This window comes from Pseudomonas sp. KNUC1026 (assembly GCF_021650705.1).
Classification (GTDB): Bacteria; Pseudomonadota; Gammaproteobacteria; order Pseudomonadales; family Pseudomonadaceae; genus Aquipseudomonas.
Window position 1 is genome coordinate 2,343,069 of record NZ_CP087138.1, and the last position, 57,671, is coordinate 2,400,739.

The window sequence follows — 57,671 nt, forward strand, 5'->3', positions numbered from 1 at the left end:
AATAGCTTTCGAGGAGAACCAGCTATCTCCGAGCTTGATTAGCCTTTCACTCCGATCCACAGGTCATCCGCTAACTTTTCAACGGTAGTCGGTTCGGTCCTCCAGTCAGTGTTACCTAACCTTCAACCTGCCCATGGATAGATCGCCCGGTTTCGGGTCTATACCCAGCGACTAAACGCCCTATTAAGACTCGCTTTCGCTACGCCTCCCCTATTCGGTTAAGCTCGCCACTGAATATAAGTCGCTGACCCATTATACAAAAGGTACGCAGTCACAGAACAAGTCTGCTCCCACTGCTTGTACGCATACGGTTTCAGGTTCTATTTCACTCCCCTCTCCGGGGTTCTTTTCGCCTTTCCCTCACGGTACTGGTTCACTATCGGTCAGTCAGTAGTATTTAGCCTTGGAGGATGGTCCCCCCATGTTCAGACAAAGTTTCTCGTGCTCCGTCCTACTCGATTTCACTGCAAAGAGATTTTCGTGTACGGGGCTATCACCCACTATGGCCGCACTTTCCAGAGCGTTCCACTAATCTCGATACAGCTTAAGGGCTGGTCCCCGTTCGCTCGCCACTACTAAGGGAATCTCGGTTGATTTCTATTCCTCAGGGTACTTAGATGTTTCAGTTCCCCTGGTTCGCCTCTTGCACCTATGGATTCAGTACAAGATACCTAGGTTATCCTAGGTGGGTTCCCCCATTCAGAGATCTCCGGATCGCAGTCTATTTGCCGACTCCCCGGAGCTTATCGCAGGCTATCACGTCTTTCATCGCCTCTGACTGCCAAGGCATCCACCGTATGCGCTTCTTCACTTGACCATATAACCCCAAACAATCTGAGGCTGTATGAGCGAAGACGACATTCGCCGAAAATCCGCAAGTAGATACTCACAAATTTTACCTTGACCTGAACTGTGCCAGTGAAAGCACAGCTTCAGTCAATTTCTATCACATACCTAAATTTTTAAAGAACGATTCTGGAAAAACCAGAAAGCAAGGTTCGATACGAACATTGGTTTCTGCATTCTCACAAGGGACATGGTGGAGCCAAGCGGGATCGAACCGCTGACCTCCTGCGTGCAAGGCAGGCGCTCTCCCAGCTGAGCTATGGCCCCTAAACTGGTAGGTCTGGGCAGATTTGAACTGCCGACCTCACCCTTATCAGGGGTGCGCTCTAACCAACTGAGCTACAGACCTATATAGGGTCTAATCGTCTTTACAATCGAATCAAGCAATTCGTGTGGGTGCTTATGAGTCGCTGGGTCGTCGATTAAGGAGGTGATCCAGCCGCAGGTTCCCCTACGGCTACCTTGTTACGACTTCACCCCAGTCATGAATCACACCGTGGTAACCGTCCTCCCGAAGGTTAGACTAGCTACTTCTGGTGCAACCCACTCCCATGGTGTGACGGGCGGTGTGTACAAGGCCCGGGAACGTATTCACCGCGACATTCTGATTCGCGATTACTAGCGATTCCGACTTCACGCAGTCGAGTTGCAGACTGCGATCCGGACTACGATCGGTTTTGTGAGATTAGCTCCACCTCGCGGCTTGGCAACCCTCTGTACCGACCATTGTAGCACGTGTGTAGCCCAGGCCGTAAGGGCCATGATGACTTGACGTCATCCCCACCTTCCTCCGGTTTGTCACCGGCAGTCTCCTTAGAGTGCCCACCTTAACGTGCTGGTAACTAAGGACAAGGGTTGCGCTCGTTACGGGACTTAACCCAACATCTCACGACACGAGCTGACGACAGCCATGCAGCACCTGTGTCAGAGTTCCCGAAGGCACCGATCCATCTCTGGAAAGTTCTCTGCATGTCAAGGCCTGGTAAGGTTCTTCGCGTTGCTTCGAATTAAACCACATGCTCCACCGCTTGTGCGGGCCCCCGTCAATTCATTTGAGTTTTAACCTTGCGGCCGTACTCCCCAGGCGGTCAACTTAATGCGTTAGCTGCGCCACTAAAGTCTCAAGGACCCCAACGGCTAGTTGACATCGTTTACGGCGTGGACTACCAGGGTATCTAATCCTGTTTGCTCCCCACGCTTTCGCACCTCAGTGTCAGTATCAGTCCAGGTGGTCGCCTTCGCCACTGATGTTCCTTCCTATATCTACGCATTTCACCGCTACACAGGAAATTCCACCACCCTCTACCATACTCTAGCCTGCCAGTTTTGGATGCAGTTCCCAGGTTGAGCCCGGGGATTTCACATTCAACTTGGCAAACCACCTACGCGCGCTTTACGCCCAGTAATTCCGATTAACGCTTGCACCCTCTGTATTACCGCGGCTGCTGGCACAGAGTTAGCCGGTGCTTATTCTGTCGGTAACGTCAAAACTGCAAGGTATTAACCTACAGCCCTTCCTCCCAACTTAAAGTGCTTTACAATCCGAAGACCTTCTTCACACACGCGGCATGGCTGGATCAGGCTTTCGCCCATTGTCCAATATTCCCCACTGCTGCCTCCCGTAGGAGTCTGGACCGTGTCTCAGTTCCAGTGTGACTGATCATCCTCTCAGACCAGTTACGGATCGTCGCCTTGGTGAGCCATTACCTCACCAACTAGCTAATCCGACCTAGGCTCATCTGATAGCGTGAGGTCCGAAGATCCCCCACTTTCTCCCGTAGGACGTACGCGGTATTAGCGACCGTTTCCGGTCGTTATCCCCCACTATCAGGCAGATTCCTAGGCATTACTCACCCGTCCGCCGCTCGCCACCAGGAGCAAGCTCCCGTGCTGCCGCTCGACTTGCATGTGTTAGGCCTGCCGCCAGCGTTCAATCTGAGCCATGATCAAACTCTTCAGTTCAATACTGCTTTTGGGTTTTGAGAAAACCCTAAACTTGGCTCAGCCATCGCAATCTTCGTATAACGAAGAAAAACTCATTCGAATTCTCGCATGAGTCATTGTGAGGCTGATAATCTGTTGACCATCAGTCCAACTCACAAGCACCCACACGAATTGCTTGATTCAGTTGTTAAAGAGCGGTTGGTTGATTCTTTCGTCTCAACCGAGGCGCGCATTCTACGCTTCCCTCATTTCGTGTCAAGCGTTTATTTTCAGAAGTTTTCGTTAAAACCTTTGAAACATCAACCACTTGACTCGCTTCGCTACCTCTTGAAGCGGGAGGCGAATTCTACAGCGTTACAACCTGCTGTCAACCACCTTTTTCACCGCATTCAATCCGGAGACTGAAGCCACTCCAACCGCTTCAAAATCGCTAACTCGTTGAATCTAAAGGAGTTTCGCGTTACGTTGTCGCTGGAAGTGGGGCGCATTATAAGGGGCTGAGACGAGCCGTCAAGCGTTTATTCCAAAAACCACTGCGATTGCGTCATCAAAGGGGTTTGCCCATGATGTCGGCCCGAATCCCCAGCTTATAGAAGCCGTACTACATGCTCCCGCTCTCTTCCAGATTCCGCAGCCCGTTGGCCAGTGTCGCTCTGTTGGTGATCGCAATGGTCTCCATTCAGTCTGGTGCCTCATTGGCCAAATCGCTATTTCCGTTGATCGGGGCTCAAGGGACCACCACCCTGCGCCTGATACTGGCCTCTGTACTGATGCTTGCGATCCTGCGCCCTTGGCGGATGCGCCTGACTCGGCAAGCGCTGTGCGACGTCGTCATTTACGGTTTGGCTCTGGGCGGGATGAACCTGCTCTTCTATATGGCTGTACGCAGCATTCCGCTCGGCATCGCCGTCGCGCTAGAGTTCACCGGCCCACTGGCAGTGGCGCTTTTTTCCTCACGGCGAAAGCTGGATTTCCTGTGGATTGCACTCGCAGTGGCTGGCCTTTGCCTCCTTATCCCGTCCGGTAGAGCCGGTGCGCCGCTGGATCTCACCGGTGCAGCCTATGCCCTCGGTGCCGGATGCTGTTGGGCACTTTATATAGTGTTCGGCCAAAAGGCCGGGCAATCGCACGGGGTGCAGATGGCCGGCCTGGGGGTGGTTGTCGCAGCCTTGTTCATAGCCCCGGTCGGGATTGCCCATGCAGGGGCTGAACTGCTCGATTGGGCGTTGATCCCGACAGCACTGGGCGTGGCGATATTGTCCACCGCCCTGCCCTACAGCCTGGAGATGATTGCACTGGCCAGGTTACCCGCTCGCACTTTCGGCACCCTGATGAGCCTTGAGCCTGCCGTTGCCGCGCTTAGTGGGCTGGCCTTCCTGCACGAACACCTGAGCGGTACCCAGTGGCTCGCCATTATCGCGATCATAGGCGCCAGCCTCGGCGCGACCCTATCGGCCTCTGACGCACCCGCCACCCCAATGGTGGATTGAGCGCAAGTGACGCTGCGCAGGCCAACACTGGTAATTCTTTGATTTTTAAGCGAAGGTAAACCCTCACCCGGGGGCAGGATGGGCCCTTGGCATTGCTCAGCAACCGGGCGTAGACCCGGCTCCCGAGGCAAGGAACGACATGAAAACGCTTTGGTGTTTCGTTGCGCTTGCGCTGCTTTCAGGCTGCGCAGCTCACTCTCGCACCGAAATCAAACACGGTCGTAAAGGCCTGCATATCAACTGCTCCGGCCTCAGTTCATCCTGGGAGCAGTGCTACAAAACCGCGAACGACGCCTGCCCCAGCGGGTACAAGACAATTGCCAAGTCAGGCCAGGACAGCGAAGGCGAAGAGAGCGAATTCCTCTTCGGCATCAACCCGGCCGGTTACACCAGCCGGAGCATGATAGTCATTTGCCGGTAGGTACCTGCAGGGGAGCGGTACGCAGCCTCAGCCAATCCAGCGCAGCCCCGCTGACCCAAGGCGTGAGACGTAGGCGCACGTGCAGGTGATAGTCATCGAGCCAACGACGCTCCTGCGCACTCATCAATTCAGGCAACAGGCACCGTGTATCGATCGGGCACAGCGTCAAGGTTTCGAATTCCAGGAACGCTCCGAAAGCTTCTGCCCTTTCGCATGCTTTCGCTACCACCAGGTTTTCGATCCGAACTCCCCATTGGCCCGGCCGGTAAGTACCCGGTTCGATGGATGTGATCATGCCTGCACGCATGGCCGTATGAGCTGCCGGGTTTGCCTGATAGGCGATGACTTGCGGCCCTTCGTGCACATTCATGAAGTAACCGACCCCGTGCCCGGTTCCGTGGCCGTAATTGACGCAATCAGCCCACAATGGCGCGCGAGCGATGGCGTCGAGCATCGGCGATGCAATGCCCTCGGGAAACCGTGCCTGTGACAGCGCGATAGTCCCCCTTAGTACTCGGGTGCAGTCTTCCATCTGCTCCATCGACAACTGCCCGATGGGGACCATACGTGTAATGTCAGTCGTACCGCCCAGATACTGCGCGCCGGAATCGATCAATAAAAGCCCATCGCCTTCAATAGCCGCATGCGCATCGGCGGTCGCCCGATAATGAGGCATGGCGCCATTGGCGTTGAATGCAGCAATGGTCGCAAAGCTGAGGCTCACGTAATGAGGCCGTCGCGAACGGGCCAGAGCCAACTGTTCGTCTACCGACAGCTCCGTGACGCCATCGCCCTGCGCGATAGCCTGTTCCAGCCAGCTGAAGAACTCGCACAAAGCCGCTCCGTCCTGCTCCATGGCCTGCCGGACGTGCGCGATGTCGGCCTCTTGCTTGCGGGCCTTGAACAGCGTGGTCGGGTTTATCGCCTCGACACATGCGACCGCCGTCGGCACCTGCTGCACAGCGCCCAAGGTCACCCTGGCCGGGTCGAGCAACAGCCTGGCCTTTGGGTCAAGCGAGGCAAGCGCAGGCATGGCGCTCGAATAGTCCTGCACGCGTACACCGTGCCGGCCCAGTTGTTCGACGAGCGCGGGCGCAAGCTTGCCTGCAGCCAGGAACAGAGTGGCCTGGGCAGGCTCGATGAGTGCGTAGGCAAGAAAGACTGGATTATACGGCACGTCGCTGCCGCGCAGATTGAACAGCCAGCCGATGTCGTCCAGGCTCGCTATAAAGTGGTGATCCGCGTGGTGCTCCGCCATGGCCTGGCGCACCCGAGCCAATTTTTGTGAAGTGTCCTCGGCGACGAATTCCGCAGGATGCACTACGACAGGCTCGCCAGGCAGCACTGGCCTGCCCTCCCAAACCTGATCGAACACATCCACATCTGTACGCAAGGCACGGCCCTTGAGTTGCTCGTGCAACTGGCGCGAAGCCGCCAGCCCCAATACAGCACCATCCACCAGCACCGTGGCCCCTTCCGGCAACTGCTCGCCTAGCCATTCATAAGGGCCGGGCACGCCAGGGCCCGCCTTGACCGTCTCGATGCCGGTACCCGCCAGTTCACGCTCGGCATGCTCCCAATAGCGGCTGTCGACCCAAACGCCCGCGAAAGCCTGAGTGACCACCAGAGTCCCTACCGAACCAGTGAAACCACTGAGCCATTGCCGCGCTTGCCAATGTTGCGGCAGGTACTCGGAAAGGTGCGGGTCGGCCGAGGGCACCAACAACGCATCGGCGCTCAGCGCATCCAAGGCTTGGCGAACGCGGTCAAGCCGCTTGGCTACTACGGAGGCACTCATCCAGGCACATTTCCCAATCATTGATGACATTGCGACTATGGCCGAGCACCAACCGCCTGGCAACTCCCGGGAACGCGTGGGCCCGGCCAGGTTCGCAAGCATATGACCCGCCAACGGAAGATGCCCATCATGCCCCGTGGAAGCAAAGGCAGTTACACCGCCGCCCAGAAGCGTAAAGCCGAGCATATCGAGGACAGCTACCTGGCAAAAGGAATGCCCGAAGAAACTGCGAAGGCGCGCGCCTGGGCTACGGTCAACAAACAATCTGGCGGAGGCGAGAAAAGCGGCAGTGGCCGCACCACCAGCGCCAATGACAAGGCTCGTGCCGCCCGTGACTCAGCCAAACGAGCCGCCGCCACGCGCAAGGGGCTCGGCCGAAACGACCGCGAAACCCTGTTACAGCAAACCAGGGCGTCGCTGCTGTATGAAGCTCGCCAGCGAAACATTCCGGGGCGCTCGAGCATGAACAAGCAAGCGCTGGTCAACGCATTGCAGGCCCCTTGAGCTAGCCTTCACGGGCAGCGCTGGCGGAGGGCAATTGTACCCATCGACCGGATGCCGTCTGATGAGCACGTACCAGCGATGCGCGCTGGCGAACATATTCATCGTAAGGGAGGCCTTGCCGAGTGAGCGATTCGAGCGACAGTTGATAACGCTCCTGTTCACTGAAAGCGCGTTCCTCGGGGTGCCCTGCACACCCTTGAAGCAAAAGCGCAGCGGCCAGAGCTATAGATAGAGCCATGCTTTTCATAGAATATTGCCTTCGAACAGGACGTTGCCATGCAAGAAGGCTAATCACGCCGAGCGCTGCGGAGAAATCACACGAGCTGATAGTGATTATCGGTGGAGCATGACGTGCGCGTGCGGGCATGAAACCTCACGCTCCCCTTCCTCGCCAAAGCGATCTTGAGCAGCGTCGAAAAATCCTGTCATACATTGATTGGCCATCACGACTGCCGCGGCACGTTGTGGCCCGTATGATGCCCAACTGTTCTACTGGGTCGAGCCGTTATGTCCTTGATTGCACTGCTGTTGCTCCCCTTCGCTGGTGCCGTTGTCGCATCGCTGCTCGCGCACAACGCACGCAATGCACAAGCCCTGCTTGCCGGTTCGATTGCACTGGCGGGCACAGTCCAGCTCGCCTGGTGGTTTCCTGCGATTGCGCGAGGGGAGGTATTGCAGCAAACCTGGGCCTGGCTACCTTCACTGGGGCTGAACATCACGCTCAGGCTCGATGGCTTTGCCTGGCTGTTCGCGGCCCTGGTGCTGGGAATGGGCACACTGGTCTCGCTCTATGCCCGCTATTACATGTCACCGCAGGACCCCGTCCCGCGTTTTTTCTCCTTCTTCCTGGCGTTCATGGGCAGCATGCTGGGCGTTGTCATCTCGGGCAACCTGCTGCAGATAGTGTTCTTCTGGGAGCTGACCAGCCTGTTCTCCTTCCTGCTGATCGGCTACTGGCACCATCGCCGCGACGCTCGCCGCGGGGCCTATATGGCATTGGTCACCACGGGAGTGGGAGGCCTCTGCCTGCTGGTAGGGGTGCTGGTGCTGGGACACATGGTCGGAAGCTATGAGCTGGACCAGGTGCTTGCTCAAGGCAAGGCCGTGCGGGCTCATCCCTGGTACCCACTGGCGCTGGGGTTGATCCTGTTGGGCGCGCTCAGTAAAAGTGCGCAATTCCCCTTCCATTTCTGGCTGCCCAGGGCGATGGCGGCACCTACGCCGGTTTCCGCTTATCTGCACTCGGCGACCATGGTGAAAGCCGGAGTGTTTCTGCTGGCCCGGCTCTGGCCGGTACTGGCCGGGAGCGACGCCTGGTTCTGGATCGTTGGGGGTGCCGGCGCCTGCACCCTGCTGCTGGGCGCCTGGTGCGCAATCTTCCAGCATGACCTCAAGGGCCTGCTTGCCTACTCGACGCTCAGCCACCTGGGCCTGATCACGCTGCTGCTGGGGCTCAACAGTGACCTTGCGGCAGTGGCTGCGGTGTTTCACATCCTCAACCATGCCACTTTCAAGGCTTCGCTGTTCATGGCCGCCGGGATCATCGACCACGAAAGCGGCACCCGTGACCTGCGCCGTCTGAGCGGGTTGCGCCGGGCACTCCCCTACACCGCCACGCTGGCGATGGTGGCGAGCGCCGCGATGGCCGGCGTTCCACTGCTCAACGGCTTTCTCTCCAAGGAAATGTTCTTCGCTGAAACCGTGTTCATACAGTCCAGCCCCTGGGTCGAATACGCCCTGCCCATCATCGCTACACTGGCCGGCACGTTCAGCGTGGCGTACTCGCTTCGCCTGGTGTGCGAGGTGTTCTTCGGCCCGCCGGCGCATGGCCTGCCGCGCACGCCTCATGAGCCGCCGCGCTGGATGCGGGTACCGGTCGAGTTGCTGGTGCTGGGCTGCCTGGTGGTCGGAATCTTCCCCGCATGGGCAGTGGGCCCGATACTGGCCGCCGCTGCGGCACCGGTGGTCGGGGGTACGTTGCCGAGCTACAGCCTGGCGATCTGGCACGGTGTGAATGCGCCTCTGCTGATGAGCCTGATAGCCATGGTCGCAGGCATAGGGCTCTATGCCCTGATGCGGCGCAGGATCGGCACCGGCCGGATCGACGCCCCCCCGTTACTGGGCCGGCTTGACGGGCAGCGCATCTTCGACCGTTGCCTGGCCAGCCTCACCCGTTTCGCCCGCATGACGTCAGCCCGATTGGGTACCAAGCGCTTGCAGCCCCAGTTGTTCGCACTGCTGGGAGTCACCCTGGTGGCTGCTGCCCTGCCCTTCGCGGAACAAGGGCTAAGCTGGGGGGATCGTCCGAAAATCGCAGGCTCAGGCATCTTCGTGGTGCTTTGGCTGATCGCCATCGCCTGCGCGCTCGGGGCGGCCTGGCAGGCCGAATATCACCGCCTCGCTGCGCTGATCATGGTCGGCGTATGTGGGCTGATGACCTGTATAACCTTCATCTGGTTCTCTGCCCCGGACCTTGCCCTGACCCAACTGGTGGTAGAGGTCGTCACTACGCTGCTGATACTGCTCGGCCTGCGCTGGCTGCCCCGTCGCCTGCCGGAAGCCATGGGCGCTCCCGAAACAGGCGCACGCAATCGGCGCCTTCGAGACGCGGGCCTGGCGGTGCTGGTCGGTGGCGGAATGGCGGCGCTGTCCTATGCCATGCTGACTCGCCCGACACCCAATGAGATATCAGGGTACTACCTGACCCACGCGGTCCCCCAGGGAGGCGGCTCGAACGTGGTCAACGTCATGCTGGTCGACTTCCGCGGCTTCGATACGCTGGGGAGATTACGGTCCTGGCCGTGGTCGCCCTGACCATCTTCGCGCTGCTGCGCCGCTTCCGCCCGGCGCGCGAGTCCAGTGCACTGCCCCGCCAACAGCAGAATGCCAGTGCCGACCTGAGCCTCGACCTGGCCAACCCGCGTGGCGCCAAGGATACCGCCACGGGTGTGATGCTGGTGCCAGCGGTGCTGGTGCGCCTGCTGCTGCCGGTAGCGATGGTGGTTGCCTGCTCATTGTTCCTGCGCGGGCACAACGAGCCGGGGGAGGCTTTGTTGCGGGCCTGGTGGTTGCGGTTGCGTTCATCCTTCAATACATGGTGGCCGGCACTCAATGGGTCGAAGCTCGCCTGAGCCTGAATCCACTGCGCTGGCTGGGCACGGGCCTTGCGTGCGCAACGCTCACCGGTGCCGGCGCGCTGCTGTGGGGCTTTCCATTCCTGACCACGCACACGCTGCACCTGAGCCTGCCGCTGTTGGGCGAGCTACATGTTGCCAGCGCTCTGTTTTTCGACATCGGCGTATTCACCGTTGTGGTGGGGTCGACGCTGCTGATCCTGACCGCCCTGGCACACCAGTCTGTGCGGGCCCACCGTCAGGCGCCGTTGCCGCGCGCCGTTGCACCTGAAGGAGCTGCATGATGGAAGAGGTCATCGCTATCGCCATTGGTGCCCTCTCGGCCTCCGGAGTATGGCTGGTACTGCGCCCCGTACCTATCAGGTCATCATGGGCCTGTGCCTGCTGTCGTACGCTGTCAACCTGTTCATCTTCAGCATGGGCAGCCTGTTCATCGGCAAAGAGCCGATCATTCGCCCGGGCACGCCGCCGGACCTGCTGCACTACACCGACCCACTGCCTCAGGCGCTGGTACTGACAGCTATCGTGATCGGTTTTGCGATGACGGCATTGTTTCTGGTAGTGATGCTCGCCTCGCGCGGCCTGACCGGCACCGACCATGTCGACGGCCAGGAGCAACAGCCATGACGCTTGCGCAACACGGGCTGATCGCCGCAATCGTGCTGCCTTTGATCAGTGCCGCACTGTTGTTGCTGATCAGCGAACGGCATCGCCGCCTCAAGGGCTGGCTGAACCTGGCAGCGACCATCGCGGGCGCCGCTCTGGCTGCTGGCCTTGTGTACCAGGCCAGCACTGCCAACAGCGTCTACCTGGCCGGTAACTGGCCAGCGCCTTTCGGCATCGTGCTGGTGCTCGATCGCCTGAGCGCGTTGATGGTACTGCTCACCTCAGTACTGGGCTGCGCGGCCCTGACCTTCGCGCTTGCCCGCTGGGACCGCGCCGGGGCACATTTTCATGCGCTGTTTCAGATACAGCTGCTTGGCCTTAACGGCGCGTTCCTCACGGGTGACCTCTTCAACCTGTTCGTATTCTTCGAGGTCATGCTGGCCGCCTCTTACGGGCTGTTGCTGCATGGCTCGGGCCGAGCCCGGGTGGTGGCTGGGCTGCATTACCTTGCGATCAATCTTGTAGCGTCGTCGCTGTTTCTGGTCGGTGCCGCGCTGATCTACGGCGTTACGGGTACCCTCAACATGGCTGATATCGCAGTGAAGGTCTCCCGCATAACGCCAGAGGACACTGGCCTGCTGCACGCAGGTGTCGCCATCCTCGCCATCGCTTTCCTGACCAAGGCAGGCATGTGGCCCCTCAACGCGTGGCTTGCCCCTGCCTACGGGGCCGCCAGTGCGCCGGTTGCGGCGTTGTTCAGCCTGATGACCAAGGTTGGTGTCTACGCCGTACTGCGCCTTTGGGCGCTGGCACTTCCAGATGGTTTCGGCCAGGCCTGGCTGCTCTGGGGCGGCCTGGCGACACTGGCGTGCGGCATCCTTGGCGTGCTCGCGGCGAGGCGCCTGGAGCGACTTGCCGCGCTGAACATCATGGTGTCGGCCGGCACCCTGCTGGCTGCCATCGGGTTGGGAGGCGAGCGGCTGCTTGGCGCCGCGCTGTTCTATCTGGTGGGCTCTACACTGGCAGTGGCAGCGCTGTTTTTGCTGGCCGAGCTGATAGAAAGGGCTCGAGCGGCCAACGATGTTCAGGTGGACGACGAAGAATGCTCGCTGCCCGCCCCCATCGAAGCACTGCATCCGCCACAGGATGTGAACCTCGACGACGAGCAGCGAGCGCTGGTCGGGCGCATCATCCCGTGGAATACCGCATTTCTTGGGCTGGCATTCATCCTCTGTGCACTGATGGTGATCGGCATGCCCCGCTGGCGGGCTTTATCGGCAAAGTGAACCTGATCGCGGCCATTCTCGGCACTGAGGCGCCCAGCCCGGCAGCGTGGGGGCTGATTGCGTTGCTCGTGCTCGCGGGGATAGCAGCCCTGATGGCACTGACCCGCGTTGGCATGTTGCGCTTGTGGAGCCCGGCACAACCGCATCGGCCGGCGCTGCGCCCGCTGGAGTGCGCAGCGGTGGTGCTATTGATCGGCCTGTGCCTGGCGCTGACACTGCGCGCCGAGCCATTGTTGCAGTACACGCACGCCAGCGCCCGGGCGCTGCTCAGCCCGGGCAGCTATATCCAGCCGGTTCTCTCGAAAACGGCCGTGGAAAGGGAGGCACAATGAATCGCTGGCTACCTTGCCCAATTCTCTCTTCAGGCCTGTTCGCCTTGTGGCTTCTGCTCAACGGTTCCTTGAGCAGCGGCCATTTGCTGCTTGGCGCAGTACTCGCCATCGCAATACCGCTCATGGTCGCCGGCCTGCGGCCAGGCGCTTACCGAGTGGCCAAGCCTGCCATGGCTGCACGCCTGGCGGCTCGGGTAATGCTGGACATGCTGCGCTCCAACCTTCAGGTGGCCGGGCAGGTCGTTCAACGGCGCCCACTGGCCAGTGCCTGGGTCAGCGTCCCGCTCGAAATGCGTAGCCCCGAGGGCCTGGCTGTACTGGCAATGATCAGTTGCGCTGTTCCAGGAACAGTGTGGTGCAAATTGTCGATGGAGCGCGACTGCCTGTTGATACACGTGCTGTCGCTAACCGACGAGGCGCGCTTCATAGCCGATTTCAAGGAACATTACGAACGCCCCTTGCTGGAGATTTTCCCATGACCGGCCTGCTGGCCAATGCCATTCTTGCCAGCCTTGCAATTCTGGGTCTGGCAATGATTCTGACAGTCGTGCGCCTGTTCGTCGGCCCCTCCGCGCAGGACCGCGTACTGGCACTGGATTACCTCTACCTGTTGGGCATGTTGAGCATGCTGGTGCTGGGCATCCGCTACGCCAGCGACACCTATTTCGAGGCGGCGTTGCTGATCGCACTGCTGGGGTTCACCAGCAGTTTCGCACTGGCGCGCTTTCTGCTGCGTGGCGAGGTGATCGAGTGAATACAGTTTTTGAGGCAGCGATTGCACTGCTGGTATTGGGGGGCTCAACTCTGGCGCTGCTGGGAGCAGCAGGCCTGTTGCGCTTTGGCGACTTCTTCCAGCGCCTGCACGCCCCCGCGCTGGGCTACACCCTTGGCGCCTGGTGCATTACCAGCGCGTGCGTACTAGCCTTCAGCCTGGCGGCAGAAGAGCCCAGGCTGCAGGCGTGGCTCATTCCATTGCTGCTGGCAGTCACCACCCCCGTGAGCACTCTGTTACTGGCACGCACAGCGCTGTTTCGGCGCCCGAAAGCCCAAGGCACAGAGCGCTGAGCGCTGAGCGCTGAGCGTCAGGCTGTTCCTGCCTTGAATGTCATCACACCTGCACGCCATTTGGCAGCCTTGGCAATGGCAGCTTTGAGCGGGCGGCTCAGCCCGCCCTGAAGCTGCTCATGGGCTGCGAACACCATCAGCACAGCCTGGCCCTCACGCAATACGATGCCCTGGCCCTGGGGCGTGGCGACAGCTGCAAAATCACGCTCATCGGAAACCACTGCCTTGTGCTCACGATAGCGAAGCTCGAGTTTGCCGCCCTCTCGACTAGGCAGCACAGCAGCCCGGAAATGATCTCCCACTTTAAGTTCAAGCCCGGGTTTGTCGTCGACTACCAGTGCTTCATTGGTATCTATTTCGGCCATGAACAGCTCATCTGCAGACTGCTCGACGATGTAGACGAACTGCGATTGAAACAACTTGACCAACTGAACCCGTAAATCGCCCAACACAAAGAGGGCATGCATCTCAAGACTACTGACGGCCAATGATGGATCCTCTGACTTGAAAATCGACAGCTCCGCCAACACGGCGAAGCACAAACAAACAACCCTGCAAACGCGAACGGGCAAGCAGGAAGGTTTCCAAAGAAACTTCCACGCAACACGCCCTTCAAACCTTCAGCACCCTGAAAACACAACTGCCCTGGAGGCCAGATATGGAACTGGAAAACCACACGCTCAGCACACTGTTCCAGCAACTGGGGCTCGATGATTCAGCCCAGAGCATTGACGCGTTCATTGGAAAGCATCAACTGCCCAGCGAGGTGAAGGTGTCTGACGCCGATTTCTGGAGCGACGCCCAAGCTGCCCTGCTCAAGGAATCGATACTGGCTGACGGGCCAGAAGCCTTGTGGGTCGATGAACTGAACGTTCGCCTGCATTCAGACGCCGATGCCGCATAGGCATCAGGTGTCATAGCCGGAGAGCTCTCCCCAGACTCGCCTGCCAGCCCTGCTGGCAGGCCTTGGCATCGGCGTGGCGAGCGAAATGCACGTCCATGAACTGGCGCTGATTTTGCCACCGTTCAGGCGCTAACACACCATTATTTGTCTGGAGCAGGCCTGTACCCCAGCCGCAGGCCACCCCAATGGCGGCCTCCGACCATGATCGGCACCGACAGATCGTGCATCAATTCCCCGGTGTCACGGGTATAGGTCTGCAACAGCATGGGCTTTTGGTGGCTGCCACAGCGGATTCCCGTCGCATCGTCGAAAAGCCGCTTGCTGCGTGACCAGGCTCTATCGTGGGCCAGGTCGCCAGTCGGCGGGCGGCTGAACGCCTGATTGTGTGTGGGTACGTAGCCTTGTGGCGTACTGGCAATAGCGAAAACAAGCCCCTCATGACGCTTGAGCAACGGTTCCTGTATCGACGGCAGCACCTGGTCGGCGTAGCGATCGAACCGAGTCTTGTATTTGGCAGGCTCCGTGCCAGGCTGCACGATGTAGTTGCGGTCGAACAAGTCGTCCGCCGTCAGTTTGCCGGCTGCCAGGTCCGCTTCGAAACGGGCCGCTATGGCCTGTGCCCCCTCCCGCGCCAGGTCGAAAACTCGCTGGTGGTAGTCATCCAGGCCCACTTCAGCCAGCCGCTCACTGAGGTTCTCCGCTTGCGCCTCGAGCTCGCCAGCTGCGCGGTCAAGCTGGTGGGTACGCTCATCGCTCACGGCCAGATCACCGCGCATGCGCTCGATCGCTTCGAACAATGTGGCAAGTTGTTCACGATTGGCGCGGGCGCCCTGGTCGATGCTGCCCATGCGGTTCTCCACGCCAGCGGCGAGGCCTGCGATCTGCGCGAGTTGCTCGCCGGTACCCTGAACCTGCTCGACCCCGGCCTGAAGTTCATCGGTCAGTTGGTGAATCTGCCCGACCACCTCACCGGTGCGCTGTTGGATTTCACCCACCATCTGCCCAACTTCCTCGGTGGCCGCCGCGGTGCGGGCGGCAAGCCCACGCACCTCATCGGCCACCACTGCGAAGCCGCGGCCGTGCTCACCGGCGCGGGCGGCCTCGATGGCGGCGTTGAGCGCCAATAGGTTGGTCTGGCTGGCAATTGACTGGATCGTGGAGGCGACGCGCTGGATGCTGTCGCCCAGTTGCGCCAGCACCTCAATGGTCTGCCGGCTATGGCTGGCACGCTGGCTGAGCCGGTGCATGCGTTGGATGGACTCTTCAAGTGCCGCCTGCCCTGCCCCGGCGCAGGCATGGACACTGCTCGCCGCCTCAAGCGCCTGGCTGCCTTGCGCGGCTGTGCTGTCGACGGTGTGGATCATCGCCTGGGCGCTGTCGACGATCTGCGCCGCAGAGGCCAGTTGCGACTCCAGGCGCTGCGCCAGTTGCTTGACCGACCAGGCGACCCCGGCGGCAGAAAGCGCATTCTGACTGGTGTGGCGGGCAAGGTCGGCTGCAAGCGCCTGAACCCCAGGCTGTTCTGGCTGTGCGGCCTGCCGGGATTGCAGCGAGCGGCCAGGAAGCCATTGCGCGAGCAACGCCAGCACCACGCCTGCCCAGGCAGGCAGGCCCATCGCCTGCACCGCCCAGAACAGCCCACTCAATATCAACGCCTGAGCCGCCCACCAGCACAGCACCGATACGCTCAGACGTGGTCGAGGGGCGGGCGCCGAGCGCTCCAGGGTGGTAGGCGTGCCAATGCTCATGGTCGCGACTCCTGCGGGCATTCTAATTGTGCCCGCAGCATGCGCCATCAGTTAGCCAGTGGCCATGCTGCCTTGGTAGGGGCCGACGACCGGCCGGTCATCAGACCTGGCGCTGGTGCTTGTCGAGCTGCTCGTGACGCTCCTGCGCCTCGATGCAGTATTTGGTGATGGGGCTGATCAGCAGGCGTTTCAGGCCGATGGGCTCACCGCTGTCATCGCACCAGCCAAAGGTGTCCTCGGCAATGCGGCCCAAGGCCATTTCCAGTTGCGGCAGCAGGCGCTGATCGCGCTCGATGGCGTTGACCAGCCAGTGGCGCTCTTCCTCGACCGACGCGACATCGGCCGGGTCGGCGGGCGATTCCAGGCTCTCGATGGCCTGGCGGCTCAGCTCGATACGCTCCTGGGTCTCGACTTTCAAGGCCTGGATCATGCCCTGGAAGTAAGCCAGTTGCGTGGCGTTCATGTAGTCGTCGGCCGGCATCGCCAGCAGCTCATCCTTCGTCATGTATCTCTCGATTAAAGCCTTGGTTCGAACGCGGTACGGGCACTTTCGGCACCCGGCAAAGCGCATGAGGGGCGGCAGTCTAAGGGCGCGGGCCGCGCGCAGCAATAGCCAAGCGATGGGATTTGGACACAAGGCAGCGCCTGGGGGCACCCGGCACCGGTTACGTCTAGCGCCCGGTTGACCTGGCGCAGGAAAAAGGCGCCGGGGTATTCAATAATGGTTCTCATTATGTTACAACTGCGCACTTTCATTAACAGGCGGTTTGCAGTAAATGCTCGTTCCTTTTCTGATCATGCTGCGCGAAGGGATTGAAGCCGCGCTCATCGTTGGCATCATCGCCAGTTATCTCAAGCAAACCGGCCGCGGCCAATGGATGCCCGCCGTCTGGATCGGGGTATTGCTTGCCGGCGCGCTGGCCCTGCTGGTGGGTGGTGGCCTGGAGCTGATCGCCGCTGAATTTCCGCAAAAGCAACAGGAACTGTTCGAGTCGGTGATTGGCTTGATGGCTGTGATCATCCTCAGTTCCATGGTGGTGTGGATGCGCAAGGTCGCCCGCTCGCTCAAGACCGAACTGCACGGCTCGCTGGAGCAGGCGCTGGCCGGCTCGCGCAACCAGACGCTCGCCCTGATCGCCATGGTGTTCTTCGCCGTTGCCCGTGAAGGCCTGGAAACCGTGTTCTTTCTGCTGGCGATCTTCCAGCAGAGCGAAGGCTTCAGCGCCCCGCTCGGGGCGTTGCTCGGGTTGCTGGGCGCCGTCGCCATCGGCCTTGCGCTGTATCGCGGCAGCCTGAAACTCAACCTCTCGCAATTCTTCCGCTGGACAGGCCTGTTCATCCTGGTGGTGGCGGCCGGCATCCTCGCCAATTCGATGCGTTCGCTGCACGAGGCAGGGGTGTGGAACAGCCTGCAGGAAGTTGTGTTCGACATCAGCGCCACGCTGCCGATGGACGGCCCGGTGGGCTCGGTGCTGGCCGGCATGTTCGGCTACCAGGATGCGCCCACCGTGAGCGTGCTGGGGGCATGGGCCTTGTACATGGCATTCGCCCTGATTCTGTTTTTCCTCCCGGGCAAGCCCGCGCCTGCCCGCTCAACCTCTACCGTTACCCAGCCTTAAGGGGCCCCATGTCCAACCCAACTCAACAGCCGCCCCGCCTGCTGCGGGCGGCGGTGGCAGGCTCGGCGGTCGTTCTGATCGCCGCAGGGGGCCTGTTCTACTACGCCTCCAAAGTCGCCAGTGAAAAACGCAAGGCCACTGCTGGCAGTGAAATCACCGTTACCATCCACCCCAAGCAGTGCGAGCCCAACGCACTCACCGTACCGGCCGGCAAGACGACGTTCCGTATCGTCAACGCCAGCGACCGGGCGGTGGAATGGGAGATTCTCGACGGCGTGCTGGTGGTCGAGGAGCGCGAGAACATCACTCCAGGGCTGAGCCAGGTAATCAATGCCAACCTTGAGCCCGGCGAGTACGCCATCACCTGCGGCCTGCTATCAAACCCTCGCGGCACGCTGAAAGTGACCGCGACCGCCGAATCCGAGGCTCGCGCCAAGGCGCGCCCGGAGATGACAGCGTTCATTGGCCCGCTGTCGGAATACCGCGTGTACCTGAGCATTCAGGGCAGCAGCCTGATCCAGGGCGTGGATGCCCTGACCAAGGCCATCGATGCAGGCGACCTGGCTGCAGCCCGCGCTGCCTACGCGCCTGCACGTGCGGCCTATCAGCGCATCGCGCCCGCTGCACAGCGTTTCGCCGAGCTCAACAACGCGATCGACGCACGCGCCGACTATTACGAAAAACGCGAGCAAGACCCCTCCTTCACCGGCTTCCATCGCCTGGAGTACGGCCTGTTCCAACAAAGCAGCGTCGAGGGCCTGGCAGCGGTAACCCATCGCCTGCAAGCAGACGTCACCACCCTCAAGACACAGTTGCTGGCAACACCCATCCCGCCGGATCAACTGGTGAGCATCGTCTCGCGCAACCTGCGCACACTGGCCGACAACCGCTTCAACGGTGAAGAGGAGCGTTACAGCCACCTGGACCTCAATGGCTTTGCCGCCAACCTTGAAGGTGCCGGCAAGGTCATCGACCTGATGCACCCGTTGCTGGAAAAACGCGCAGCCTCCCTGGTGACGCAACTGGACAGCAACCGCCAGGCGTTCAAGGCCCAACTCGACGCCCTGCGCGAAGGCGACGGCTACCGCGCCTATGACAAGGTGGGCGACGACCAGCGCAAAGCGCTGGCGAGCGCCGCCAAAGCCCTGGCCGACAGCCTTGACGGCATCGACCAGGCCCTGGGCCTGTCGGCCCTGTAACACCGTGGAACAGAACTGATGAGCGAAAAAGACAGCAACGCCCACTCCCCCGACCGCCGCCGCGTATTGCTGGGGCTGGGTGCCGCCGGTGCCGCCATTGCCGGCGGCGCCCTGACCTGCCCGATGGGTGCCCATGCTGCAGCGAGCGCGCAGCAGCACCAGGTCACAGACGCACCGAAAAGCGACAAGACCCAGGACCACCACGCCTACGAAGGCGTGCATCAGGCCGGCATCGTCACGCCCCGCCCTGCTGCCGGCATGCTGGTGGCCTTCGATGTGCTGGCCAACGACCGCGACGATCTGGAGCGGATGTTCCGCACCCTGGATGAGCGCATTCGCTTCTTGATGAAAGGGGGCGTGGTCGCTGACATCGACCCGAAGTTGCCACCGCTGGATTCGGGCATCCTCGGCCCCAATGTGACCCCCGACAACCTGACCATCACCGTCGCTGTCGGCGCCTCGCTGTTCGACGACCGCTACGGGCTGGCCCACGCCAAGCCCAAGCGCCTTATCCGCATGGTGGGCTTCCCCAACGACGCACTGGAAGAAGACCGCTGCCACGGCGACCTGACCCTGCAGTTCTGTTCCAACACCCCCGACACCAACATCCACGCGCTACGCGACATCGTCAAGAACCTGCCAGACCTGCTCTACGTACGCTGGAAACAGGAAGGCACGGTGCCGCCGCAAGCGCCCACCAAGCCGGGCGAACCTGAACAGAGCGCGCGCAACTTCCTGGGCTTTCGCGATGGCTCGGCCAACCCCGACTCGGCAGACGCCAAGGCCATGGACCAGATCGTATGGGTTCAACCGGGCAGCGATGAGCCGGCCTGGGCCGCCCACGGCAGCTATCAGGCCGTGCGCCTGATCCGTAACTACGTCGAGCGTTGGGACCGCACGCCGCTGCAAGAGCAGGAGGCGATCTTCGGCCGCAAGAAAGCCACTGGCGCCCCCATGGACGGCAAGCACGAAAGCGACGTGCCCGACTACAGCAAAGATGAAGCCGGCAAGGTCACCGCGCTCAACTCGCACATCCGCATGGCCAACCCGCGCACGCCAGCTTCGCAAGCCAACATCATCCTGCGCCGGCCATTCAACTACTCCAACGGGGTGATGAAGAACGGCCAGCTGGACATGGGCCTGCTGTTCATCTGCTACCAGGCCGATTTGCTCAAAGGCTTCATCACTGTGCAGACCCGCCTGAACGGCGAGCCGCTGGAGGAGTACCTCAAGCCTACCGGTGGCGGCTACTTCTTCACCTTGCCTGGCGTGAACGGCAAGGACGATTTCATGGGCCGTTCGCTGTTGCAGGCGGCCGAGAAAAGCAAGACCGCTTGAACACACCAAGGACTCATAACAACTGGGGAGCCCCGCATGAAAAAAACGCCTCTGGCTTTGCTGTTCACCCTCGGCGTGCTGAGCGCGCCGAGCTTTGCCGCCAACGCTTCGTCGCTGGACCTGGTGCAGCCGATCTCGGATTACAAGATCTACGTCACTGAAGAAGTGGGCAAACTGGTCACCGAGACTCAGGCCTTCACCGATGCCGTGAAGAAAGGCGATATCGCTACCGCCAAGAAGCTCTACCCCACCACGCGGGTGCATTACGAGGCCATCGAGCCGATCGCCGAGCTGTTCGACGACCTGGACAAGTCGATCGACTCCCGCGAAGACGACCATGAGCAAGGCGTCAAGGCGGACGACTTCACCGGCTTCCATCGCCTGGAATACGGCCTGTACGCCAAGAACACCACCAAAGGCTACGAGGGCTTCGCCGACGACCTGATCAAGGACGTCAAGGACCTGGACAAACGCATCGCCGAGCTGACCTTCCCGCCGGAGAAGTGGTCGGTGGCGCTGCCGCGCTGATGGAAGAAGTGGCCGCCACCAAGATCTCGGGTGAAGAAGATCGCTACAGCCACACCGACCTGTACGATTTCGACGGTAACGTCACCGGCGCCAAGAAGATCTTCGAGCTGTTCAAGCCGCAGATCGTCAAGCAGGACAAAGCCTTCGCCGACAAGGTCGAGAAGAACTTCGCCACCGTCGACAAGATCCTGGCCAAGTACAAGACCAAGGACGGCGGCTTCGAGACCTATGACAAAGTCTCCGAGCGCGACCGCAAGGCGCTGGTCGGGCCAGTCAACACCCTGGCCGAAGACCTCTCCACCCTGCGTGGCAAACTGGGCTTGAATTGAGCTTCGAGCTTGTAGCAGCAAGCTTCAAGCACCGCAGCTTGTGGCTTGTAGCTTGTAGCTTGTAGCTTGTAGCTTGTAGCTTGTAGCTTGTAGCTTGTAGCTTGTAGCTTGTAGCTCGAATGCTAGGCTCCTTGGATTTACAAGGAGCCTAGCATGCCCTCTTCCCTGTTCGACCTCTCCGGAAAAATCGCCCTCGTTACCGGCGCCAGCCGTGGCATCGGCGAAGCCATTGCGCACCTGCTGGCCCAGCACGGCGCAGAAGTCATTGTCGCCAGCCGCAAGGCACCTGCCTGCGAGGCGGTGGTGCAGCGCATTCGCGAAAATGGCGGCAAGGCCCATGCCTTGGCGTGCCATATGGGTGAGCTGGAGCAGATCGACGCGGCTTTCGCGCACATTCGCGAGCGCTTCGGCAGGCTTGACATCCTGGTCAACAACGCCGCGACCAATCCGCAGTTCGGCCACGTGCTCGACACCACGGTCGAAGCCTTCCAGAAAACCGTCGACGTCAACTTGCGCGGGTACTTTTTCGCCTGCGTCGCGGCCGGCAAGCTGATGCGCGAGCACGGTGGCGGCAGCATCATCAACGTCGCTTCAGTCAATGGCGTGCAGCCTGCACCGATGCAGGGGGTTTACTCGATCACCAAGGCAGCGGTCATCAACATGACCCAGGTGTTCGCCAAAGAGTGCGCAGCCCTGGGCATCCGCTGCAACGCACTGTTGCCGGGCCTGACAGACACGCAGTTCGCCTCGGCGCTGACCCAGAACCCGCAGGTTCTCGAGCAATGGCTGCCGCGCATTCCGCTTGGCCGCATGGCTCGGCCCGAGGAAATGGCCGGTGCCGTGCTGTACCTGGCCAGTGACGCTGCAAGCTATACCACCGGCACTGCGCTGGAAGTCGATGGGGGCCTGCTGGCATGAGCTGCCCACTGGCGTAGAATGGCGGCACTTGGCGCGCGCCGTTGCGCGCCCTCTGGTTGTGGCCTGCCCATGCTTCTCGAACTGTCCGTCACCCCCACCGTACTGGCGGTGCTCTCCGCCGTTGCCTTCGTTGCCGGTTTCATCGACGCCATCGCAGGTGGCGGCGGGCTGCTGACCACGCCGGCACTGCTCACCGCCGGCTTGCCGCCGCACCTGGTGCTGGGCACCAACAAGCTGAGCTCCACGTTCGGCTCGGCCACTGCCAGCCTTACCTTCTACCGCCGCAAGCTTTTCCACCCAAGGCGCTGGAAGCGCGCCCTGTGGAGCACGCTGGGCGGCGCGCTGCTGGGCGCAGGTGTTGCGCATTACCTGCCCGCCGAATGGCTGAACCGGATGCTCCCGTTGATCGTGTTCGCCTGCGCGCTGTACGTGCTGTTCGGCCGCACACCCAGCGCCCCGCTGGACAGCGACCTGCCGATCGCCAAGAAACGGCAGATCCCCCAGGGGCTTGCGCTCGGGTTCTACGACGGGGTGGCCGGGCCAGGCACCGGGGCGTTCTGGACGGTCAGCTCGCTGTTGATGTACCCGCTGGACATGGTCCGCGCCAGCGGCGTGGCCCGCACCATGAACTTCGTCAGTAACGGCGCGGCCCTGGCCGTATTCATGGCCTCCGGCTCGGTGGATTGGCTGATAGGCCTGTGCATGGGCGCCTGCGTGATGCTGGGCGCGTTCTTTGGCGCCCGCAGCGCCATCGGTGGCGGAGCGAAATTCATCCGCCCGGTGTTCATTTGCGTGGTGCTGGCGCTGACCGCGCGCCTAGCCTGGCAGCACTGGTTCGGGCAGGCCTAGCCGGCGCGCGACGTAGAGGTCGATCAGGTAGCGCGCAATGGAGCGCGCCGCCGGAAGTGGCGGCAAGTCATCGACGCGGAACCAGCGGGCATCTTCGATTTCATCCGGTTGCGGCACGATATCGCCGCCCGCGTATTCGGCGTGAAAGCCCAGCATCATCGAGTGCGGGAATGGCCAGCATTGGCTGGCGACGTACTGGATGTTGCTGACCTCGACGCTCACCTCCTCGCGCACCTCTCGCACCAGGCACTCTTCGGCAGACTCGCCCGGCTCAGCGAACCCGGCCAAAGTACTGTAGACACCCGGTACGAACCGCGGCGAGCGTGCCAGCAGAATTTCGTCGCCACGGGTCACCAGCACGATCATGCTCGGCGAGATACGCGGGTAAGCCCGCAGTTCACAGTGAGAGCACAGCATGGCGCGCTCACCCGGCACCTGAGCGGTGGGCTGCCCACAGCGCCCGCAAAACCGATGCTCATTTGCCCAGGTGCCGATCTGCGCGGCATAGGCGAGCACACGAAAGTGCTCGAAACCGGGTTGCAGCATGAACTGGCGCAGCCCCTGCCACTGGCAGTTGTCGATGTGTACGGCCTCTTCGAATTCGACCAGATACACCGGCTCCCCGTCGAAATGGCCGATGCCATGTTCGAACAGCACCGGCAGCCCCAGTTGCTTGAGCCAGTCACGGGAGAACAGCACGCCCTGATTGCCGTGGAGAAACCCCTGCGATGAGCGCGCCACCGCCCAGCCGCCGGTGGCTGTGGTGTCCAGTACTGCGGTGATCCAGCGTTCAGGCATCAGGCGTATCCTTGGCCGGTCAATCGTCGAAAACCGCAGGCTGCCGGGCCAGCGCTGCGGCCATGGCCACTTTGAGGTCCGCCGATTGCAACATGGCGGCGTTCCAGGTGGCGACATAGTCCAGGCCGTCGTCGACACGGTGATCGCGCATGTAGTCGATCATGCGCTTGGTGCCTTGCACGGCCAAGGGGGATTTTGCGGCAATCTCACGGGCAATGGCAAAAACGCCTTCATGCAGGGCAGCTTCATCGGCATAAACACGGTTGACCAGCCCTGCTGCCAGCGCCTGCGGCGCAGCGATCGAGCAGCCTGTATAGGCCCACTCGCGCAAGGTGGCTTCGCCCACAATGTGCGGCAAACGCTGCAGGGTGCCGACGTCGGCGGCCATGCCCATGTCGATTTCCTTCAGGCAGAAATTGGCCTGCTCGGTGCAGTAGCGCAGGTCGCAGGCGGCGATCAGATCCACGCCGGCGCCCACACAATGCCCGGAAACCGCCGCCAGCACAGGTTTGCGAACCCGGGCCACCGTATTCAGCGCGCTTTGCAGGCGCACAATGGTCTGGCGCAGCAGGCGTGCATTGCGGCCGGGGTCCGCGCCCATCTGGCCAGCGAGGCCCGCCAGCAACGCGAGGTCGATACCAGCTGAAAAATGCCCCCCTGCGCCACTGAGCACGATCACCCGTACCGCCTCGTCCTCATCAAGCGCCTCGAACAAAGGCCCGATCTGTTCCCAGAAGGCAGCGCTGAGTGCATTGCGCTTGGCCGGCCGGTTCAGGCACACATGCGCAATGGGGCCTCGGTGTTCCAGGCTGAGGAAAGCGTCTTCGGGCATGGCTAATCTCCTGTGAGCGAGCGGGCCCCATCATAGCCGCGCCGTGAGTGAACGCCGCGCGGCATTGCCGCCAATCAGGGCGTGGCTTGCGCCGTACGCTGCTCGGCCGGGGCCGCCTCGCCACCATGAGCACGTGCCTGCGCCGGGCACTCGGTGCGATGCAGGTTCAACGCCGTGTTGATGATGCCGATGTGGCTGAACGCCTGTGGGAAGTTGCCCAGCATGCGTTGGCCTTCATGGTCGTATTGCTCGGCCAGCAGGCCAACGTCGTTGCACAGCCCGCTCAGTCGTTGGTACATCGCTTCGGCGTCCGCCTTGCGGCCCAGAAGCGCGTAGACGTCGGCCAGCCAGAACGAGCACACCAGAAACGTCCCCTCCCCCGGGCTCAGGCCGTCGTCCATGCGGTGAGTGAGGTAGCGCAGCACCAGCCCGTCACGCACCAACTGCGCCTCGATTGCTTCGACGGTGGCGACGAAACGCGGGTCGTCGGCCGGTAGAAAGCCCGTCAGGCCTATTTGCAAGAGGCTGGCATCCACTTCAGTGGAGCCATAGCTCTGGACGAAATGCCCCAGCTCGGTGTTGAAGCCTTGCTCGCACACCTGAGCGTGAATCTGATCAGCCATGGCGCGGTAGCGTTTGCCCATGCCCAACTCCTGCTCGGTGGCGTCCGCCAGGTTCGCGGCGCGGTCGAAGGCCACCCAGGCCATGACCTTGGAGTGCACGAAATGCTTGGCCTCGCCACGGATCTCCCAGATGCCTTCGTCTGGCTGGCGCCAGGCTTTTTCGAGAAAGCGCATCACCAGGCGGAAAATCGACGCGCTGCGCGGGTGCCGTGGCATGCCGGCACGGATGGCCTGGCTCAGCGCATCGACGACCTCGCCATACACATCCAACTGCCGCTGGGTGGCCGCAGCGTTGCCGATTCGTACCGGCCGCGAGCCTTCGTATCCGGCGAGCCAGTCGAGGGTGTATTCCGGCAGCCGCCGTTCACCGCCCAGGCCGTACATGATCTGCATCTGCTCCGGGCTGCCTGCCACAGAACGCATCAGCCATTCACGCCAAGCGTTGGCTTCTTCGACATAGCCCAGGTTGATGAACGCCAGTAACGTCATGGTGGCGTCGCGCAGCCAGCAGAAGCGATAGTCCCAGTTACGTTCACCTCCCAGATGCTCGGGCAGTGACGTAGTTGCTGCTGCAACGATGCCGCCACTGGGCTGGTAGGTCAGAGCCTTGAGTGTCAGCAGCGAGCGGCGCACCTGGCTGCTGAAACGGCCCAGGTCCGGGCAGCGGCCGGCGAACTCGCGCCAGTAGGCTTCGGTTGATGCCAGGGCTTGCTCGGCATCGAAGCGCTCTGCCAGCGGGTGCACCGAACTCTGGTGGGTCAGGGTGAACACCAGGCGGTCGCCAGGCCGCACGGTGAACTGGCTGCCGGTGTGGTGATCGCGCGCCTTGAGCGGTTTGTCGCTGAACAGCACCAGCCGCTCCGGGCCGGCGACCGCAGTAAGCACCTGGTCGCGAGGCTGCTCCACCCAAGGGATGCTGCTGCCGTAGTCGAAGCGGATGGAAAGGTCCATGTCGAACGGCACCTCACCTTCCAGGCCCTCGACGATACGAATCACGCTGTGGTGTTCAGCCATCGGCATGCAGTCGATCAGCCGGGCGGCTCCTGAGGCGGTGGTGAAGGTGGTTTCCAGAATCAATGTGTCATCGCGATACTGCCGGCTCACCTGTACCTGCTCCTGCGCAGGGCCGATGCGCCAGTGGCCGTTTTCCTCATCGCCCAACAACGCCGCGAAGCATGCGGGGCCGTCGAAACGGGGAAAACACAGCCAGTCCAACGAGCCAGTCTTGTCGATCAGTGCGGCGGTGCGGCAGTTGCCGATCAGGGCGTAGTCTTCGATCAATGCGGGCATGCGGCGGGCAACCTCATTATGCGGTAGAAGGCCGGCAGCGCAGGGCGCTGCCCTCCTTGTGTGACCATCGCCGACCAAAACGGTTTGCCTTGCCCACAGATGAAAATAATCGGCAGGTCAGCTCAACGAGTGCCAGCGCCGGCCGTCCCGGGCGAGCAGCTCATCGGCTTCAGCAGGGCCATCGCTGCCGGCAGTGTAACCGCTGACCTCATCGGCCTCGGCCCAGGCATCGAGAAACGGCTGCACCGCCCGCCAGCCATTCTCGATGTTGTCAGCACGCTGGAAGAGCGTCTGGTCACCGGTCAAGCAATCGTAGATCAGGGTTTCGTACCCGGTGGACGGCCCCATCTGGAAGTAGTCCTTGTAGGCGAACCCCAGCTTGACGTCTTCCATCACCAACGCCTGCCCGGGGCGCTTGGCCTGAAGGTCGAACCACATGCCTTCGTTGGGCTGGATCTGGATGGTCAGGTAGTTGGGCTTGAGCTGGTTCACTTCAGTATCACGAAACTGAGCGTAAGGCGCCTGCTTGAAGCAGATCGCGATCTCGGTATCGCGCACCGTCAGGCGCTTACCGGTGCGCAGGTAGAATGGCACGCCTACCCAACGCCAGTTGTCGACCATTACCTTGAGTGCAACATAGGTTTCGGTCCGGCTGGCCGGGTCGACCTTGGGCTCTTCGAGGTAGCCGGCCTGGCCATTGCCAGCCTGGTATTGAGCGCGCACCGAATTATCCAGTGCCTCCTTCTGCGTCCAGGGGCGGATCGAGCCAATTACCTTGGCCTTCTCCCCACGCACGGCGTCGGCGCCGAACGCCGCCGGCGGCTCCATCGCTACCATCGCCAGCAGCTGGAACAGGTGGTTGGGCACCATGTCGCGCAATGCGCCGATGCTGTCGTAGAAATTCCCGCGGCTCTCCACGCCCACCGTTTCGGCGGCGGTGATCTGCACATGGTCGATGTAGTGGTTGTTCCAGAAGGCCTCGAAGATGCCGTTGGAGAACCGGCTGGTCATGATGTTCTGGACGGTTTCCTTGCCCAGATAATGGTCGATCCGGTAGATCTGGCTCTCGGCCATGTCTTGCAACAAGTCGCGATTCAGCGCCTGAGCCGAGGGCAGGTCGTGGCCGAAGGGCTTCTCCACCACAACCCGGCGATACGCCTCGGGTTGTTCGTAAAGCAGGCCCGCACGGCCCAGGCGGCGCGACACTTCGCGAAAGAAGCGCGGCGAAGTGGCCAGGTAGAACACCGCGTTGCCGGTGCCGTTCTCCTGAATGCGCCGGCCGATGGCCTGGTAGGTGTCGTCGTTGGTGAAGTCACCGGTGATGTAGCTGATGCGCTGAGCCAGGCGCTCCCAGACGACCGGGGCGATGGCCTTGTCGCCATGCTCCGGATCCTTGGCCTTGGCTTGCTCGAGAATGAACGCCTTCAGGCGCTCGGCAAATTCGTGGTCACCGACCTCGTTGTGGTCGACACCGATGATGTGAAGGTTATCGTCCAGCAGGCCGTCGCGGGCCAGGTTGTACAGCGCCGGCATCAGCAGGCGCTTGACCAGGTCGCCGTGAGCGCCGAACAGGAACAGGTTGCAGGGGGGAGCCGGGTCGACCTTGGATGTGCCTCGCTTCATTGCGTTACCTCGATCAGGGCGCGGACAACGCGCCCCGGCCGGCAGGGGCGCCGGCCCGGGGCGCCCTTGGGGTTACTTCTTGATTTCGATGTGGCCGCCGAAGCCGAAACGCATGGCCGACAGCATCTTGTCACCATAGGTTGCTTGCTGGCGCGAGCGGAACCGCGCGAACAGCGAGGCAGCCAGCACCGGCGCGGGCACGGCCTGCTCGACTGCCGCGTCGATGGTCCAGCGGCCTTCGCCGCTGTCGGACACCGCGCCGGAGTATTCCGCCAGCTCAGGGTCCCCGGCCAGCGCATCAGCGGTAAGGTCCAGCAGCCAGGAAGAGACAACGCTGCCACGGCGCCATACCTCGGCGATGTCGCCCATGTTCAGCGCCAGGCGCTGGTCCTCGGGCAACTGCTCGGAGTTCTTGGTCTTGAGAATATCGAAGCCCTCGGCGAAGGCCTGCATCATGCCGTATTCGATGCCATTGTGGATCATCTTCACGAAGTGACCGGAACCTACCGGGCCTGCGTGAATGTAGCCATGCTCGGCGCGATTGTGCTCGCCTTCACGGCCCTTGGTGCGCGGGATGTCACCAACGCCCGGCGCCAGGGTCGCGAACAGCGGATCAAGCCGCTCGAACACGGCGTCTTCGGCGCCGATCATCATGCAGAAGCCACGCTCGAGGCCCCAGACACCACCTGAGGTGCCGACGTCTACATAATGCAGTTCGCGCTCGGCCAGGGCCTTGGCACGGCGGATGTCGTCCTTGTACATCGTGTTGCCGCCGTCGATGATCACATCGTCCGGCTCCAGCAGATCGGCCAGCTCGTTGATCGTGCTTTCAGTGGGCGCGCCGGCTGGGAGCATCACCCACACCGCCCGCGGCCGCGCAAGCTTGGCGACCATGTCGGCAAGCCCGGTGGCGGCCTGGGCGCCATCGGTTGCCAGGGCCTGTACCGCTTGCTCGTTACGGTCATACACAACGGTCGTGTGGCCACCGCGCATCAGGCGCCTTGAAATGTTGCCACCCATGCGGCCCAGTCCCACGATTCCCAATTGCATGCCGGTTTACTCCAAAAAAATAAGAAAAAGCCCTGCAAGCTTAACGCAGCGGCGGTTTTAGGAGTTAGTCCGGGTGCAGATCAGGAAGGTTTCGTGAAATCGCCAAAAGCCAGGCGACGAACGGTTGACGCCATGAAACCCGCGCCGCGCGGCCACTTGCAGGCATTATTGAAAAGGGCACGCCGACCATGAAAAATAAAAAAGTTCCAAAAGTGCGCTAAAGAATTCAAAATCCGCTCCGACAACGGTAGCAGCCAGGTTGAATAAAACTCCCGGCCAAGGCCGTCTAAATCAGTGTTTAGCCATGTGAGGTAAGCCATGGGAACCGTAGTAGCTGCGAACATTCCGCAAACTCTTTATGTCACCATCCGCCGGGACGAACTCAACGAGCTGAAGGATCAACGCCTCCAGCTGGAGCATGAAGTGGCACGCCTTACCGCGATGCTGGTCCAGGCTCAACGGGCCATGCTCAGCTACGAAGGCCACGCACGCATCGCCTGAGCCGGTCACGTACCCGAACGTACCCGAACGCCACGCAGCCTGAACAGCTTCGTGGCGTTTTCGTCTCAGCCCTGCTGAGGCTCCAGCGCTTGCGGGAACATCTGCCTCACCTGCGCCTCGCTCAGCCGGCTGCGCCAGATAGCCACCACTGGCTCCCCTGCTTCGGCTTGCTGAAGCTGTTTGCCCAGGCCGTCGCGGCGCTGGGCTGCCGTCTTCAGATGCGCCGCGACCAGCCGCCCACCGTCATCATAGTGAAAATGGGCGTACCACAAAGGCTGGCCCTCGGGCCCATCGATGCGTGCCTCGCGCAGCGCATCTCCTTCACCGTTACGCGCTCGCAGAGGATGCAGGGGCCCCAGCGGCTGGATGCTGACCTGGCGCTGCCCCAGCAGCCAGGCGAGGGAATCACCGGTAGGCAAGCGCAGTAGAGACGTCTCTATCCTGGCCTGCCGCCCCGCCTCGCGCAGGCCAGCAGCCCCTTCGCGCAAATCGCGGCACAGTGCTGCCAGCCGCTTGGGCGATCCCGGTTCCACTGCCTCCATCTGCCGAGCGAGGCTTTCAAGCTCTGCAGCAGGCCCTGTCAACAGCTCCTCCATCTCCACTGGCACACGCCTGGCATCCACCCAACTGCGTACACGCTGGACCAGCCCTGCACTTGCCGCCAGGCGCGCGCGGCCGCGCTGCATCAGCGCGTTCAGGTCGGGGGACGGGGCATTGATGCTCAGCCGCTCCATGACCGCATTCAACGGCTGCTGTTGCGGGCCTGGGGCAGAGGCGGAGCTTTGAGGAGGCGGCAACTGGCTTGCGTGCTGTCGAGGTGCGGAACTGCGAGGCGGCAGCCGATTCTGTTCCCGACCTTGTCGGCGCTGCTCCTTGGCAGTGCGCTTGCGCATGGCACGCCGCAGGCGCAACTCTCGTTCCAGTACCACACTCAGCCGAGACCGAGCTTCTTCTCCCAGCGCAGTGACCTGCTGGACGAGTGCGTCGAAGTGAGCATCGAGAATGCCTTGCGCAGCCCCTTGAGCACTGAATGCCAGCGCATCGGCAGCAGCATTGAACGTGTTGGCAGCCTGGTCGAACGCTTCAGCGCTGGTATTGGCTGCGATCAGTTGCTCGGCGACCGTCGAGGTACTGCCCACCAACGCATCCTCTTGCTTGATAGCGTCTGCCATCTGGTTCAGTGCCAGCAACGCATTGCTCAAGGCAGCCTGCGTCTGCGACACCAGCTCCGGCATGGCCGAGACTGCTGGCCTCATCGCACGCAGGGACAGCATCGGCAAGTGCAGGCGCTGCACCGCGATAGCACTTGGCAACAGGCTCAACTGAGGCTCCAACGCCTGGCGGTACTCGATTCCGAAACGTGGTACTTGCGCCAGCTCGTCCATCAAAACGTCTATTCGGGCAAGGCTTGCGAGCACTTGCTCGACAAGTGAGAGCCGATAGGCAAGGTTTTCGCCATAGGCATCGCTTTCGAAGCGCTCGCCGGTCAATGCGCCAGCATCCCGTTCGGCTTTGGCCAGGGTGTTGAGCTGTACCTTGCGATTATTGGCCCTGCGTGCCTCCAGCATGATGCGCATCTTGAACACATAACCCATACGCTGCTGATAGCCTCGCACACCGATGCCGCGATGGGCTTCGGTCAGTTGCGCGGCTACCCTGTTGACCTCGTCGAGCAGGCGAACAACCCTCGCATCGTAGTTCTCATGCAGGCTTCGCAGCTGGCTTTCGCGGTGAGGTTGCTCGGAACCCATGACGTTGTTGATCAATTCGACCGTACGGTCCAGGGCATGGAAATCGCGCTCTATGTTCTGATGCCAGCTCAAGTAGTTCGCCTGAGCGCGTGCCGAGTCACGCTGGGCTTCGAGCGCCTGCACATGGTCCGATCCGCCCAGCAACCTCAGCCGCAGGTCCAGAACCCAGCGCCCGACGCGATCTCTGGTCAAGCGCGGCCCTGGAGCCTGGGGGTTTGCCGGGTCGACGACCCTGAGATTGCCCGAGTCGTCGTACGCTACCTGAAACTCGCCCTCCACAAGGCGTGCGTACAGTGCGGTGCCATCTACATACAGCCCGGCGGCGCGGCCGTAGGGTGCCGGGCTGCCTGCGTGTGCCGGTATCGGCTGGCGCATGGCACGCAACGCCTGGAACAAGGGCCCGTCGACTCGTGAAGTCGCCCACCCGAAATCCACATCTCCAAGGGGCGCATGGGGGGTTGGTTCGATTGTCGCTGCCCCGACATCGATTCGGGCGCGGCCCACAGGCTGCGGCTCGGGCGCGGCAAGCCTTTCATCGCTGGCGGCCTTCAGCCATGGCATTGGCAAGTGCAGTGCCTCAGTGAACAGGAAGAAGGCCACATCGAACATCAGTTCAGTCCAGGCCTGGCTCGCAGCCTGCTGATCGTCGCTTTCCTGGGCCTGGAAAAAATCGCGCAGCTCGGCAAAACCCTGCATCATCCAGCCAGCGACGCCCACTGGCCCGGACAGCAACGGCAGTACAGCGCCGAACAGCGCCTGGGCCAGCAGGCGGTAGGAAAGCCAACGGTTTTCCTCGTTGGATACCGTACGCCGATCTGCGACCTGCACAAGCGCCGCGACCAGAGCATCATAGACCGCCAGGGCCGGAGGGCCAGCCAGTACGTGTTCGCCTATCGAGGCAGGTGCCGGAGGGCTCAGCGGGGAAAACTCGCTGCCTTGGCCAAAACGAACAACATGCGGCTCAGCCAGGCCTCCATTGGCATAAAGCACACGCACCTCTTCAGGCAGCCAATCGATCAACAGGCGCTGCAAAGTACCTTGTTCACGAACAGCCGCTTCAAGTGCGGCCCACGAGGCAAAGGCCTGTAGCTTGCATTCATTCAACGGGGTGTACAGGACGCGCGCGCCCTCCCCACCATCTCGCGGCCCGATGACGAAGACAGCCAGCGGCCGGTCGTCCCGCCCTGGGGCGGCAGCCAACGTCAAAGCGCTGAATGCGGCGCCCTGCCTGCAATCCCCGGCCAGCCCCAGTGCCACGGTCAGTAACCGGGCCGTTTCCGTGTCAAAGCCATGTTTGCCTTGCAGGGCGTACTCCATTGCCAGCAAAGGCAACTGCGCGAGCCACTGGCAAGCAAAGGCCTGACGCCGTTGTTCCACCTGTGCACTGGCGCCTTGCAAATGGCTGCGAAGCATCGCGAGATAGCCTGCCCCCACGTCCACCTTCTGCACCAGCGCTTCGATATAGTCACGGTCGAACCCGGCAGGCAGGGCCTGCCCGGGATGTCGCTGCAGCGTCAGAATACCGCGCGGCCGGCCCGCACGGTTCATCTGCGCCAGGCGCACCAGGCTGATGCTCTGTTCCTCCATGGCGTGGTCGCCGGCATTGACGATCGACAGCAGTGCGTTGGGCACCGTCACCAAGCGCAGGTCCAGATCCTCGATCGCGGGCAGCGTCTGGCCAGGCCAATCCACCGCCAATGCGGCCTGCAGTCGCTGCGCCGTCCAGCTGTCCAGATCGTCGATGCCGTCAAGCCAGTCGGCGCCTGCGGCCTGCCGGCTCAGCGCCAGCCGCCCCAGACCTTCGGCATAGTCACACCGGCCCTGATCGCCAGCCGCCCCCAACCAGCCAGGGATCGCTCGGGCGATGCGCTTGCCACGCCAGTGCCGTTCCGGGCGATCGAAGTTCAGCAGGCCAGTGAGCTGGTCGACCATCACATCCAGCGTCGGCGCAATGAACCGCTCCCGCCTTGCCAGGCTGAGCAGTTGCTTCCAGCGCTCGATCTGCAGCTCCAGCACGCGCACGGCCACGCTGTCGAACAGATCGCCCGCAGGCTGCCGGCAGGCCAGGGACAGCGCCAGTTCAGAGGTGCCCTGCGGCATGGCTGCTGCAACGTAGTCTGCCAGCCGTTGCCAGGTCTGGAACACGACTGCACCCTGGCTGGGCGACCAAAGCACCAGCTTTTGCCAACCGGGTTGAATATCGGCTTGTCGCAACAGAACGCAGGGTTCGAGAGCATCCGGCATCGGCAGCGTGCCCAGCGCGCCCTCAAGCCCGAGAATTCCGATGTCCCGGGCCTGGCCTTGATCGATCAGTTGCACAAGTTCGGCAGCACGCTCGACGGTCAACGCCTGGCCCAGCAAAGCGTCCCGCGAGAACCCCAAACGCAGGTGTTCTGCCAGCCACGCCCAGGGCGACTGCCCCGAGATCGCGTCGGCAGCACACCACCAGTCGACCAAGGCCTCGGGATACTCCTGTTCCATTGCAACCGAGCCTTCATTGATCAATTGGCCGATCCTGTCGATGTCGAGCGCCAGCTGCCGTGGCTGCTCGGCGCCCGGCTGGTCTGTGATCAGGTGCCAGCCCGCCACGAGATCAAGGGGAGTACCTCGCAGGCAACCGTCTATCAATACCCAAGGCAAAGGGTTGAGGTCATAACCACGAAACTCTTCCTGAGTCTCGTCATCTGCATAGACGGGCGTTGCCAACCAAAGGTCGACACTACTCAGGCCCGGAGCCAATTGGCCCTCCAGCACCTCATCCAGCCACTTCACCGCCCAGGTGAACAATACAGGCCGCCCGGCAAACCGTTTTGTCACTTCACCTGCCAGTGTTGCGTTGGCCAGCACTTGTTTGAACACCGAGATGGAATTTGTCATGGAGGCTCCTTAAAACCACCATGAGACAGGCCTTGCCTCGTGACAGGGCGATAGATATCAAGCGCACCAATGAAGTGCGGCCCACATTGTTTTCCAAAGTTTTCCTACACTCAGATCAATGCTTTTGGCCCGCAACGTCCAGGCACGGAAAAAAACCGAAACTTATCAACGCTCCGAGAGGTCATGTATGAGGTAGGCCGCGGCTGCTCTGCCACGGCGGCTACCCTCCCGTCGATACACCGCAATGCCCGCTTCCGAGAATGGACAGCGCAATGTTTGTGCCTGGGTTTTGCAAGGTAAACCCGGGGGAACGGATGAGAACGATAAATAGAGTGCATTACCAGATGTAACTTAATGAATTTGGGAGAGTGTGATGATCAGTGCCGCTGTCGAAACCCATGGAGAGCGCTTCAATCAGCAGGCAGCGGAGGTAATTCCGGTGCCTGCCATTACTTCGACAGGTAAAGTGTTTCAGGTGTCCAGCACGCCGAATCCTGATCGCAAGCGGGTTCTGTTCGTCACTTCGGAAATGGCTGATCTGGTCAAAAGCGGCGGCCTTGGCGATGTTTCGGCCGCCCTGCCCCGCGCCATGGCGCACCTGCACGACGTGCGCATTCTGATTCCAGGCTACCCTCAGGTGGTCAACAGTGGCCATCCGATTCATACAGTGGGCGAACTGGGTGGGCACGCAGCCCTGCCCCCGTGCAAGATCGGCCGCATGGACATGCCCGACGGGCTGGTCATCTACGTGCTGCTCTGCCCAGAGCTTTACGAGCGCGATGGCACCCCCTATGGCGCAAACAATGGTCGCGACTGGCCCGACAACCATATCCGCTTCGCCCGCCTGGGCATGGCGGCCTGCGACATCGCCGCTGGCCAGGGCATGGTGCACTGGAAGCCCGATCTGGTGCACGCACACGATTGGCCGGCAGGCCTGGCGCCTGCGTACATGCATTGGCGCGGCGTGAAAGTCCCAACACTCTTCACGATCCACAACCTGGCATATCAGGGCACGGTAAGCCTTGCCTGCTGCCCTGAACTGGGGATCCCCGAGCATGCCCTTCAGCAGGAAGGCATGGAGTTCTACGGCAAGCTCTCCTTCCTCAAGGCGGGGCTTGCCTATTCGAGCCACATCACCACCGTCAGTGCCACTTACGCTCGCGAAATCACCACCCCCGAATTCGGCTGCGGGCTGGACGGTTTTCTCAGCAGCAAGGCCCATCACGGCCAGCTCAGCGGCATCCCCAACGGTATCGATGAAAGCTGGGAGGCGGCCACCGACCCGCATCTGGTCTGCCCCTTCAGCCTCAACGACTGGGAAGGTAAAAAGACCAATGCCCAGCATGTGCGCGAGCTGTTCGAGCTCGATGACAGCGAAGGCCCATTGTTCGCCGTGGTTTCGCGACTGGTTTACCAAAAGGGCCTGGACCTGACCATCGGTGTTGCCGATGCGATCGTCGAGCAAGGCGGTCAGATGGTCATCATCGGCCGTGGCGAACCCGAAGAAGAGCAGGCCATGCGTGAGCTCGCCCTGCGCCACCCTGGGCGCATAGGCGTGCGCATCGGCTTCAACGAGACCGACGCGCGGCGCATGTTCGCGGGCAGCGATTTTCTGCTGATGCCGTCACGCTATGAACCCTGCGGCCTCAGCCAGATGTACGCACAGCGCTTCGGCTCCCTGCCGATCGCACGCAACACAGGCGGCCTTGCCGACACCATCGAAGATGGCGTGACGGGCTTTCTGTTCGATGCGCCCTCCGTGGACGCTTATCTCAATGCGGTGAACCGCGCGTTCTACGCCTTCGGTAAACCTGAGTTGCTCAGCGCCATGCGCTGCCGCGCCATGACTCAGCCGTTCAACTGGAGCCAGGCGGTGGAACCCTATGCCGACCTGTATGTGAAGCTGGTGCAACGCGCGGTCGCGCGCAACGGACGTTACTGAATCGGGAGAAGGCATCAATGGCTGTAGAGCAACATGAACCCTGGAACCATGGTGCTCAGCGCCTGCCCAGCGGCCTGGTCCGTTTCGCCCTGTGGGCCCCGGACGCCGAGCAGAGTAAGCGTCGAATTCGAAGATCAACCGGGCGTGCCCATGCAGCCCCAGCAGGGTGGGTGGTTCAGCGTGGAGGCCGAATGCCCCCCACGCAGCGCCTATCGCTATCGGGTCAAATCTGCCGGTGCCGAGCCTGTAGAGGTCCCGGACCCCGCCTCCCGCGCTCAGGCCGGTGACGTACAGGGCGCAAGCCTTGTCACCGAGCCCGACAACTACGCCTGGCGCCACAACCAATGGCATGGCCGCCCCTGGCATGAGGCTGTCATCTATGAATTGCACGTTGGTGCCCTTGGGGGCTTCGACGGTGTGCGCGAGCATCTTCCACGTCTCGCCGCCCTGGGCGTGACTGCCATCGAGCTGATGCCCATCGCCGAGTTCAGCGGCGCGCGCAACTGGGGCTACGACGGCGTGCTGCCCTACGCGGCAGAAGCCTCGTACGGCACGCCCGAGCAGCTCAAGCAACTGATCGACGCCGCACACGGCCATGGCCTGATGGTGTTGCTGGATGTGGTCTACAACCACTTCGGCCCCGACGGCAACTACCTCCACAGCTATGCATCTTCGTTTTTCCGTGAAGATCAGCACACACCCTGGGGCGCGGCGATCGACTTTCGCAAGCGCCCGGTGCGCGATTTCTTCATCGACAATGCCTTGATGTGGCTGTTCGAGTACCGCTTCGACGGGCTGCGCTTCGATGCTGTGCACGCTATCGAGGATGACACCTTCCTCCAGGAAATGGCCCAGCGCATCCGCCAGCACACCCCGCATGGGCGGCACATCTGGCTGAACCTGGAGAACGAGCATAATCAGGCTCAACTGCTGCGCCAGGGTTACGACGCGCAGTGGAATGACGACGGACACAACGTGCTTCATGTGTTGCTTACCGGCGAAACCGAGCATTACTACGCCGATTACGAAGACGACACCATCAACAAGCTTGCCCGCTGCCTGAGCGAAGGGTTCGTGTTCCAGGGCCATACCAACCGCCACGGCAAGGCCCGCGGCGAGCCGAGCGGCCACCTGAGCCCTCAGGCCTTTGTGCTGTTCCTGCAGAACCATGACCAGATCGGCAACCGTGCCTTCGGTGAACGCCTGGCCCGCCTATGCCCGGAGCCGGCGCTGCGCGCCGCGACCACATTGTTGCTGGCCAGCCCCATGGTGCCGCTGATGTTCATGGGTGATGAATGGGCGGCCGACCAGCCTTTCCAGTTCTTCACCGATTTCCACGGTGAACTGGCCGAGGCCGTGCGCAAGGGGCGCCGTTCGGAATTCAAGGACCTGAGCGCATTCAAAGACCCCGACCAGCGCTCACGAATTCCTGACCCGAATGCCGACAGCACGTTCGAAGCTTCGCGCCCTCGCCTGGCCGACTTCGAAGCGCGCCAGGATGGCCCCTGGGTCAGCCTGTACCGCGAATTGCTGACCCTGCGCCGGCGTGAACTGTTTCACCGCCTGCCAGGCAGCCGCTCCCAGGGTTGCAAGGTCATCGGCCCCAAGGCTGTAAGCGCGCGCTGGCGGCTGGGCGACGGTACCGGCCTGCAGATCGATCTGAACCTGGGCGAGCAGCCGGTCGACTGCGAATTGCCCTTCCCTACCTGGCGGATCTTCGACAGCCGGGAAAACGCCACCGATACCGCTGAGCTCCGTAAGTTGCCAGCCTACTGCGCACTGGTGAGCATGCTGCCGGGTGACGCGCTGGAGGCCTACTGAATGGACACTCTGGAAAAACTGGCCAAGGCTGCAGGCCTTGCCATCGATTGGACCGACGCCAACGGCTCGCCCCAGCGTGTCGCCCCCGAAGTGCTGCGCAACGTGCTGGGCGCGCTGGGTTACCCGGCCAATGACGACCAGCAGATCGACGCCAGCTATCAGGCCCTGACCAAGGCACATGATTCGCAGCGCCTGCCGCCGTTACTGACCGCAGATTACGCCCAGCCACTTTCGCTGGGGCGTTGGTTCGCCCCCCATTCACGTTGCCAGGTGCAGCAGGAAGACGGTGCCCGGCTCGAGTTGAACCTAGACATCGAGGCACGCCTGCCTGGGTTGCTGCCTGTGGGCTATCACCAACTCAGTATCGACGGCCGCGAGCTGACGGTGGCCGTGGCTCCCCAGCACTGCTACAGCGCACAGGATGCCGCCAGCTCGGCCAACCCGCGCCTGTGGGGCCTGGGTGTGCAACTGTATTCGCTGCGTCGCGAAGGTGACGGCGGTTTTGGTGATACGCAAGCGTTGGAACAGTTCGCCAAAGCAGCAGGCGAGCGCGGTGCCGACGCCGTGGCGATCAGCCCGATGCACGCAATGTTCGCCAGCGATCCTCACCGCTATAGCCCTTATTCACCATCGAGCCGGCTGTTTTTTAATGGCCTCTACGCCTCGCCCGGTTTGATTCTGGGTGAAAACGCAGTGGCCAACGCGCTGTCGCGCAGCGATCTCGGCGCGCAATTCAAGGCGCTGGAGCAGCTCGAGCTGGTCGACTGGCCCGAGGCAGCCCAGGCCAAGCTCAAGTTGTTCCGCCTGCTGTATGAAGACTTTCAGCACGGCGCTCACCCGCTACGCGAGGATTTCGCCAGCTTTCGCCACAGCAGCGGGGAGGCGCTCGAAAACCATTGCCGGTTCGAAGCCCTGCAAGCCGAATGCATGCGCACCGGCCAGTCTCAGGATTGGCGCGAGTGGCCGGAGCACTGGCGTGACCCGGCCCACCCGCAGGTGGCGCGGTTTGCCGAGGAACATGCCGATGAAGTGGGTTTTCACGCTTTCTGCCAGTGGCTGATCGCGCGCGGCCTGAAACGCGCTCAGGATGCAGCTCGCGCCAGCGGCATGGGTGTCGGCCTGATCGCTGACCTCGCCGTGGGTGCCGACGGCGGCGGCAGCCAGGCCTGGAGCCGCCAGGACGAGCTGCTGGCCTCGCTGACGGTAGGTGCGCCACCCGATATCCTCAACCGCTCGGGGCAAAGCTGGGGCATCTCGGCCTTCTCCCCCGAAGGGCTGCAACGCCACGGCTATCGAGCGTTCATCGAAATGCTGCGGGCCAACCTAGCCCACGCCGGTGGCCTGCGGATCGATCACGTGCTGGGGCTCAACCGGCTCTGGGTGATTCCGCAGGGGAGTCGCCCAAGAACGGCGCGTACCTGCATTTCCCACTGGACGATCTGCTGCGCTTGCTCGCGCTGGAATCGCATCGCCATCGGGCGATCATCCTGGGCGAAGACCTGGGCACCGTACCTGCGGGGTTGCAGGACGAACTCGCCGCGCGGCGCATCCTGGGCATGCGCGTGCTGTTGTTCGAACAACACCACACCGGCCATTTCAAACGCCTGAGCGAATGGCCGGACAACGCACTGGCCACCAGCAGCACCCATGACCTGGCCCCGCTCAAGGGCTGGTGGCAAGCCAACGACATCGATTGGTCGCACCGCCTTGAGCTGATCGATGAGCAGGTCGAGAAAAACTGGCGAGAAGACCGCCGCAAGGAAAAAGACGGCCTGCGCCAGGTACTGGATCAGGACGCCCCGGCCTTCCGTGAAGAACACGCCGGCGCAGACGAGGCAGACCAGTTGATCGATGCCAGCGTGCGCTTTCTCGGCCACACCCGCGCACCGCTGGTGCTGCTGCCGATCGAGGATGCATTGGGGCTGGTAGAAGCACCCAACCTGCCTGGCACCGTCGACAGCCATCCGAACTGGCGCCGGCGCCTGCCGGCGGCAAGCAAGACCCTGCTGGATACCCCCGACACCGCGCGGCGCCTGGAATTGCTGGCCGCCGCTCGGCAACAAGCCCGTGAGCGCGATAGATGAAAGCACTGACCAGCAGCCTCAGGCTGCAGTTTCATAAAGGCTTTACCCTGGAAGATGCGGTACCTCTGGTGCCGTATTTCGCCAAACTGGGCATCAGCCATCTTTACGCCTCCCCCTTGCTCGAAGCCCGCCCAGGCTCGATGCATGGCTATGACGTTGTCGACCCCACCCGTATCAACCCTGAGCTGGGCGGTGAGCCGGCCTTGCGCAAGCTGGTTGCGGCACTGCGCGAGCAGGGCATGGGGATGATTTTGGACATCGTGTCCAACCACATGGCCGTTGGTGGCCCGCACAACCCCTGGTGGCTCGAGCTGCTGGAGTGGGGCCAGCGCAGCCGTTACGCCAACTTTTTCGATATCCAATGGCATTCGCCTGACCCGATGCTCGAAGGCCAGCTGTTGCTGCCGTTTCTGGGCAGTGATTATGGCCAGGCGCTGCAACAGGGCGACCTGCCGCTGCGCTACGAGCCCAGCACCGGCAGCTTTCACGTTGAACACTACGAACATCGCTTCCCGATCTGCCCGCCTGACTACGCCGAGCTGCTCAATACCAGCGACGCGCCTGCACTGAAATTGTTGGCCGAACGCTTCGCGGCGCTTGCCGACGACCCCAATGCGTGCCTCAACGCCCGCCCGCTCCAGGCGTCGCTGGCCACGCTTGGTGAAGCCGAACACGCGCTGGCTCCGGTGCTGGCGGCCTACGACTCCACCACCGAGGCCGGGTTGCAGCGCCTGCATGCGTTGCTTGAGAAGCAGCATTACCGCCTGGCCAGCTGGCGCACGGCCGCCGACGATATCGACTGGCGGCGTTTTTTCGACATCAACGAGTTGGGCGGCCTGCGCGTGGAGCGCGCCGAGGTACTCGAAGCGACTCATGCGAAGATTTTCGAGCTGGTGTCCGAAGGGCTGGTGGACGGCCTGCGGATCGACCACATCGACGGCCTCGCCGACCCGCGCGGCTATTGCCGACAGCTGCGGCGCCGCGTCGATAGCCTGCTCGACCGGCGGCCTGCAGGTACCGAAGTGGATTTCTTCCCGATCTACGTCGAGAAGATCCTTGGCCCCGAGGAGCATCTGCACACCGACTGGAGCGTAGATGGCACCACTGGCTACGAATTCATGAACCAGGTGTCCCTGCTGCAAACCGATCCGGCGGGCGAAGGCCAGCTCAAAGCCTGCCGGGAAGAAGCCAGCGGCCGAACCAGTGACTTCATGGAGGAAGCCCGGGCTGCTCGCGAGCTGGTGCTCGGTGGCACGTTGGCGGGCGATTTCGAGACTGTCGCCCAGGCCTTGTTGAAGGTTGCACGTAACGACCTGATGAGCCGCGACCTGACGCTCGGCGCGATCCGCCGCGCCTTGCAGGCGCTGATCGTGCATTTCCCGGTCTACCGCACCTACCTGACGCCCTGCGGCCGCCCGGCTGCCGATGAGCCTTTCTTCCAGCAAGCGCTGGAAGGCGCGCGCGGGCAACTGGCCGAAGGCGATTGGCCGGTGCTCGACTACCTCGCCCGCTGGCTGGGCGGCGAGCCCTGGCGTGCCTTGCCGCCAGGCCGCGCGCGGCGCGACTTGCGCTATGCCGGTATCCGCTTCCAGCAGCTGACTTCCCCAGCCGCCGCCAAGGCCGTGGAAGACACGGCCTTCTACCGCAGCGCCGTGCTGCTCTCGCGTAATGACGTAGGTTTTGACCCGCAGCTGTTCAGCGCCCCGGCCGAAGATTTCCACGCAGCAGCCCTGGACCGGCAGCAGCACTTCCCCCATAACCTGCTCACCACGGCCACTCACGACCACAAACGCGGTGAAGACAGCCGGGCCAGATTGGCTGTCCTCAGCGAGCGTGGCCGTTGGTACAGCGCCCTGCTCTCTCACTGGCGCGCCATGGCTTCCTCCTTGCGCACCGAACAGGCCAATGGCTACGCACCGAGCGGCGGCGACGAGGCGCTGTTGTACCAGGCCGTCCTGGGCAGCTGGCCATTGGACCTTGCAGCGGACGATACCCAGGCACTGGAGCAATACTGCGAACGCCTGCTGGAGTGGCGACGCAAAGCGCTGCGCGAGGCAAAGCTGGCAAGCACCTGGAGCGCGCCCAATGAAGCCTACGAGCAGGCGTGCGCCGACTACCTCAAGGCGCTGCTGACCACCGACAAAGGCAGCGACTGGCGAGCCTCCGTCGTTGCGGCAGTCAACCTGATCGCCCCTGGCGGCGCGGTGAACAGCCTTGGCCAATGCCTGCTGCGCATGACCACTCCAGGCATACCGGACCTCTACCAGGGCGATGAGTACTGGGACTGGAGCCTGGTGGACCCGGATAACCGCCGCCCTGTCGACTACACTGCCCGCGAGCGAGCGCTGGCAGAGATGCCCGCACGGCCAGCGGAACTGGTGACGCAGTGGCGCGATGGCCGCGTCAAGCACGCGCTGATCGCAGCTGTGCTCAACGTTCGCCAGCGTTACCCGCAGCTGTTCACCGAAGGTGAGTATCAGCCCCTGGAGGTGCGCGGTGAGCGCGCGGGCAACGTGCTTGCCTTCGCGCGCCGCCATGGCGAGCAGTGCGCCGTAGTGATCGTGCCGCGGCTGTGCAGTGGCCTGGCGGGCGGCACCGACGAGCTGCTGATCGACGCCGACCAGTGGGGGGACACCCATGTCGTGCTGCCCAAAAGCCTCGCCTTGCCTGCTAATTTGAAGGGACTTTTCTGCCACGGCACAGTCAGAACCGATGACACCGTTGCGATCGCCGAGGCCCTGAAGGACTTTCCCGTCAATCTATTCTTACCCGCGATTTGAGATCAGGAGCGTTGAAATGAGTGCCAACGACAAGCGTATCGAAGAATTCGCCTACTACTTGTGGGAAGCCGAGGGCCGGCCTGAAGGCAAGCACCTCGATCATTGGGCGAAAGCGCGCAAGCTGGCGGAGGCAGAGGCCATGGCCCCTGCCAAGCTGCCGCGCAACGCGCCGAAAAAGCCCAAGGATGAACCCGCCAACGAAGGCGCGGCGACCAAGCCGAAATCTGCGCCCAAGACTGCGGCCGCCAAGCCTGCCGCCAAACCCAAGGCAGAAGGTGCCAAGCCTGCACCCGCCGCCAAACCGGCAGCCGAGAAGAAGCCCAAGCCCCCGGCGAAGAAACCCTCCGCCAGCTGATCCACCCCCTTTGCTTTAACGCTTACCACGGCCGCTTAACGGCGGCCGCGGATCGTCGCGCCCTGAAATCGCCCAATACCACCGCCGTCATCGAACTTGCCACCCCAAGGATCCATCATGTCCAGGTCTCGGAAAACATCGCCACAGCCCACCGTAAAACCCACTCGCATCCGTGAAGGCCTGCCGTTCCCGCTAGGGGCAAATTGGGATGGCCTGGGAGTCAACTTTGCGTTGTTCTCCGCCAACGCCACCAAAGTCGAGCTATGCATTTTCGATGAAGAGGGCAAGGAAGAGCTCGAGCGCATCGAGCTGCCTGAATACACCGACGAAATTTTCCACGGTTACCTGCCCGACGCCCACCCGGGCATGGTCTACGGCTACCGCGTGTACGGCCCGTACGACCCGAAGAACGGCCATCGTTTCAACCACAACAAGCTGCTGATCGACCCCTATGCCAAGCAGCTGGTAGGCGAGCTGAAATGGTCTGAAGCGCTGTTCGGCTACACCATCGGCCACCCCGACGACGACCTGAGCTTCGATGAACGCGACAGCGCCCCATTCGTGCCCAAGAGCAAGGTCATTGACCCGGCGTTCACCTGGGGCCGCGACCAGCAGGTCAATACCCCGTGGGACAAGACAGTCATCTACGAGGCTCACGCCCGCGGCATGACCATGCTGCATCCCGATGTGCCGGATGCCGAGAAAGGCACCTTTACCGGCCTGGCGCACCCTTCGGTGATCCGCCACCTCAAGCAACTGGGCGTGTCGGCGATCGAGCTGCTGCCGATACATGGCTTCGTCAACGACCAGCACCTGCTGGAGAAAAACCTCGGCAACTATTGGGGCTACAACAGCATCGCGTTCTTCGCCCCGCACGCCAAATACCTGGCCAACGGCAGGATCGCCGAGTTCAAGGAGATGGTCGCGCGCATGCACGACTCAGGCCTTGAGGTGATTCTCGATGTGGTCTACAACCACACCGCCGAAGGCAACGAACGTGGCCCGACCCTATCGATGCGCGGTATCGACAACGCTTCCTACTACCGCCTGATGCCAGACGACAAGCGTTTCTACATCAACGACTCCGGCACCGGTAACACCCTGGATTTGAGCCACCCTTGCGTGTTGCAGATGGTCACCGACTCGCTGCGCTACTGGGCCACCGAGATGCACGTCGACGGCTTCCGCTTCGACCTGGCGACCATCCTCGGCCGCTACCGCGACGGTTTCACCGAACGCCACAGCTTCCTGACCGCCTGCCGCCAGGACCCGGTGCTGCGCAGCGTCAAGCTCATCGCCGAGCCGTGGGATTGCGGCCCGGGTGGTTACCAGGTGGGCGGTTTCGCCCCCGGCTGGGCCGAGTGGAACGACCGGTTCCGCGACACCGTGCGTTCGTTCTGGAAAGGTGATGACGGCAAGCTGGCCGACTTCGCCGCGCGCCTGACCGGCTCTGGCGAGATGTTCAACCAGCGCGGCCGGCGCCCGCACAGCTCGGTGAACTTCATCACCGCGCACGACGGCTTCACCCTCAAGGACCTGGTGTCCTACAACGAGAAGCACAACGAGGAAAACGACGAAGGGAACCGCGACGGCAGCGACAACAACATGTCGTGGAACCATGGCCATGAAGGCCCCACCGACGATCGCAACATCGTCGAGCTGCGCCTGCGGCAGATGCGCAACTTCTTCTGCACCCTGCTCTTCTCCCAGGGTACGCCGATGCTGGTGGCCGGCGACGAGTTCGCCCGCACTCAGAACGGCAACAACAACGCCTATTGCCAGGACAGCGAGCTGGGCTGGATCAACTGGAACATGGACGACGACGGCAAGGCGCTGATGCACTTCGTGCAGCGCCTGATCAAGTTGCGCATGGCCTACCCGATCCTGCGCCGCAACCGCTTCCTCGTTGGTACCTACAATGAGGAGCTGGGCATCAAGGACGTTACCTGGCTGGACCCCGCCGGTAACGAAATGTCGACCGAGCAATGGGAAGAAGCACACGGCAAGGCACTGGCAATGGTGCTCGATGGCCGCGCTCAACCCAGCGGTATCCGCAAACGGGGTGATGACGCCACCTTGATGGTGATCGTCAACGCCCACCACGACGTGGTGAATTTCACTCTGCCTGAAGTACCGGATGGCGAGTACTGGACCTGCCTGATCGACACCAATCGCGAAGAAGTGGACCAGGCCGAGCGGCTCGAGCCTGAGCACCAGTACATGGTGACCGGCCGTTCGTTCCTGCTGTTCGAGCTGCACCGCGCCTGAGGCATCGCCGCGCAGCGATCGCGCGGCATTGGCGCCCTCTTCCCGGCTGGGTTCTTCCAGCCTGGGAGAGGCTTCGCAGGCCCCTCCTGAACCACTGCTCGAACGGCTGAACTGGCGCCTTTACCTCAAGTCACATAGGGTATGGCATGCCTGAAATCGTTGGAGTAACCGTGCACACCGAATCCACGCCCCCCGAACCCGATTCACAGCCATTGGAAACCGAGCGTGATGTCCATGTGATGCGCGTGCTCACCGTCAACACCCACAAGGGTTTCACGGTATTCAACCGGCGCTTCATCCTGCCTGAGCTGCGCGAGGCTGTGCGCAGTACCCAGGCTGACATCGTATTTCTGCAGGAAGTGCTTGGCGGCCATGATCGCCATGCGGCGCGCCACGCCAACTGGCCTGCAATGTCGCAGTACGAATTCCTCGCCGACAGCATGTGGACCGACTTCGCCTACGGCCGCAATGCGGTCTACCCGGACGGCCATCACGGCAACGCACTGCTTTCGAAATACCCGATCCTGCACTACCGCAACCTCGACGTATCGATCACAGGCCCCGAGCGGCGAGGCCTGCTGCATTGCACACTGCAAGTGCCTGGCCACCCAGACGGTGTGCACGCGATCTGCGTTCACCTGTCGTTGCTTGAAAGCCACCGCCAGCAGCAGCTGCAGTTGCTGCGCAAGCTGCTGGACTCACTGCCCGAGCATGCGCCGGTGATCATCGCGGGGGACTTCAACGACTGGAAGTCGCGTGGCAACGCAACGCTGTCGCGCTTTGGTGACCTGCACGAGGTGTTCGAGCGGCACCATGGGCGGCTGGCCAAGACGTATCCGGCGCGTATGCCGATGCTGCGGCTGGACCGGATCTACCTGCGCAATGCCACCAGCCACGCGCCCAAGGTGCTGGGCACACGGCCGTGGAGTCACCTGTCGGACCATCTGCCGTTGGCGGTGGAAGTGCATCTGTAAATGCCTGATATCGACCTGACAACGTTGTCAGGTCTCATCGAAATTCAATGCCGGTAACCTGAGGACGTTTCTATCAGGAGCATTACCGCCATGAATGTGTTTACCGCCACGACTCACATTGGCACCCCGTATTTCAACTGCTGCAATCCACACGGAATTTGCCCAAAGTATGCCCCCATGGTCATCCGCAGATATGGGGCTCGATAGGCTTGGCCGGGTATTACTGGGAGAAAGCAGCCAGAGCTTATTGTTTGGGCGACGGCCGCAGGACCTACCGCCCGGGCCAACTACGTTTCGACATGCCAGATTCGTCATCGCCGTTCAATAAAGGCGGATGCAACGCCTACACCTATTGTGCAGGCGAACCGGTGAACAACCTTGATCCTGATGGCACCTTTCTCATCAATGCGTTGCGCGTGATCCACAGGCAATTGGCAGAGTCCATTCAGGGCTATCTCAGGATGTCCCAGAATCAACTTCTCCTGTCCATCGCAGGAGACTTCGCGACAGCCATCGCCGCTCAACGCATCTTCCGATTGGCCCGCCCTATCGCGCAGAATCCTTCCGCACTGGCCGCACTGGATCTCGCTGCTACAGCAGTGACTGTGCCTCGAGCAGGTCGTCAAGGCGGGGGTTTACAGCTATCGGGTAGTGGAGCGAGGCGTTGATCGGCTTCAACGCAATATGCGCAATGCCCGCCCGATTCGCTGGGCGGATCGGTAACGGGCATAGCAGGTCGATGCGGCTAGGCCTGTGGCTTCAGCGCCAGCACTGCCAACGGCGGCAGCGTCAGGCACAACGAGTAAGGCTGGCCGTGGCCTGGCACTTCATCGGTGGCCACTCCCCCCGTTACCCACATTGCCGCCCGAGTACTCCTGCCCGTCAGTGTTGATCAGCTCGCCCCACTGCCCGGCGAACGGCACACCGATGCGATAACCCTCGCGCACCTCGGGCGTGAAGTTGGCCACCACCAACAGCGGCTCACCCTCTTTGCTCCAGCGCAGGAACGCGTAGACGCTGTTGGCAGCATCGTCTCCGATCAACCATTGGAAGCCCTGCGGCTTGCAGTCCTGGTCATGCAGAGCGGGCTGCTCGCGATAGAGGCGGTTCAGGTCGGCTACCAGCGTTTGCACGCCTTTGTGCTCGGTGTATTGCGTCAGATACCAATCGATCTGGTGATCGTGGTTCCACTCGCGCCACTGGCCGATTTCACAGCCCATGAACAGCAGCTTCTTGCCCGGGTGCGCCCACATGAACGCCAGGTAGGCGCGCAGGTTGGCGAATTTCTGCCAGCGGTCGCCGGGCATCTTGTCGATCAGCGCTTTTTTGCCGTGCACCACTTCGTCATGGGAAATCGGCAGCACGAAATGCTCGGAGTAGGCGTACACCAGCCCGAAGCTCAGCTCGTTGTGGTGATGCCTGCGGTGGATCGGGTCATTCTGGATGTAGTGCAGCGTGTCATGCATCCAGCCCATGTTCCATTTGTAGGCAAACCCCAGGCCGCCCTGCTCTGTAGGCTGGCTCACGCCCGGCCAGGCCGTGGACTCTTCAGCGATCACCATGGCGCCAGGGGCTTCGTGGCGCACCACATCATTGAGGTGGCGCAGGAAGTCGATCGACTCCAGGTTCTCGCGCCCACCGTAGCGGTTCGGTACCCACTCACCGGCTTTACGGGAATAGTCGCGGTACAGCATCGAGGCCACGGCATCCACTCGCAGGCCATCGACGTGGAAGTGGCGCAGCCAGTGCAGCGCCGAGGCGATCATGAACCCGTGCACCTCGGTGCGGCCGAGGTTGTAGATCAGCGTATTCCAATCCTGGTGAAAGCCTTCGTGAGGGTTGTCGTATTCATACAACGCCGTGCCATCGAACCGGGCAAGGCCGTGTTCGTCGGTGGGGAAATGCGCAGGCACCCAGTCCAGAATCACGCCGATACCGGCCTGATGGCAGCGATCGACGAACGCTGCGAAATCCTGAGGCGTGCCGTAGCGAGCCGAAGGTGCGAATTGCGACAGCGGCTGGTAACCCCAGGAGCCACCGAAGGGGTGTTCCATGATCGGCAGCAGTTCGATGTGGGTGAAGCCCATCTTTTGGATGTAGGGAATCAAGCGGTCGGCCAGCTCGTGCCAGTTGTACAGGCGCGAGGACTTCACCGGCTTCGTTGACTTCAACTTCCCAGGAGCCTGCGTGTAGTTCGTAGATCGAAACCGGCTTGGTCGAGTCGGTCTGCAGCCGCTGCTCCATCCAGGCGCTGTCGTTCCAGGCGTAGTCCAGCGGCGGTGCCACCTTGGAGGCGGTCAGAGGTGGCAGCTCGGTCGCCAGCGCCATGGGATCGGCCTTGAGCGGCAGGATGCCGTGCTCGCCCAGCACTTCGTACTTGTACGCCTCACCGGCAGTGAGCCCGGGAATGAAGATTTCCCACACACCCGACGGTTTGCGCAGGCGCATTGGATGGCGGCGGCCATCCCAGCCGTTGAAATGGCCGACCACCGATACCCGGCGGGCATTAGGTGCCCACACACTGAACCGCACGCCTTGCACACCGCCGATCTCAGTCAGCTGCGCACCCAGCGCGCTACTGAGGTTGCGGTGGTTGCCCTCGGCGAACAGGTACAGGTCCATTTCGCCCAGCAGTTCACCGTAACTGTAGGGGTCGGCCGTCACCTGCTCGCCACCGGCCCAGTGGATGCGCAGCCGGTAACCCTCATCACCAGGCACCTGGGCTGCGAAAGCCCGGCACGCGGTGCTGCTGCAGCTCTGCACGTACGTTGTCGTCATGCCAACCCAGCGCTTCAACTCGCAGGGCATTGGGAAGGTAGGCGCGAATGAAACGGCCACCGTGGCCGTCGTCATGAGCACCCAGCACGGCGAACGGGTTGCCGTGCTCGGCGCGCACCAGCGCCTCGATTTCAGCCTGCGCCGGAAACAGTCCGGGGCGTGAGTCATGTGGCGCGTGTTGCATCGTACTTCTCCCAGTCAGGCGCCGAGCAGGCCAGCGAACCCTGCAGGGGCACCGCCAGCCAGGCCGGCCGATTTTCGGCTTCATAGGCGATTTCGTAAGCGGCTTTTTCAAGGCTGAACAAGGTGCAAGCTGCCTGCGCGCCCTGGGCATCGGCCCAGGCGTGCGGCACAGCAGCAGTGGCCTTTTCATAAGCGCCCAGGAAAGCCTCCGTGGAGCGTTTGTAATAGTCTTTTGCAACGCGCTGCCGGGCATCCTCTGCCCCGCAGTGGCGTCCACTGACTGGGCGTTGCGTACGGCCATGGCAGCGGCGTAATGGAACGAACGCAGCACGCCGCTGACGTCCTTGTAGGGGCTGTATTTACCTCGGCGCTCTTCCAGCGGCCGGGCCGGCTCGCCTTCGAAGTCGATCAGGAACGCATCGCCCTTGACCACCAGGATCTGGCCCAGGTGCAGGTCGCCGTGCGCACGCATGATCAGGCCGCCCTGCGCTTGCTTGGCCAACGCGCGCACGCGCTCGAGCAGCGCGGTGCGCTGGGCGAGCACGGTTGCAACGAGGGAGCGAGCGTCATCAGCGAGAGCGTCCTTGTTCTGGTCTATCAAGCTGTAGCGCACGTTCGACCTGCGCGCTCACGCTTTGGGTCCATTGCTCGGCATCTTTTTTCGTACTGGCGCGCGCAGCAAAGGCTTCGTCGCCTGTAGGCCCGGCGAGGGCTACATGCATTTCACCCAAACGCTGGCCCAGCAACGTGGCAAAGGCCTCCAGCTCACCCAGCGCATCGTAATGCGCATCCTGGCCGGACTGTGCGTGCTCCAGGGCATCGCGCACCGCCCGTTCGAGGCTGTTCTGCGTCCACTGCCAGGCGTCGCCCTGATTGTCCAGATAGCCCTGGGCAATCATCAGCAGGTGCGGCGTGCCGTCTTTGCCCACCCGGCTCACCGAGCCGAGCAGTGGCGAGATATTGGCGTAACCGGCGGCGGTCAGGAAGGCACCCATCTCAAGCTCCGGATGGATGCCGCCGCTGACCTTGCGGATCATCTTCAGCACCATCGCACCCCCGATGACCACCGAGCTGTTCGATTGCTCGGCGCTCAGGTAGCGCACCTCAGGCTCGTTGCCCAGGTTCAGGCGAGGCAGGTGCTCGGTCGCACTGAACTGTAGCTCGCCCTCATCGCACGTCAGCACCGTCCCTTGGGCCAGGCCCTGCACCACGGCGCGGATGAAGCTTTCGAGCACAAAGCCGTCGGTGATCAGCCCGACCTGGCGGCCCCGGCGCACACGCGCCAGTGCCAGTTGCTGCGGCAGCGCCTTGTTGATGTGCTCCTCCGGCAGCAGGCCGAAGGGGAACTGATAACGGCTTACCTGCTCGCCCTGCACCACTTCGATCTCGCTGAGCAGCGCCGGGTAAGGCAATGCGGAGAAGCGAGTGCCGTAAACGATGCGCACCTGATCCACCGGCAGGTCTTTGCCGCCGAACCAGCGCCGCTTGGGCAGGTACTGGCGCAGCGCGGTATCTTCCAATGTCTGGCGGCTGGGGGCTTCGAGCAGTTCTTCGAGGCGCTTTTTCAGCACCAGTGTCGCAAATTCAGGCAGCGGCTCGGCCGCTTCGACGTGCCAGCTGGGCATCTGATCCTCCGGGGCGAGCAAAAACCAATAGAAGGCATAAGGGGGCAAGGTCAGCAGAAACGGCAACTGGCCAATGGGCGGGAATGCACTGCCGCCAAGCATCTCGACCGGCACACGGCCAGAGAAGGTGCTCAATTCGAGCTCTGCTGCCTGGGCGGCGCGCGACAGGTTGGCCACGCACAGGATGGTTTCGGTGCGGCCCTGCTCGTCGGTGTACTCGCGGGCATAGGCCAGAATTCGCCGGTTGCTCGGCGCCAGCATGCGCAGGGTGCCGCGGCCGAAGGCCTTTTGCTGCTTGCGCACAGCCAGCATGCGCCGGGTCCAGTTGAGCAGCGAATGCGGGTCGCGGTCCTGGCTCTCGACGTTGACCGAGGCATAGCCGTACAGGGAATCCTGAATCGGCGGCAGCACCAGCTGCGCCGGATCCGCGCGGGAGAAGCCACCATTGCGATCGATCGACCACTGCATCGGCGTGCGCACGCCGTCGCGGTCGCCGAGGAAGATGTTCTGTCCCATGCCGATCTCGTCGCCGTAGTACAGCGTCGGGGTGCCCGGCATCGACAGCAGCAGGCTGTTGAGCAGCTCGACCCGCCGCCGATCACGCTCCAGCAGCGGCGCCAGGCGCCGGCGGATGCCCAGGTTGATGCGTGCGCGGCGGTCGGCCGCATAATAATCCCAGAGGTAGTCGCGCTCGCGGTCGGTGACCATCTCCAGCGTTAGCTCATCGTGGTTGCGCAGGAAGATCGCCCACTGGCACTTGGCCGGGATGTCGGGGGTCTGGCGCAGAATGTCGGTGATCGGGAAGCGGTCTTCCTGGGCGATGGCCATGTACATGCGCGGCATCAGGGGAAGTGAAACGCCATGTGGCACTCGTCGCCCTCGCCTTCGCCGAAGTACTGCTGGGTATCTTCCGGCCATTGGTTGGCCTCGGCCAACAGCATGCGGTCGGGATAGTTGGCGTCGATCTCGGCACGGATCTGCTTGAGCACCGCGTGAGTTTCAGGGAGGTTTTCGTTGTTGGTGCCGTCGCGCTCGACCAAATAGGGGATGGCGTCCAGGCGCAGGCCGTCGACGCCCATGTCGAGCCAGAAGCGCATCACGTCGATGACCGCTTTCATCACCTGCGGGTTGTCGAAATTCAGGTCTGGCTGGTGCGAATAGAAGCGGTGCCAGAAATACTGGCCAGCCACCGGGTCCCAGGTCCAGTTGGACTTTTCGGTATCGAGGAAGATGATCCGCGTGCCGTCGTACTTGTGGTCGTCATCGGACCAGACGTAGAAGTCCCGCGCCTTGCTGCCCTTCTTCGCCTGGCGTGCGCGCTGGAACCAGGGGTGCTGGTCGGAGGTGTGGTTGATGACCAGCTCGCAGATCACCCGCAGCCCGCGCTTGTGCGCCTCGGCGATCAAGCGCCGTGCATCGGCCAGGGTACCGTAATCGGGATGGACGGCCTTGTATTCGGCGATGTCATAGCCGTCGTCGCGACGTGGCGAGGGGAAAAACGGCAGCAGCCACAGGGTGTTCACGCCAAGCCCTGCAATGTAATCGAGCTTGGCGATCAACCCGGCGAAGTCGCCGATGCCGTCATTGTTGGCATCGAAAAACGACTTCACGTGCACCTGGTAGATGACCGCGTCCTTGTACCAGAGCGGGTCGTTCAGAAACGCAGTAGTGCGGGGCTTCTTTGCCATCTCAATGACCTACCTCCGGGGCGGTGGTGATGCGCCAGATGCCGAAAGGCAGCTGCGATGGATCGATGCGCATGAACTGGGTCTTGCCGTACCAGGTCCAGGTGTGGCCATTCATCAGGTCTTCACCATGGGTGGCGGCGTCGTCACCCAAACCCAGCTCCCACAGCGGCAGCTCGAAGTGCGCCTCCTGAGCGTTGTGCGGGTCGAGGCTCACAGCAATCAGAATGTAGTTGCTGCGGTCGGGAGTGCGTTTGGCGAAGTAGAGAATCTGATCGTTCCAGCAGGGCAATGCCGTAAAGCCCAAGTGGCTTTGCAGCGCGGGGTTCTGCCGGCGGATGCGGTTGAGCTGGGCGATTTCGGCCACGATGTTGCCGGGTTGTGTGAAGTCGCGCGGGCGGATCTCGTATTTCTCGGAGTCCAGGTACTCTTCCTTGCCGGGTACCGGTGCCGACTGGCACAGTTCGAAGCCCGAATACATGCCCCACAGGCCCGAACCCATGGTCGCCAGCGCTGCGCGCAGCAGAAAGCCCGCGCGCCCGGAGTCGTGCAGGAAGTACGGGTTGATGTCCGGCGTATTGACGAAGAAATTCGGCCGGTAGCAGTGCGCCAAGGGCGGCTGATTCAGCTCGGTGAAGTACTCGCTGAGCTCTGCCTTGGTGTTGCGCCAGGTGAAGTAGGTGTAGCTCTGGCTGTAACCCACCTTGCCCAGGCGCGCCATCATCGCAGGCTTGGTGAACGCCTCGGCGAGGAACATCACCTCGGGGTCCTGCGAGCGGATGTCGTCGATCAGCCATTGCCAGAACGGCAACGGCTTCATGTGCGGATTGTCCACGCGGAAGATCTTCACGCCCTCCTGCACCCAACCCCAGACCACGTCGCGCAAAGCCAGCCACAGGCTGGGCACCGCGTCTGCCGCGTAGAAGTCGACGTTGACGATGTCCTGGTACTTCTTCGGCGGGTTTTCGGCATAGCGGATCGTGCCGTCCAGGCGCCACGAGAACCAGCCCGGGTGCTCCTTGAGCCAGAGGTGGTCCTGGGAGCACTGGATGGCGAAATCCAGGGCGATCTCCAGGCCATGCTCTGCGGCGGCCTTGACCAGATTGCGGAAGTCTTCGCGGCTGCCCAGTTGCGGGTGAATGGCCTCGTGGCCGCCGTCGGCGCTGCCGATGGCATCGGGGCTGCCGACGTCATCGGGGCCTGCGGTGAGAGAGTTGTTCGGGCCTTTGCGGTGGGCTCGGCCGATCGGGTGAATGGGCGGGAAATACAGCACATCGAAACCCATGTCACGGATCATCGGCAAACGCGCGTGCACGTCGTTGAAGGTGCCGTGGCGAGCCTTGTCGTCGGTGATCGAGCGTGGGAACAGCTCGTACCAGCTGGCGAATTCTGCCAGTGAGCGCTCGACTTCCAGCGGGTATTCCGGGCTTTTCGACAGGAACGGGCGGTGGTCGGCCAGAGCCATCAGCGCGCGCGTGTCACTGCGCAGCAGCAGTGCCACCTTTTCATCTACACCCAGTGGCGCCAGTTGGTCGTGCAGGTCGCGCAACTGCTGGCGCAAGGTGCCGTCGCTGCGTTCCTGCGCGCCCTGAAGCATCAGGCGCCCTTCTTCGAGCTCCAGCTCAACCGGCACACCGGCGCCGTACTTCTTCTCCAGCTCGTAGCGGTAGCTTGCGAATTCGTCTTCCAGGCCTCGACGCAGAACAGGTAACGGCCGATTTCATCCGGGGTGAAGCTGGCTTGCCAACTGTCATTGCCCAGGTCCTGCATCGAGACGCTGTGCCAGGCATCGGTGCCGGCTCGGCGCCAACGCAGGACGACAGCCAACTTGTCGTGGCCATCGGTGAACACCTTGGCATCGACGGTCTCTGTACGACCGGCCAGGCCTTTGACGCCGAAAGCGCCAGCCTCCAGCACAGGGCTGACCGACTCGATGGCGATGCGCGGCAACAACAGCGCCTGGGACAGGCTCAATGGGCTGTCATGGCCATGGCTGTGAGCGGCTACCGGGCCTTGTTCGAAGGGCTGTTCTGCTGCCATGAGCGGGGGCTCCTTGCGCCGGCGGGCGCGCTGTTTAAGGGTTACTGGAGTTCGAAGGCAGAGCGGCTGCGAAAGTTCAGCGGGATCGTTGCGCCATGAGTGTGGTCCATCGACAAGCAACTTGCCGCCACACTCGAACAAGGAGCACGCCCACATGACTCTTCCAGTCCCCGCCAAGACGCCTGATCCGAACATCGACAAGCCCGCCTGCCGCCCGCGACCGATCCTGACCCCACGCCGGTGGAACCACCACCGCCCAGCCCGCCCGTAGGCGACCCACCCAGCCAGGAACCGCCCGTCGAGGCGTGAGTGAATCAGCTACGCTCAGGTGCATGGCAAAAATGCAGGCCACGCCTGCGTGAGTGCCCGTTGCCGGCGCAGTAATGCGCTGGCAGCATGCCCTCGCTGGCTGGCTGAACCGCACCTGGAGTAGCGCTCTCGATGACCGTACAAGCACCATCCCCCGCACCGTCCTTGACCAACACGTGCTGGCGCATGTCAGCAATCACATTGGTTTCCTGACCCTGAACCGCCCCGCCGGCCTCAACGCCCTGACGCTCGACATGGTGCGCCAGCTCACCGCTGCACTGCAGGGCTGGGCGCACGACGACGGCGTGCATGCCGTGGTGCTGCGCGGCAGCGGCGACAAGGCCTTCTGTGCCGGCGGCGATGTGCGCGCGCTGTACGACAGCTACCTGGGCCAGTTGGGCCTGCACGAGTCGTTCTTCAGCGAAGAGTACGCCCTCGACCTGCTGCTTCATCATTACCGCAAGCCGTTGCTGGCGATCATCGACGGCTATTGCCTGGGCGGCGGCATGGGCCTGGCGCAGGCCTGCGAGCTGCGCGTGGTGACCGAGCACAGCCAACTTGGCATGCCCGAAACTGCCATCGGCTTTTTCCCTGATGTAGGCGGCAGCTACTTCCTCTCGCGCATCCCCGGCGAGCTGGGCACTTATCTGGGGCTGACCGGCCAGCGTGTGGGCGCCGCCGATGCGCTGTACTGCGGGCTGGCCGACTGGCACGTGCCGCGCGAGCGCCTGGCTGACCTGACCCAGGGGCTGGCCGACATCCAGTGGACCGACTCGCCCCTCAAGGACCTGCAGAACCTGCTGGCCCGCCTGGGAACCCAAGCGCTGCCCAATCCGCCCCTGGCCGAGCTGCGCCCGGCCATCGATCATTTCTTCGCCCAGCAGGACATTGCGGCCATTCATCAGCAATTGCGCCAGGTCAACCTGGGCGCCAGCCGTGAATGGGCACTGGCCACTGCGGGCCTGCTGGAGCAGCGCTCGCCACTGGCGATGGCCGTGACCTTGCAGATGCTGCGCCGCGGCCGCCACGCAAGCCTTGAGGCCTGCTTCGCCCAGGAAACCCACGTTGGCCAGAAGTGGCTGGAACATGGCGACTTTCTCGAAGGGGTGCGTGCGCAACTGGTCGACAAGGACAGGCAACCCCGCTGGCGCCATCCAAGCGTTGACGCGCTGGCGCCCGCCGATTGGGAAACATTCTTCGAAGGCCTGTGAACAGGCCCGCCACAAGGAGCAGGTGATGCACGATCTTGAACTGTCCGAAGAACAAGTGATGTTCCGCGACATGGCCCGCCAGTTCGCCCGGCAGGAAATCGCCCCCCGCGCCCGCGCCTGCGAGGCTGCAGGCTGGGTGGATGACGCGCTGGTCAAGCAGATGGGTGAGCTGGGTTTGCTGGGCATGGTGGTGCCCGAGCAATGGGGTGGCAGTTACCTGGACTACGTCGCCTACGCGTTGGCAGTGGAGGAAGTCTCCGCCGCCGACGGCGCTGTCGGCACCTTGATGAGCGTGCACAACTCGGTGGGCTGCGGGCCGATCCTGCAATTTGGCAACAGCGCCCAGCAGGACACCTGGCTGCCGCGCCTGGCCAGTGGCGAGGTGATTGGCTGCTTCTGCCTCACCGAGCCTCAGGCTGGCTCCGAAGCGCACAACCTGCGCACCCGTGCAGTATTGGATGGCGAGCATTGGGTACTCGATGGCGCCAAGCAGTTCGTAACCAACGGCCAGCGTGCCGGCCTGGCGATCGTATTCGCGGTGACGGACCCGGCGCTGGGCAAAAAAGGGCTTTCAGCGTTTCTGGTGCCGACCGATACGCCCGGCTTTATGGTCGAGCGCTGCGAGCGCAAGATGGGCATCCGCGCCTCCGACACCTGCGCGATCAGCCTGCAAGGGTGCCGCATACCGGCTGCCAACCTGCTGGGCGAGCGTGGCAAGGGCCTGGCCATCGCCCTGGCCAACCTGGAAGGCGGCCGCATCGGCATTGCCGCCCAGGCAGTTGGCATTGCCCGCGCCGCGATGGACGCGGCGCGTACCTACGCCCTTGAACGCCAGCAGTTCGGCAAACCGATTGCCGAACATCAAAGCGTGGCCAATCACCTGGCCGACATGCACACCCGCCTCAACGCCGCACGCCTTATGACCCTACACGCTGCCCGCCTGCGCAGCGCCGGCCTGCCGTGCCTGAGCGAAGCCTCGCAGGCCAAGCTGTTCGCTTCCGAAGTTGCCGAATGGGTGTGCTCCAAGGCGCTGCAGGTGCATGGCGGGTATGGGTACCTGGAGGATTACCCGGTCGAGAAGTATTACCGCGATGCGCGCATTACCCAGATTTACGAAGGGTCCAGCGAGATTCAGCGGATGGTGATTGCGCGGGAGTTAGTGCGGGGGCAATGGCGGCAGGGTGCGGGTGAAGGTGGTGAAATCGTCGAGGTCGTGTTTGATGATTGCGACAGTAATGGGCAATTGGACCTTTTGGTACTCATGCACGGCGATGTTCCTGAACCCGCACATACGTTTCATGGAGTCTGATAAAGGCTGATCGATCAGTTGGGCCTGTTCGAGAAAAGTGAATACGTCCTGATACCGCTGAGGGATACCAAGTTTTCTCATACGAACGACGTGCTGGCCCATGT

Annotated in this window: 31 protein-coding genes, 2 tRNA genes, 2 rRNA genes and 11 pseudogenes (2 of these 46 cut by a window edge); 27 read left to right on the forward strand and 19 right to left on the reverse strand. The window is 62.4% G+C overall.

Annotated elements, in window-relative coordinates; all coding sequences use genetic code 11:
- From LN139_RS10820 to LN139_RS10835, 4 genes are all read right to left on the reverse strand, one after another.
- Nucleotides 1-817 (reverse strand): 23S ribosomal RNA (locus tag LN139_RS10820) (it extends 2,072 nt beyond the left edge of the window).
- Between the two features lie 220 nt (nucleotides 818-1,037).
- Nucleotides 1,038-1,113: transfer RNA gene (locus LN139_RS10825), tRNA-Ala, on the reverse strand.
- Between the two features lie 5 nt (nucleotides 1,114-1,118).
- A tRNA-Ile gene (locus LN139_RS10830) sits at nucleotides 1,119-1,195 on the reverse strand.
- Nucleotides 1,196-1,269: 74 nt separating this feature from the next.
- Nucleotides 1,270-2,808 (reverse strand): 16S ribosomal RNA (locus LN139_RS10835).
- Together the 16S and 23S rRNA genes with 2 tRNA genes alongside form the textbook arrangement of a ribosomal RNA operon.
- A gap of 587 nt (nucleotides 2,809-3,395) precedes the next feature.
- On the opposite strand from LN139_RS10835, the gene rhtA reads away from it, so the two are divergent.
- The gene (gene rhtA / locus LN139_RS10840; RefSeq protein WP_236359883.1) at nucleotides 3,396-4,280 is read left to right on the forward strand and encodes a threonine/homoserine exporter RhtA; all 885 of its coding nucleotides are present in this window, start codon (nucleotides 3,396-3,398) and stop codon (nucleotides 4,278-4,280) included.
- A gap of 139 nt (nucleotides 4,281-4,419) precedes the next feature.
- Entirely contained in the window at nucleotides 4,420-4,701 is a 282-nt protein-coding gene (locus LN139_RS10845) for a hypothetical protein (protein WP_236359884.1), read from the forward strand.
- Here LN139_RS10845 and LN139_RS10850 read toward each other — a convergent pair.
- Complete coding sequence (locus LN139_RS10850) at nucleotides 4,688-6,499, reverse strand: aminopeptidase P family protein (RefSeq protein ID WP_236359885.1); 1,812 nt, start codon at nucleotides 6,497-6,499, stop codon at nucleotides 4,688-4,690. The genes LN139_RS10845 and LN139_RS10850 overlap by 14 nt on opposite strands.
- A gap of 129 nt (nucleotides 6,500-6,628) precedes the next feature.
- Here LN139_RS10850 and LN139_RS10855 point away from each other — a divergent pair, with 129 nt between their 5' ends.
- The 7 genes and pseudogenes from LN139_RS10855 (at nucleotide 6,629) to mnhG (ending at nucleotide 13,426) form a co-directional block, all read left to right on the forward strand.
- Entirely contained in the window at nucleotides 6,629-7,003 is a 375-nt protein-coding gene (locus tag LN139_RS10855) for a termination factor Rho (RefSeq protein WP_236359886.1), read from the forward strand.
- 507 nt (nucleotides 7,004-7,510) lie between these two features.
- Nucleotides 7,511-10,421, forward strand: a pseudogene (locus LN139_RS10860) (monovalent cation/H+ antiporter subunit A).
- Nucleotides 10,421-10,764, forward strand: a pseudogene (locus LN139_RS10865) (Na+/H+ antiporter subunit C). Before LN139_RS10860 ends, LN139_RS10865 begins: the two co-directional pseudogenes overlap by 1 nt.
- Nucleotides 10,761-12,361: pseudogene (locus LN139_RS10870) on the forward strand (monovalent cation/H+ antiporter subunit D). The pseudogenes LN139_RS10865 and LN139_RS10870 overlap by 4 nt, the downstream one beginning before the upstream one ends.
- The gene (locus LN139_RS10875; RefSeq protein ID WP_236359887.1) at nucleotides 12,358-12,840 is read left to right on the forward strand and encodes a Na+/H+ antiporter subunit E; all 483 of its coding nucleotides are present in this window, start codon (nucleotides 12,358-12,360) and stop codon (nucleotides 12,838-12,840) included. Before LN139_RS10870 ends, LN139_RS10875 begins: the two are co-directional and overlap by 4 nt.
- On the forward strand, nucleotides 12,837-13,115 hold the full coding sequence (locus tag LN139_RS10880) for a K+/H+ antiporter subunit F (RefSeq protein ID WP_236359888.1): 279 nt from the start codon (nucleotides 12,837-12,839) through the stop codon (nucleotides 13,113-13,115). The genes LN139_RS10875 and LN139_RS10880 overlap by 4 nt, the downstream gene beginning before the upstream one ends.
- Nucleotides 13,112-13,426, forward strand: a complete 315-nt coding sequence (gene mnhG / locus LN139_RS10885) for a monovalent cation/H(+) antiporter subunit G (protein ID WP_236359889.1) — start codon at nucleotides 13,112-13,114, stop codon at nucleotides 13,424-13,426. Before LN139_RS10880 ends, mnhG begins: the two co-directional genes overlap by 4 nt.
- A gap of 17 nt (nucleotides 13,427-13,443) precedes the next feature.
- On the opposite strand, the gene LN139_RS10890 is transcribed toward mnhG, so the two are convergent.
- Nucleotides 13,444-13,914, reverse strand: coding sequence for a hypothetical protein (locus LN139_RS10890; protein WP_236360360.1), 471 nt, complete (start codon nucleotides 13,912-13,914; stop codon nucleotides 13,444-13,446).
- Nucleotides 13,915-14,084: 170 nt separating this feature from the next.
- Between LN139_RS10890 and LN139_RS10895 the strand changes: the two genes are divergently transcribed.
- Nucleotides 14,085-14,330, forward strand: coding sequence for a DUF2789 family protein (locus tag LN139_RS10895; RefSeq protein WP_236359890.1), 246 nt, complete (start codon nucleotides 14,085-14,087; stop codon nucleotides 14,328-14,330).
- A gap of 140 nt (nucleotides 14,331-14,470) precedes the next feature.
- Here the strand turns inward: LN139_RS10895 and LN139_RS10900 are convergent, their stop codons facing one another.
- Nucleotides 14,471-15,946, reverse strand: a complete 1,476-nt coding sequence (locus LN139_RS10900; RefSeq protein ID WP_236360362.1) for a methyl-accepting chemotaxis protein — start codon at nucleotides 15,944-15,946, stop codon at nucleotides 14,471-14,473.
- Between the two features lie 232 nt (nucleotides 15,947-16,178).
- A complete protein-coding gene (locus LN139_RS10905; protein ID WP_236359891.1) occupies nucleotides 16,179-16,583 on the reverse strand; it encodes a TraR/DksA family transcriptional regulator in 405 nt (134 codons plus the stop codon).
- 271 nt (nucleotides 16,584-16,854) lie between these two features.
- Here LN139_RS10905 and efeU point away from each other — a divergent pair, with 271 nt between their 5' ends.
- From efeU to LN139_RS10935, 6 genes and pseudogenes are all read left to right on the forward strand, one after another.
- Nucleotides 16,855-17,697 (forward strand): iron uptake transporter permease EfeU, encoded by an 843-nt coding sequence (efeU, locus tag LN139_RS10910; RefSeq protein ID WP_236359892.1) that lies wholly within the window; start codon nucleotides 16,855-16,857, stop codon nucleotides 17,695-17,697.
- 8 nt (nucleotides 17,698-17,705) lie between these two features.
- On the forward strand, nucleotides 17,706-18,896 hold the full coding sequence (gene efeO, locus LN139_RS10915) for an iron uptake system protein EfeO (RefSeq protein ID WP_236359893.1): 1,191 nt from the start codon (nucleotides 17,706-17,708) through the stop codon (nucleotides 18,894-18,896).
- A gap of 18 nt (nucleotides 18,897-18,914) precedes the next feature.
- Nucleotides 18,915-20,234, forward strand: a complete 1,320-nt coding sequence (efeB, locus tag LN139_RS10920) for an iron uptake transporter deferrochelatase/peroxidase subunit (protein WP_236359894.1) — start codon at nucleotides 18,915-18,917, stop codon at nucleotides 20,232-20,234.
- Nucleotides 20,235-20,270: 36 nt separating this feature from the next.
- Nucleotides 20,271-21,091 (forward strand): annotated as a pseudogene (gene efeO / locus LN139_RS10925) (iron uptake system protein EfeO).
- A gap of 153 nt (nucleotides 21,092-21,244) precedes the next feature.
- Nucleotides 21,245-22,009, forward strand: a complete 765-nt coding sequence (locus LN139_RS10930) for an SDR family oxidoreductase (RefSeq protein ID WP_236359895.1) — start codon at nucleotides 21,245-21,247, stop codon at nucleotides 22,007-22,009.
- Nucleotides 22,010-22,078: 69 nt separating this feature from the next.
- Entirely contained in the window at nucleotides 22,079-22,858 is a 780-nt protein-coding gene (locus LN139_RS10935) for a TSUP family transporter (protein WP_236359896.1), read from the forward strand.
- Here the strand turns inward: LN139_RS10935 and nudC are convergent.
- The 5 genes from nudC to gnd all read right to left on the reverse strand — a co-directional run bounded on the left by nudC (nucleotide 22,826) and on the right by gnd (nucleotide 29,074).
- A complete protein-coding gene (nudC, locus tag LN139_RS10940) occupies nucleotides 22,826-23,656 on the reverse strand; it encodes an NAD(+) diphosphatase (RefSeq protein WP_236359897.1) in 831 nt (276 codons plus the stop codon). The two genes, LN139_RS10935 and nudC, sit on opposite strands and share 33 nt — an antisense overlap.
- A 19-nt stretch (nucleotides 23,657-23,675) precedes the next feature.
- Nucleotides 23,676-24,488, reverse strand: a complete 813-nt coding sequence (locus LN139_RS10945) for a crotonase/enoyl-CoA hydratase family protein (RefSeq protein ID WP_236359898.1) — start codon at nucleotides 24,486-24,488, stop codon at nucleotides 23,676-23,678.
- Nucleotides 24,489-24,562: 74 nt separating this feature from the next.
- Nucleotides 24,563-26,401: a glycoside hydrolase family 15 protein gene (locus LN139_RS10950; RefSeq protein ID WP_236359899.1), complete on the reverse strand. Its 1,839-nt coding sequence runs from the start codon at nucleotides 26,399-26,401 to the stop codon at nucleotides 24,563-24,565.
- 117 nt (nucleotides 26,402-26,518) lie between these two features.
- Nucleotides 26,519-28,024 (reverse strand): glucose-6-phosphate dehydrogenase, encoded by a 1,506-nt coding sequence (gene zwf / locus LN139_RS10955; RefSeq protein WP_236359900.1) that lies wholly within the window; start codon nucleotides 28,022-28,024, stop codon nucleotides 26,519-26,521.
- A 72-nt stretch (nucleotides 28,025-28,096) separates the two neighbouring features.
- Nucleotides 28,097-29,074 (reverse strand): phosphogluconate dehydrogenase (NAD(+)-dependent, decarboxylating), encoded by a 978-nt coding sequence (gene gnd / locus LN139_RS10960; RefSeq protein ID WP_236359901.1) that lies wholly within the window; start codon nucleotides 29,072-29,074, stop codon nucleotides 28,097-28,099.
- Between the two features lie 318 nt (nucleotides 29,075-29,392).
- On the opposite strand from gnd, the gene LN139_RS10965 reads away from it, so the two are divergent.
- Nucleotides 29,393-29,575, forward strand: a complete 183-nt coding sequence (locus LN139_RS10965) for a DUF6026 family protein (RefSeq protein WP_236359902.1) — start codon at nucleotides 29,393-29,395, stop codon at nucleotides 29,573-29,575.
- Between the two features lie 65 nt (nucleotides 29,576-29,640).
- Here the strand turns inward: LN139_RS10965 and LN139_RS10970 are convergent, their stop codons facing one another.
- A complete protein-coding gene (locus tag LN139_RS10970) occupies nucleotides 29,641-34,203 on the reverse strand; it encodes a hypothetical protein (RefSeq protein WP_236359903.1) in 4,563 nt (1,520 codons plus the stop codon).
- 373 nt (nucleotides 34,204-34,576) lie between these two features.
- Between LN139_RS10970 and glgA the strand changes: the two genes are divergently transcribed.
- From glgA to LN139_RS11015, 8 genes and pseudogenes are all read left to right on the forward strand, one after another.
- Complete coding sequence (gene glgA, locus LN139_RS10975) at nucleotides 34,577-36,145, forward strand: glycogen synthase GlgA (protein ID WP_236359904.1); 1,569 nt, start codon at nucleotides 34,577-34,579, stop codon at nucleotides 36,143-36,145.
- Nucleotides 36,146-36,162: 17 nt separating this feature from the next.
- Nucleotides 36,163-37,966 (forward strand): annotated as a pseudogene (gene treZ, locus LN139_RS10980) (malto-oligosyltrehalose trehalohydrolase).
- Nucleotides 37,967-40,050, forward strand: a pseudogene (gene malQ, locus LN139_RS10985) (4-alpha-glucanotransferase).
- A complete protein-coding gene (locus tag LN139_RS10990; RefSeq protein ID WP_236359905.1) occupies nucleotides 40,047-42,830 on the forward strand; it encodes a malto-oligosyltrehalose synthase in 2,784 nt (927 codons plus the stop codon). Before malQ ends, LN139_RS10990 begins: the two are co-directional and overlap by 4 nt.
- A gap of 16 nt (nucleotides 42,831-42,846) precedes the next feature.
- On the forward strand, nucleotides 42,847-43,185 hold the full coding sequence (locus tag LN139_RS10995) for a DUF2934 domain-containing protein (protein WP_236359906.1): 339 nt from the start codon (nucleotides 42,847-42,849) through the stop codon (nucleotides 43,183-43,185).
- A 117-nt stretch (nucleotides 43,186-43,302) separates the two neighbouring features.
- Nucleotides 43,303-45,453, forward strand: coding sequence for a glycogen debranching protein GlgX (gene glgX, locus LN139_RS11000; RefSeq protein ID WP_236359907.1), 2,151 nt, complete (start codon nucleotides 43,303-43,305; stop codon nucleotides 45,451-45,453).
- A 239-nt stretch (nucleotides 45,454-45,692) separates the two neighbouring features.
- On the forward strand, nucleotides 45,693-46,427 hold the full coding sequence (locus tag LN139_RS11005) for an endonuclease/exonuclease/phosphatase family protein (RefSeq protein ID WP_236360364.1): 735 nt from the start codon (nucleotides 45,693-45,695) through the stop codon (nucleotides 46,425-46,427).
- A gap of 209 nt (nucleotides 46,428-46,636) precedes the next feature.
- Nucleotides 46,637-47,095 carry an RHS repeat-associated core domain-containing protein gene (locus LN139_RS11015; protein ID WP_268944855.1) on the forward strand — a complete coding sequence of 153 codons (459 nt, stop codon included), beginning with the start codon at nucleotides 46,637-46,639 and terminating at the stop codon, nucleotides 47,093-47,095.
- Nucleotides 47,096-47,172: 77 nt separating this feature from the next.
- Here the strand turns inward: LN139_RS11015 and glgB are convergent.
- The 4 pseudogenes from glgB to LN139_RS11030 form a co-directional block, all read right to left on the reverse strand.
- Nucleotides 47,173-49,389: pseudogene (glgB, locus tag LN139_RS11020) on the reverse strand (1,4-alpha-glucan branching protein GlgB).
- Nucleotides 49,370-49,899 (reverse strand): annotated as a pseudogene (locus LN139_RS25650) (hypothetical protein); the annotation flags it as partial. The pseudogenes LN139_RS25650 and glgB, both read right to left, overlap by 20 nt.
- 84 nt (nucleotides 49,900-49,983) lie before the next feature.
- A pseudogene (gene treS, locus LN139_RS11025) lies at nucleotides 49,984-52,701 on the reverse strand (maltose alpha-D-glucosyltransferase); the annotation flags it as partial.
- 1 nt (nucleotide 52,702) lies between these two features.
- Nucleotides 52,703-54,738, reverse strand: a pseudogene (locus LN139_RS11030) (alpha-1,4-glucan--maltose-1-phosphate maltosyltransferase).
- A gap of 383 nt (nucleotides 54,739-55,121) precedes the next feature.
- On the opposite strand from LN139_RS11030, the gene LN139_RS11035 reads away from it, so the two are divergent.
- Both LN139_RS11035 and LN139_RS11040 read left to right on the forward strand, forming a co-directional pair.
- Complete coding sequence (locus LN139_RS11035) at nucleotides 55,122-56,258, forward strand: enoyl-CoA hydratase/isomerase family protein (protein WP_236359908.1); 1,137 nt, start codon at nucleotides 55,122-55,124, stop codon at nucleotides 56,256-56,258.
- Nucleotides 56,259-56,283: 25 nt separating this feature from the next.
- Nucleotides 56,284-57,417, forward strand: a pseudogene (locus LN139_RS11040) (acyl-CoA dehydrogenase family protein); the annotation flags it as partial.
- Here LN139_RS11040 and hepT read toward each other — a convergent pair.
- On the reverse strand, nucleotides 57,415-57,671 hold the 3' portion of the coding sequence (gene hepT, locus LN139_RS11045; protein ID WP_236359909.1) for a type VII toxin-antitoxin system HepT family RNase toxin. The gene runs 160 nt beyond the window's last position; 257 of the gene's 417 nt are visible here — the last part of the coding sequence; its start codon lies off the right edge, out of view — the gene reads right to left on this strand; it ends in the stop codon at nucleotides 57,415-57,417. The pseudogene LN139_RS11040 and the gene hepT overlap by 3 nt on opposite strands.

Coding starts and splice junctions, on each gene's coding strand:
- LN139_RS10905 (WP_236359891.1), bottom strand. CDS start 16,583: ATGACGAAGGATGAGCTGCTGGCGATGCCGGCCGACGACTACATGAAC.
- efeB (WP_236359894.1), top strand. CDS start 18,915: ATGAGCGAAAAAGACAGCAACGCCCACTCCCCCGACCGCCGCCGCGTA.
- gnd (WP_236359901.1), bottom strand. CDS start 29,074: ATGCAATTGGGAATCGTGGGACTGGGCCGCATGGGTGGCAACATTTCA.
- LN139_RS10965 (WP_236359902.1), top strand. CDS start 29,393: ATGGGAACCGTAGTAGCTGCGAACATTCCGCAAACTCTTTATGTCACC.
- LN139_RS11035 (WP_236359908.1), top strand. CDS start 55,122: ATGCGCTGGCAGCATGCCCTCGCTGGCTGGCTGAACCGCACCTGGAGT.
- LN139_RS10900 (WP_236360362.1), bottom strand. CDS start 15,946: ATGGGCCTGCCTGCCTGGGCAGGCGTGGTGCTGGCGTTGCTCGCGCAA.
- LN139_RS10895 (WP_236359890.1), top strand. CDS start 14,085: ATGGAACTGGAAAACCACACGCTCAGCACACTGTTCCAGCAACTGGGG.
- LN139_RS10950 (WP_236359899.1), bottom strand. CDS start 26,401: ATGCCCGCATTGATCGAAGACTACGCCCTGATCGGCAACTGCCGCACC.
- LN139_RS10850 (WP_236359885.1), bottom strand. CDS start 6,499: ATGAGTGCCTCCGTAGTAGCCAAGCGGCTTGACCGCGTTCGCCAAGCC.
- rhtA (WP_236359883.1), top strand. CDS start 3,396: ATGCTCCCGCTCTCTTCCAGATTCCGCAGCCCGTTGGCCAGTGTCGCT.
- LN139_RS10990 (WP_236359905.1), top strand. CDS start 40,047: ATGAAAGCACTGACCAGCAGCCTCAGGCTGCAGTTTCATAAAGGCTTT.
- LN139_RS10945 (WP_236359898.1), bottom strand. CDS start 24,488: ATGCCCGAAGACGCTTTCCTCAGCCTGGAACACCGAGGCCCCATTGCG.
- LN139_RS10845 (WP_236359884.1), top strand. CDS start 4,420: ATGAAAACGCTTTGGTGTTTCGTTGCGCTTGCGCTGCTTTCAGGCTGC.
- zwf (WP_236359900.1), bottom strand. CDS start 28,024: ATGAAGCGAGGCACATCCAAGGTCGACCCGGCTCCCCCCTGCAACCTG.
- glgX (WP_236359907.1), top strand. CDS start 43,303: ATGTCCAGGTCTCGGAAAACATCGCCACAGCCCACCGTAAAACCCACT.
- LN139_RS10935 (WP_236359896.1), top strand. CDS start 22,079: ATGCTTCTCGAACTGTCCGTCACCCCCACCGTACTGGCGGTGCTCTCC.
- LN139_RS10855 (WP_236359886.1), top strand. CDS start 6,629: ATGCCCCGTGGAAGCAAAGGCAGTTACACCGCCGCCCAGAAGCGTAAA.
- nudC (WP_236359897.1), bottom strand. CDS start 23,656: ATGCCTGAACGCTGGATCACCGCAGTACTGGACACCACAGCCACCGGC.
- LN139_RS10930 (WP_236359895.1), top strand. CDS start 21,245: ATGCCCTCTTCCCTGTTCGACCTCTCCGGAAAAATCGCCCTCGTTACC.
- efeO (WP_236359893.1), top strand. CDS start 17,706: ATGTCCAACCCAACTCAACAGCCGCCCCGCCTGCTGCGGGCGGCGGTG.
- LN139_RS10995 (WP_236359906.1), top strand. CDS start 42,847: ATGAGTGCCAACGACAAGCGTATCGAAGAATTCGCCTACTACTTGTGG.
- LN139_RS10970 (WP_236359903.1), bottom strand. CDS start 34,203: ATGACAAATTCCATCTCGGTGTTCAAACAAGTGCTGGCCAACGCAACA.
- LN139_RS11005 (WP_236360364.1), top strand. CDS start 45,693: ATGCGCGTGCTCACCGTCAACACCCACAAGGGTTTCACGGTATTCAAC.
- LN139_RS10880 (WP_236359888.1), top strand. CDS start 12,837: ATGACCGGCCTGCTGGCCAATGCCATTCTTGCCAGCCTTGCAATTCTG.
- LN139_RS10875 (WP_236359887.1), top strand. CDS start 12,358: ATGAATCGCTGGCTACCTTGCCCAATTCTCTCTTCAGGCCTGTTCGCC.
- glgA (WP_236359904.1), top strand. CDS start 34,577: ATGATCAGTGCCGCTGTCGAAACCCATGGAGAGCGCTTCAATCAGCAG.
- efeU (WP_236359892.1), top strand. CDS start 16,855: ATGCTCGTTCCTTTTCTGATCATGCTGCGCGAAGGGATTGAAGCCGCG.